General features: G+C 40.9%; 38 protein-coding genes and 1 pseudogene. 6 read left to right on the forward strand and 33 right to left on the reverse strand.

Annotation, left to right across the window (positions count from 1 at the left end):
• Positions 1-162 precede the first annotated feature (162 nt).
• The 30 genes and pseudogenes from ACFO6W_RS22245 to mutY form a co-directional block, all read right to left on the reverse strand.
• Positions 163-1104, reverse strand: coding sequence for a phospholipase A (locus ACFO6W_RS22245; RefSeq protein ID WP_380000621.1), 942 nt, complete (start codon positions 1102-1104; stop codon positions 163-165).
• Positions 1105-1116: 12 nt separating this feature from the next.
• Positions 1117-1596 (reverse strand): YkgJ family cysteine cluster protein, encoded by a 480-nt coding sequence (locus ACFO6W_RS22250; protein ID WP_380000623.1) that lies wholly within the window; start codon positions 1594-1596, stop codon positions 1117-1119.
• A complete protein-coding gene (locus ACFO6W_RS22255) occupies positions 1583-2647 on the reverse strand; it encodes an asparaginase (RefSeq protein WP_380000625.1) in 1065 nt (354 codons plus the stop codon). The genes ACFO6W_RS22250 and ACFO6W_RS22255 overlap by 14 nt, the downstream gene beginning before the upstream one ends.
• 66 nt (positions 2648-2713) lie before the next feature.
• Positions 2714-3364, reverse strand: a complete 651-nt coding sequence (locus ACFO6W_RS22260) for a TatD family hydrolase (RefSeq protein ID WP_380000627.1) — start codon at positions 3362-3364, stop codon at positions 2714-2716.
• Between the two features lie 81 nt (positions 3365-3445).
• A complete protein-coding gene (folE, locus tag ACFO6W_RS22265; RefSeq protein WP_380000630.1) occupies positions 3446-4009 on the reverse strand; it encodes a GTP cyclohydrolase I FolE in 564 nt (187 codons plus the stop codon).
• Between the two features lie 36 nt (positions 4010-4045).
• Positions 4046-4549: an SPOR domain-containing protein gene (locus tag ACFO6W_RS22270; protein ID WP_380000632.1), complete on the reverse strand. Its 504-nt coding sequence runs from the start codon at positions 4547-4549 to the stop codon at positions 4046-4048.
• Between the two features lie 152 nt (positions 4550-4701).
• Positions 4702-5448, reverse strand: coding sequence for a triose-phosphate isomerase (gene tpiA, locus ACFO6W_RS22275; protein ID WP_380000634.1), 747 nt, complete (start codon positions 5446-5448; stop codon positions 4702-4704).
• Between the two features lie 35 nt (positions 5449-5483).
• Positions 5484-6812 carry a BT_3928 family protein gene (locus ACFO6W_RS22280; RefSeq protein ID WP_380000636.1) on the reverse strand — a complete coding sequence of 443 codons (1329 nt, stop codon included), beginning with the start codon at positions 6810-6812 and terminating at the stop codon, positions 5484-5486.
• A gap of 7 nt (positions 6813-6819) precedes the next feature.
• Positions 6820-7371, reverse strand: coding sequence for a DUF1599 domain-containing protein (locus ACFO6W_RS22285; RefSeq protein ID WP_380000638.1), 552 nt, complete (start codon positions 7369-7371; stop codon positions 6820-6822).
• 433 nt (positions 7372-7804) lie between these two features.
• A complete protein-coding gene (locus ACFO6W_RS22290; RefSeq protein ID WP_380000640.1) occupies positions 7805-9319 on the reverse strand; it encodes a glycosyltransferase family 39 protein in 1515 nt (504 codons plus the stop codon).
• Positions 9292-9876: a gliding motility lipoprotein GldD gene (gene gldD / locus ACFO6W_RS22295; protein ID WP_380000642.1), complete on the reverse strand. Its 585-nt coding sequence runs from the start codon at positions 9874-9876 to the stop codon at positions 9292-9294. The genes ACFO6W_RS22290 and gldD overlap by 28 nt, the downstream gene beginning before the upstream one ends.
• Positions 9877-10002: 126 nt before the next feature.
• Complete coding sequence (locus tag ACFO6W_RS22300) at positions 10003-10458, reverse strand: single-stranded DNA-binding protein (protein ID WP_380000644.1); 456 nt, start codon at positions 10456-10458, stop codon at positions 10003-10005.
• 72 nt (positions 10459-10530) lie between these two features.
• Complete coding sequence (locus ACFO6W_RS22305) at positions 10531-11058, reverse strand: mechanosensitive ion channel domain-containing protein (protein WP_380000646.1); 528 nt, start codon at positions 11056-11058, stop codon at positions 10531-10533.
• 67 nt (positions 11059-11125) lie between these two features.
• Positions 11126-11923 (reverse strand): hypothetical protein, encoded by a 798-nt coding sequence (locus ACFO6W_RS22310; RefSeq protein ID WP_380000649.1) that lies wholly within the window; start codon positions 11921-11923, stop codon positions 11126-11128.
• A gap of 24 nt (positions 11924-11947) precedes the next feature.
• Positions 11948-13213 (reverse strand): hypothetical protein, encoded by a 1266-nt coding sequence (locus tag ACFO6W_RS22315; RefSeq protein WP_380000651.1) that lies wholly within the window; start codon positions 13211-13213, stop codon positions 11948-11950.
• Between the two features lie 2 nt (positions 13214-13215).
• Complete coding sequence (locus ACFO6W_RS22320) at positions 13216-13764, reverse strand: RNA polymerase sigma factor (protein WP_380000653.1); 549 nt, start codon at positions 13762-13764, stop codon at positions 13216-13218.
• A gap of 134 nt (positions 13765-13898) precedes the next feature.
• The gene (locus tag ACFO6W_RS22325) at positions 13899-14318 is read right to left on the reverse strand and encodes an ExbD/TolR family protein (protein WP_380000656.1); all 420 of its coding nucleotides are present in this window, start codon (positions 14316-14318) and stop codon (positions 13899-13901) included.
• Positions 14319-14351: 33 nt separating this feature from the next.
• On the reverse strand, positions 14352-15059 hold the full coding sequence (locus ACFO6W_RS22330) for a MotA/TolQ/ExbB proton channel family protein (protein ID WP_380000658.1): 708 nt from the start codon (positions 15057-15059) through the stop codon (positions 14352-14354).
• Positions 15060-15154: 95 nt separating this feature from the next.
• The gene (locus tag ACFO6W_RS22335; RefSeq protein ID WP_380000660.1) at positions 15155-16579 is read right to left on the reverse strand and encodes an NADH-quinone oxidoreductase subunit N; all 1425 of its coding nucleotides are present in this window, start codon (positions 16577-16579) and stop codon (positions 15155-15157) included.
• A gap of 95 nt (positions 16580-16674) precedes the next feature.
• Positions 16675-18159: a complex I subunit 4 family protein gene (locus ACFO6W_RS22340; RefSeq protein ID WP_380000662.1), complete on the reverse strand. Its 1485-nt coding sequence runs from the start codon at positions 18157-18159 to the stop codon at positions 16675-16677.
• 110 nt (positions 18160-18269) lie between these two features.
• Positions 18270-20210 (reverse strand): NADH-quinone oxidoreductase subunit L, encoded by a 1941-nt coding sequence (gene nuoL, locus ACFO6W_RS22345; protein ID WP_380000664.1) that lies wholly within the window; start codon positions 20208-20210, stop codon positions 18270-18272.
• 175 nt (positions 20211-20385) lie between these two features.
• Positions 20386-20730 (reverse strand): NADH-quinone oxidoreductase subunit NuoK, encoded by a 345-nt coding sequence (gene nuoK / locus ACFO6W_RS22350; protein WP_006801649.1) that lies wholly within the window; start codon positions 20728-20730, stop codon positions 20386-20388.
• A 124-nt stretch (positions 20731-20854) separates the two neighbouring features.
• Positions 20855-21358, reverse strand: coding sequence for an NADH-quinone oxidoreductase subunit J family protein (locus ACFO6W_RS22355; protein WP_380000667.1), 504 nt, complete (start codon positions 21356-21358; stop codon positions 20855-20857).
• 255 nt (positions 21359-21613) lie between these two features.
• Positions 21614-22087 (reverse strand): annotated as a pseudogene (locus tag ACFO6W_RS22360) (4Fe-4S binding protein); the annotation flags it as partial.
• Between the two features lie 80 nt (positions 22088-22167).
• On the reverse strand, positions 22168-23268 hold the full coding sequence (gene nuoH, locus ACFO6W_RS22365) for an NADH-quinone oxidoreductase subunit NuoH (RefSeq protein WP_380000669.1): 1101 nt from the start codon (positions 23266-23268) through the stop codon (positions 22168-22170).
• 123 nt (positions 23269-23391) lie between these two features.
• Complete coding sequence (locus tag ACFO6W_RS22370) at positions 23392-25020, reverse strand: NADH-quinone oxidoreductase subunit D (protein ID WP_380000672.1); 1629 nt, start codon at positions 25018-25020, stop codon at positions 23392-23394.
• 81 nt (positions 25021-25101) lie between these two features.
• Positions 25102-25674 (reverse strand): NADH-quinone oxidoreductase subunit B, encoded by a 573-nt coding sequence (locus tag ACFO6W_RS22375; protein WP_044216933.1) that lies wholly within the window; start codon positions 25672-25674, stop codon positions 25102-25104.
• Positions 25665-26018, reverse strand: a complete 354-nt coding sequence (locus tag ACFO6W_RS22380; protein WP_291110978.1) for an NADH-quinone oxidoreductase subunit A — start codon at positions 26016-26018, stop codon at positions 25665-25667. The genes ACFO6W_RS22375 and ACFO6W_RS22380 overlap by 10 nt, the downstream gene beginning before the upstream one ends.
• A gap of 202 nt (positions 26019-26220) precedes the next feature.
• Positions 26221-27147: a glycosyltransferase family 2 protein gene (locus tag ACFO6W_RS22385; protein WP_380000675.1), complete on the reverse strand. Its 927-nt coding sequence runs from the start codon at positions 27145-27147 to the stop codon at positions 26221-26223.
• A gap of 73 nt (positions 27148-27220) precedes the next feature.
• Entirely contained in the window at positions 27221-28285 is a 1065-nt protein-coding gene (mutY, locus tag ACFO6W_RS22390; RefSeq protein ID WP_380000677.1) for an A/G-specific adenine glycosylase, read from the reverse strand.
• 124 nt (positions 28286-28409) lie between these two features.
• On the opposite strand from mutY, the gene ACFO6W_RS22395 reads away from it, so the two are divergent.
• Together ACFO6W_RS22395 and ACFO6W_RS22400 are read left to right on the forward strand one after the other, a co-directional pair.
• Positions 28410-28718 carry an HU family DNA-binding protein gene (locus tag ACFO6W_RS22395; protein ID WP_260397887.1) on the forward strand — a complete coding sequence of 103 codons (309 nt, stop codon included), beginning with the start codon at positions 28410-28412 and terminating at the stop codon, positions 28716-28718.
• 313 nt (positions 28719-29031) lie between these two features.
• On the forward strand, positions 29032-30606 hold the full coding sequence (locus ACFO6W_RS22400; protein ID WP_380000679.1) for an Rne/Rng family ribonuclease: 1575 nt from the start codon (positions 29032-29034) through the stop codon (positions 30604-30606).
• 194 nt (positions 30607-30800) lie between these two features.
• On the opposite strand, the gene ACFO6W_RS22405 is transcribed toward ACFO6W_RS22400, so the two are convergent.
• The 3 genes from ACFO6W_RS22405 to ACFO6W_RS22415 all read right to left on the reverse strand — a co-directional run bounded on the left by ACFO6W_RS22405 (position 30801) and on the right by ACFO6W_RS22415 (position 37504).
• A complete protein-coding gene (locus ACFO6W_RS22405; protein ID WP_380000681.1) occupies positions 30801-33659 on the reverse strand; it encodes a glycoside hydrolase family 2 protein in 2859 nt (952 codons plus the stop codon).
• An 83-nt stretch (positions 33660-33742) separates the two neighbouring features.
• Positions 33743-34867 carry a PepSY-associated TM helix domain-containing protein gene (locus ACFO6W_RS22410; RefSeq protein ID WP_380000683.1) on the reverse strand — a complete coding sequence of 375 codons (1125 nt, stop codon included), beginning with the start codon at positions 34865-34867 and terminating at the stop codon, positions 33743-33745.
• Positions 34868-35095: 228 nt separating this feature from the next.
• A complete protein-coding gene (locus ACFO6W_RS22415; RefSeq protein ID WP_380000685.1) occupies positions 35096-37504 on the reverse strand; it encodes a TonB-dependent siderophore receptor in 2409 nt (802 codons plus the stop codon).
• Between the two features lie 396 nt (positions 37505-37900).
• Between ACFO6W_RS22415 and dxs the strand changes: the two genes are divergently transcribed.
• From dxs to ACFO6W_RS22435, 4 genes are all read left to right on the forward strand, one after another.
• Positions 37901-39844, forward strand: coding sequence for a 1-deoxy-D-xylulose-5-phosphate synthase (gene dxs / locus ACFO6W_RS22420; RefSeq protein WP_380000688.1), 1944 nt, complete (start codon positions 37901-37903; stop codon positions 39842-39844).
• Positions 39845-39945: 101 nt separating this feature from the next.
• Positions 39946-41283 carry a Trk system potassium transporter TrkA gene (gene trkA / locus ACFO6W_RS22425; RefSeq protein ID WP_380000691.1) on the forward strand — a complete coding sequence of 446 codons (1338 nt, stop codon included), beginning with the start codon at positions 39946-39948 and terminating at the stop codon, positions 41281-41283.
• A gap of 10 nt (positions 41284-41293) precedes the next feature.
• Complete coding sequence (locus tag ACFO6W_RS22430) at positions 41294-42751, forward strand: TrkH family potassium uptake protein (protein ID WP_380000693.1); 1458 nt, start codon at positions 41294-41296, stop codon at positions 42749-42751.
• Between the two features lie 18 nt (positions 42752-42769).
• On the forward strand, positions 42770-43852 hold the full coding sequence (locus ACFO6W_RS22435; protein WP_380000695.1) for a CapA family protein: 1083 nt from the start codon (positions 42770-42772) through the stop codon (positions 43850-43852).
• Positions 43853-44113 lie beyond the last annotated feature (261 nt).

Raw genomic sequence — 44113 nt, forward strand, 5'->3', positions numbered from 1 at the left:
CCCATAAACTCCCCGCTGCCGAAGAGCCTTTTAGTGGTAAAGCGGGTGCAAAGATATGTAAATAATCTTTACCAAACCAAATATATCTGCAACAAATTTTTAATAAAAAGTAAACAAACTCACAATATGCTATCAATTAATATGTTGCAAAACATATTTTTTTCAGTACATCGTAATAAAAGTCGGCTTAATAACAAAGCCCAACCTTATACGTTGCCTATGATGATTGTAATCCAGCATAGATTCACCATAGCCATTGTAGTATTGAAGGAAGAGATATTGATTGTCATCACTGAACAAACGTATTGAGAAATTCAGTTCTATATTCGCATTCAGATTCACTCCTCCTCTTTTTGTAACGACACATCCTATATTGTATTTTTTCTTAGGACTTGAGTATTCCATAGCCATAAGTCCCCAACCCGAGTACTTTACAATATCCTTATTATTTGTCCCATCCACAATTGGTATCCAGGCTTTTGTCTGGAGTGTCAAATGATCGTCCAAGGTAAAATAAGTCCCGAAGGATACTTTATTCCAACTACGGGAGTCTGTGCCATCTTTTCCATTCGACTCATGCTCAAACTGAAAGGTAAGCGTTCCCAAAAACCTATTATTGCGCACCAACGCTTTCCCTATTCCAAGTGTCGGATTATAGTTCAGATCCCGAAAGGGAAAAGAATCCTGGAAAACATCCCAAAACGCTTTTTGAGTATATGTAAGAAATGCATATGTTTTGAATGGCAACGTACTATTCGTAATCCTGTGCATAATACTAACCTGAAATTTAGCATCGGAATTGTATTTCGTTGGCTTACTCAGCATCTGAGTCCCCACTATGAAATAGTTATCTTTGTATATTCCGAAAGATGGATTCGCATCAAATTTATTTATTATACTGTCTGCATTACTCAATTGCTTAGACGGACCGAATACAGAGCCTACTATAACATCTGTCTGATGAGAGATAAAAGAACCAACGCTAGCCGTACTATCTTTCTTTTGTTTTTCTACCTTGATAGTATCCTGCAAAACAGGTTCCTGAGAAGAAAGCCGGGTCAGCGCAAAAAATAAAAGCGTAAATAAGAGACAAAAACTCTTCATAGAATGCATTAATTATTTATTAATAAGCCGGGATAGCACTTCATATGCTATTGGGCAAGTCGCTGAATTTTTAACAGTTAGCCTGTATATTTGTTCAAATCTTTTTCTATCCGTATGCGGATATTCCCTACAGGCCTTCGGGCGGGCCTCATATATTGAACAATAATTGTCCGGCAAAAGGAAAGGACAAGGCATCGACTGAAATACATAATCGCCATCCTCATCTGTTCTCAGGTACCTGGCGACAACTTCGGCTGACTTTATCCGCAAAGCCTTAGCCATACGTTCTATATCCTTATCATAGATAGCGGGGCCTAATGTCCTGCAACAATTGGCGCATGACAAGCAGTCTATTTCGGCAGATACATCTTCATGCAATTGCTGAACAATTGTATCCATCTTCATCAAACGCTTCTTATTCTTCTTATAATATAGCAGAAATGAGGATTCTGCTTTTTCTGCTAATAACTGCAGATTTTCATATTGTTTCATTCATTCTATCTTCAACACGCGTTATCTCTCCTATTAATGGTACCCTCATCCTAATCTGAATATCTTCTTTTTCATATTTGTGTCCGACCAAAAACATAAGCTTTGCTATAGCTGTTTCGAAAGTAGCATCAAATCCACTTACCGCCCCGGCTTTAAGCAATTCGCGCCCTGTTTCGTAACGATGCATATCAACCATACCTGTATTACATTGAGTAATGTTTACTATTACAACGCCTTTTTTTACAGTTTCGCGTATGAGACGAATAAACCAGGGAGACAAAGGTGCATTTCCCGAACCATAGGTTTCTATAATAATAGCCTTTATATTCTTAAGGGTCAGTATAGTCTCTACTGTTTGCCTGTTAATTCCGGGGAATAGTTTTAAAGTTGCAATACGTGTATCCAGCTGATAATGAAATACTGTCTTTTTATCATAATCGGGCTGGTGTATGACCTTTTTATCATACCTTATTTGTATCCCCGACTTTCCCAGGTTGGGATAATTATAAGATTTGAACGCGTTGAAGTTATCCGCATTTACTTTAGTTGCGCGATTACCACGCAACAGGTCGTTTTGAAAGAAAATACAGACTTCGGGTACTATCGGATTTCCCAGCACATCTTTATCGGCTGCTATTTCTAGCGCTGTGATAAGATTTTCCTTTGCGTCGGTTCTTAATTTACCAATTGGTAATTGTGCTCCTGTGAGAACCACCGGCTTTTGAAGGTTTTCAATCATAAAACTCAGTGCAGAAGCCGTATAGGCCATTGTATCTGTGCCATGCAAGATGACAAAGCCATCGTATTTATGATAATTATATTCAATTGTCCGCACTATCTTTTTCCAATGTTCCGGAGTGATCTCCGATGAATCGATAACCGGATCAAATACAATATGATCCACATGAAAACGAAAACGCTGCAATTCGGGCAAATGGCTATTCAAATGAGTAAAATCGAATGGTTCAAGAGAACCTGTGACCGGATTTTCGACCATTCCGATTGTTCCCCCGGTATAAATCAATAGAATATGAGCATTTACATCTATCATGTCAATTTGCAACTTTTGAATATGTAAAAATAATGAATTTAATAATATACAATATAATTTTGTCAACTATTTAGAATAAAACCCCATATTATCCGCTACAATCCCGACAAATTGATTAAATGGAAGGTCCAGAACCGAAGAAACAGTCTCATATATCTTACAGATAGAAACTTCAGACATATCCGTTTCGCAAAATAGGGAATCCAGTGGGATATGCCGTATTCCACCCTCATTAAAGAACTCTCCTACAGAGAATTTAAAGCCAAACTGCACAAGTTGCTTCGTTTGCTCCACATTTCCTCTGTATCCATGAATAATCCACGGAATATCGGATTTATACTCTTTCTGTAAAGCAATCAGAATATCCCAGGCTTTTACGCAGTGAATTATCAATGGCTTACTTATGTTCATCGCCAACTCAATCTGCCGCCTGAACACCTGTTCCTGGACTTTCATATCAGGGCCTTTCAATTTATCCAGCCCGGCTTCTCCAATAGCAAGAACCGACTTGTCCTGTGCAATTTCATTTAACCGGGCCAATCGCTCTCCTGCATTATCTGCATCCCAGGGATGTATACCACATGAGAACCGGATATTATCAGGTGTCAAAATCTCCTCTTCAAAATCTCCGGGGGAAGTATTCAGTATATATTGTACCTTATATCCGTTGATCTCTTCCCGACCCGCTTTATGTGTATGAATATTGTATAGGCACATATCTTTATCTCTAAATTAAAAACGAGGTTACTCCTCTTTCCGGAAAAACCTCGCATTCATTTATCTTTTGTTCATCTGATTTTATCGGATAAGATTGATAAACTCCTCGCGGGTCTTTGCCTGATTAAATACTCCGGTGAAGTCGGAAGTGGTAGTCGTAGAATTCTGCTTCTCTACGCCCCGCATCTGCATACACATATGCTGGGCCTCTATCACCACCATGACACCGAGCGGATTAAGTGTTTTCTGTATGCATTCCTTTATCTGGAGGGTCATACGTTCCTGCACTTGCAGGCGTCGGGCAAAAACATCCACGACACGGGCAATTTTACTTAGTCCCGTGATATAGCCATTAGGAATATAAGCTACATGAGCCTTTCCCCAAAAGGGCAGCATGTGATGTTCGCACATGGAATAAAAATCAATATCCTTAACTATGACCATCTGCCTGTAATCTTCTTTAAAGAAAGCTTTTCTCAGGATTTCTTCAGGGTCTTCGTGATAACCTTTAGTCAAAAACTGCATAGCTTTCGCGACTCTTACCGGAGTGCTTATCAACCCCTCCCTGTCGGCATTTTCGCCCAACAGATTTATGATTTCCTTGTAATGCTTTGCCAGCAGCTCTATATTTTGTTCTTCTTGCATTGTGAAGATTTTTATCGTCTGATTTAAATTAGTGGTTTATTGTACCGTTTTTTTCACAACATCCGGCACAACATACATCTCCCGCCCGAAGGCCGGAAATATTTTCTTCATCTCCTTTAGCACTTCATCCGCATCCGCCCTGCTCGTAAAGTTCCCGACACGCAAACGCCAGAATGGTGACTGAAAGCTTACGATCGTTTCCAATTCGGGGAAAGCAGATCTAACCTGTGCCTGTTTCGATTCGGCTTCTCTCTTGGAGCGTTGTTGGTTATTGCCCGAAAAGACCTGAATCTTAAAGCCTCTCACTTTTGTGAAATTAGCCGCCGGGTCGATGACACCCAATATTTTTGCAGTATCTATAACAGCTACCTGACGAACTCCCAGTATATTCTGTACAGCTTCGTCCTGCATCACTTTGATATTTCCTTGTCCCCATTTAGATGAATTCAGTTCATCTATAATCGTTTTATTATCGTCCTGAGCTAAGGCATAGCCTGAAAACAGAGACAGGACAAGAAAAATATAAAGACTCTTTTTCATACCAATTTATTTAAGGTCGCAGACCTGTTTATTGTTCGTCAAAGTATAACAACAATTGACAGTTATGTTTTTTGGTACAACTCCAATTATGTTTCTTTTATTTAAAAGCAATTGCAGGAGCTGTTTCCAGCCCTGCAATTTATAGAGCCATATTAGAATCCTTCTATAACAGGGATAAATTTCTCCACATCGAGAGAAGCTCCTCCGATAAGTCCGCCGTCGATATCCGGACATGCGAATAATTCTTTTGCATTACCGCCGTTTGCGCTACCTCCATAAAGGATAGAAGTGTTATCGGCTACTTCTTTTCCGTACTTATCCGCAATTATCTGACGGATGTAGGCATGCATTTCCTGAGCCTGAGCTGATGTAGCTGTAAGGCCTGTACCGATAGCCCAAACCGGTTCGTAAGCTATAATGATTTTGGAGAAATCTTCAGCCGAAAGTTCGAACAATGCATCTACAGTCTGTTTTTTAACTACATCGAAATGTACGTTTTTTTCTCTTTCGTCTTTAGTCTCACCAATACAGAAAATAGGGCTCAGACCATTAGCCAAAGCAAGCAGGACTTTCCCTTTCAGGATAGCATCTGTTTCTCCGTAATATGTACGGCGTTCAGAGTGTCCCAGAATAACATATTTTGCACCGGTGGATGCTACCATAGCAGCCGACACTTCTCCGGTATAAGCTCCTGAAGCTTTATCAGCGCAGTTTTGTGCAGCAACTCCCAGTTTAGTAGACGACGCAACGCCAGCCAGATGGATAAACGGCGTACCGATAATTACATCACATTTCAATGTTCTACCTGCCAAGGCAGCTTCCAGGTCTTTTGCAAAAGCGACTCCTTCCTGTAAGCTCTTATTCATTTTCCAGTTTCCTGCAACAATGTTCTTTCTCATAATTAAAGCGTTTTATTTATATTATTATACTGAATTTATTCTTCGGGTTCCTCCTGTGCTTCCTCCTTTTTCTTTCTCCGTCTGAAAAACAGGAAGTCCAGTCCTTTAAGACCGAGCAAAGGCAAAATGAAAACTGCACTTATATAAAAAAGGTTCTTTTTATCCCGCCTATCCGTATCTATTAACTGCCCATAAGGCAATTCTTCCAAAGGCTTTACCAACTCTTCTTCTGCAGGAACTTCGACATTCGCCCACTTATTGATTACCACCCCGTCTTTCAGCAATATCATTCCCGGGTTGGAACGCACAATGGTCTTTATAGCCCGTTCATCCATTGTACAGAATTTAAAATTGATAACGTTTTCTTTCGACCAGCGCAGTATTTCATCCGTAGTGGACGATGTTACACAATAGAATTTATATCCTCTGTAATCAGCGTAATTACTCACATCTTCATAGTCGCTGAGATACCATGTACTCATATCTTCGAGTGACGGGGAAAGCATCAGGAATACATAGCCGCTATCCGACAAAATATCATTCGTAATGTCGGTCCGGCCAATGACCCCGGTCTTCTTTGCATCAAAGAAGAGTTCAGTTATCACGAAATCCTTTATCTTTGATGCCACACCTTCTTTCAGCACTTTGGTTTCCATCCTGACAAAGACCCAGGTACTGTCTTCCCACGGATAATTCTCTTCCGTAAACTCTTTTTCCACTCCATCTTTTGCATAGACCAACATCGATACCTCTTCGCGGCCCTTGCCTTCTTCCACTCCCATTTGTTCGGGGATGGACGCCCCTATTTTGTACGGACGGAAGTCAAACAACGGCTCATATATATAATTACGGAATACAAATAAACTGATAAAAATAAGTATATATAGAAATGCCAGCCAGTAAGTCTTACCTGTAAAGAAGTTGCTGATCCTCTCGCAATACCGGAATACAATAATGGAACATATCAGCAGAACTATATTCTTATAAAACGTTTGCCAGTTGGTGATAACCAGTGCATCTCCGAAACAACCGCAATCTTCTACAGGGTCGGCAATAGCCAGATAAAGTGTAAGAATGGTCATAAATACCATAACCACCAATGTAAGGCGCGAATTCCAACGGCGGTAAAGCCCGAACAGCATACAGGCTCCCATTGCAAATTCGACTATGCTCTGCAAAGCCGAAAGCGGAAGGGAAAAGAAGGTAAGCGAAGAAAGATTAAACGCGGCAAAATAGTCATCTATCTTATATGCCGTACCATAAGGATCTACGGCTTTTACAAAGCCGGAAAAAATAAAGGTAACCCCGAGAATGACCCTGGAAACCTCTGTTAATATCTTTATCCCAATATCCTTCTTACTCATCCCCAGTTTAGTTTTCGCTCTCAGGAAATTCAAGTTTAATAAGCCCGAACAACGAATAATTAATCATATCCATATAGTTGGCATCGATGCCTTCCGATACAATAGTCTGACCTTTATTTTCCTCTATCTGCTTTGTCCTGTAGATTTTTGTCAGAATAAGATCTGTATAAGAACTGATACGCATAGCCCGCCAGGCTTCGTCATAATCATGGTTCTTGGCATACATCAACTCTTTGGTTTGAGCCATATGCTTATCATATAAGGCCAAAACCTGATCTTCGTCCAAATCCACACTGTCGGAAAATCCGAGTTCGAGTTGGATAAGCCCGATAATACCATAGTTGACAATACCAACAAATTCGGGAGCAATACCTTCGTCGATAAGGCTTACACCTTTTTCTTCGATGCTTCTTATCCGTTTTGCCTTAATCAGAATCTGATCTGTAACCGATTGAGGGCGAAGGATTCGCCACGATGCCCCGTAATCTTTCAGCTTTTTGGCAAAAAGGGTGCGGCATATCTCAATCACTTTCTCAAACTGCGCTTTGGTATCTGCCATGTTAATATCTCTATTTTTCAGTGTGCAAAGGTATGAAAAAATGTTTAATGTATGCTTTGCTTCATTTGCCATTTAATTTTTATGAATACCTATGGCATAAAAAGTAACATTTTTTCAGTTAATAGCCAACAAATATCAGTAAACAGTTAGCAGTAAACAGTCAACAACTGGTAAGATGTAAAACCTTTGCGTCTTTGCGTGATACAAAACAAAACGCCAGCCAACTTGTAACCCGTAACTGCCCGAAGGGCGAAGTAACCTGTAACTGTTAAAAGGTAACAAAGGTAACAGTTTTTTCAGTGAACAACTTGTATCTCGTATCTTGTTTACTTGTATCTTGTTTACTTGTAACTCGTAACCGCTTTAATCAATACTTCAAAGAGCTCCGGCAATCAGCTATATATAGATAAATTTTTCGCGACATTATAATATTCTAGGGTGTTACTTTTTTCATATGGTATAAGCGGATATCTGTAGCATGGAGGCTATCAATAGCGATATAGTGGTTAGTCAGCGATTCTCTGTATTGTCTGAAATCATGCTGTATGGCTTCTCTATCCTGATGCACCAGGATAAAGTCTGCTGCAACAAAGTCTTCCAATCTTATTTCGTCAAAGCGGAATGGCCGGAAATCTTCTGTTCTCTCTCCAGTCAAGATAATATATTCATTTTCCGGGACAATTAGTTGTAACCGGGGCATGACATGATATGAGAAATCGTTTACAACAAGAGTTGTTCTCGTCCTGTCTCCACCCTTTATAAAGTCCCTTATACTCTGATAAGCCGACCCCGTCCGGTTGTAATAATTCACTCCCGAGTAAAGTCTCACTCCACCCGTGATAAGCAGAAGAAGCAGAAAAGCATATGATAGCCGCCTGTATCGGGGAAACTCCAGGGCCTTCGCCAAAATAAGAGCCAGACTTAGAATGAAAAGGCCAAATGAGCAGGTCATATAACGTGTTACCAGCACCGGCAGGTATGTAACAGAAATAATAAACCCTATCGCTACGGGAAAAAGAAATGTAATAAAGGAAATGATAGCCAGCAATGGCATTTTGTCTTTCTTTATATTATCGGACAGTAGCACTTTTATTGTCAGGACTAATTGTATCGCCATCAGAACAATCAATCCGGTCATCATTTGCAGCTTCGAAAAATAAGTAAACGGTTGCCAGATTTCCTTCGGTGAATAGAAATAGTAAATATGCAGGAATAAGTCGTTCAGGGTTAATGGCTTTATCCAGTAACCGGATGAAACAGCATCGACCTGCCCCCACAATTGAATAAGCCATGGCAGATAAACTATGGAGAATAACACTCCGCAAAGAATCAGATAAGTCAGTTTCTTTTTTGCCCGTATCAGGATGATGAAAAAAAGTATATATATGCCAAAAACACTTAATAGCCCATAGTTATGGAAATATGCTGCGCAAAGGCCTGTTACAAGAAATACCCCCCAACACATCCTACCTCCTTTTTTGAAAGCCTGATAAGCAGATAATGCACAGGCCAAGACAAAAAACATTGTCCACGAATACATCCTTATTTCTGTTGCCAGATACTGGGTAACCGGAAATATAATAATCAGTAGCATAAAGGTAATGGCCGTTTTATCTCCGAATAAACGCCGTATAGGAAAACAGCCTAAAAGGAGAACCGCAATAATACCCAGTGTAGAAAATATTCTGAAACAGAAGAGAGAATCTCCAAAAAGGGAGCTGAAAAGTTTTAAACACCAGTAATATAACGGAGGGTGTACATCTGATGCCGTAATATTTAGAATATCTGCATATGAAGCTTTTGCCATAGAAATGGAATACACATCGTCGTATAAAAGACTTGTATCCTTAAAGTCGAGATATGTAAATAAGGAAACCCCGGCGATAAACAGGCAGACATATATCAGAGCAGTCGAAAACTTCATCGTCCGTTTTTTGAATTTTTCCATTCCAAAGATTCCATTAAAGCTACAATATCTTCACGCAGGAATCCTATTACAGGAGCGATAGAATCGGAATTGGCCTGCTGATTGAAATATAATGAGCCTCTCAGAAAATTAGATGTGTTATCAGTCAGATAAAATTGTACCGGGCTTGCTACCGGACCTCCTATGTCATAGATTATACCGGATGTATGGTGTAAGGAATCCGTATATTGCGATTGCCGTATACCATTAGCTTTCAGAGCATGGCTGTATGCCAGCTGATAGCTAACCTCCAATGCTCCGGAAAGCTTCTTTTTGTCGACAGGCATGTATGTACAATATATAATTGCATCATACGCAGGGTAAATGATATTGAACCAGAAACCTGATTCATTACCATTTTCCACTTCCTCGATCCGGGCATTAGCTGAATACAGAAAAGAAAATGCAGGATGTCCGTATTTCACCACGCCGGATTCTTCCCTGTCTATCCGCGGATATCCTACAGGTTTCGGCGTATATTCGTTGCACGAAACGAATATACAACAGATGATCAAGAACAAAGCTGCTTGCTTTCCCATATTCATGCTATGTAAAAATAGTCCTGTGACCTAAAATAAAAACAGATTAAAGCAAACAGTCTCCTATTTGTATTAACCTGTCTAACATATCTGATAAATCTCATTCTACGAGATCATTAATCTCTTTTAAAATGGCAAATCATCTTCCTCCGATACATTTGGGGAGTTATATGGATTAGGTGATTGATAAGATTCGCCTGTAGGTTGTGAATACGGCATATTTTCATTTCCTTCTCCACCTTCCCTCCTGCGACTGCCCAGCAATTCAAGATTATCTGCATATATCTCATTCACATACCGTTTCATCCCGTTGGCATCGTCGTATGTGCGCGACCGTATCTTACCTTCTATATATACTTGTGTCCCTTTTCTCACAAACTGTTCCGCCACTTTAGCCAGGCCTCTCCAGCACACGATGTTATGCCATTCGGTGCGGTCGGGTATCTGGGTACCGTTTGCCGCTGTATACCCTCTCTCGGTAGTGGCAAGGGTAAAATTTGCAACTACGCTGCCATTATCGAAATATTTCACGTCGGGATCTTTCCCTACATTTCCTATCAATATTACTTTGTTCACCGACATATTCAACTATCCATTTTGTTTATAATATCACAAATATAGGAAAAAAATCCACTTAACAGATTCTGCAACATATTATCTTTCCATTTTCCCGACAGAAACTATTTTCTGCAGAAAAAGTGAGTTTGGTATGATTATAAGCTCATTTTCATTTGTCCTGAGATGGGTATGAAAAGTCAGGATATTCTCTATTACGGCATCGATAGGAGTATCTTTATCCAGGATATGAATCTCATCTCCAATTTTAAATGGGGTAGTAAAAAATATAATAATTCCGGCTGTAATATTACTCAGGATAGACCATTGGGCAAACATGGCAACGCCTATTACTGCAAATATCGAAGATAAAGCCACCAGCATATTTTGCGGCTGCACTCCCCAGATAATTGCAAGGGTAACCAGACAAGTGAAATTGATAAGGATATTTATCACTTGTATTATATGCAATGTCCGTGGTTCTGACTTCAGAGTAAGAGAACCATACTTCCTTATTATCTTACCTACAATATATTTTGAGGATGGTGTTAATAAAATTATAACCGCTGATGCTATTATCTGAGGTAAATGATCTGTTATTATGGTTAAGATATCTTTTTCCAACATTTCTTTATATATGTAAAAGAGACGCAGTCCGCAGGCTACGTCTCTTTTTATTTATTAGTTAATCAATTTAATTCTTTGTAAACTGAATATAATACGCATTGCTACCATCCCACTGCCAGTTACCGATGTATTGAGGTTCTGTAACATCTTTTTTCTGATATCTGAATTTCACAGGGACATTTACATAGTCGGTACTTACACCGCTAAAATTAGGTCTAAATTCAGCAATACCTGCTCTGAGGGACGATAAATTTCCAACAGCATAGGAAGATTCGTTTACTGACTCACCGCCGACAGCGTCTGTTATCACGAATCTTATATCAATTATAATCTTATTATCCTTTACAGGGTCTATTTCTACTACTGTGGTGCCATCTGTATATTTCTGATTGTCCGGATCATAATAGAAGAAAACTTTGACTTCGTCCCGTTCTTTCTTTGCCAGATTATAGCCGATCAGCCAGTTATCCCCGATCGCATTGTTCCAGGACCAAGCCTGTATACTTAAACTTGAAGGGCTGATTGTCTCTAAATTTTCAGCCGGCTTCTGAAATAATCCCTTTGTTATCGCCTTCCCATCATTCAATACATTTACATACTCAGCATTATAATAGCCGTCTGCTGATCCGGATATTATTTTATAAGCTATAAAATAGCAATTACCGGCTGTTAACTTAGTAATATTTTCATGCATTATATATCCGTTAGATGTAATGGCATACCTTTGGCCATAATTGTTCTCCACAATATAAGCAAAATCCTTCTCAATAGTAAATGAACTATCCCCATCTCCCAGACATGATGACATCAGTAACACCACGGAGAGTACACTACAAAAAATTTTCAGTAAAGATGTTTTTTTCATGTTTATTTTTAATTGTATTAATTTTTAAAAGTCAAACTTAATTCCCAGATTCAGATCCAACTGAGTCTTTCGGTCAGAATATATGGTCCTGTATTTATTTCCGGCGTCGAAGTAATATGCTCCTCCTATCGTTCCGTAAAAATACATTTTCTTATACAGAGGGTAGGATATTCCTATAGATGATCTTACCGAAAACTGAGGATTTGATTGTTTCACGGATTCTTTAATGTAATACGGCTCTGAATAAAAGATACGGCCAGCAAGATCCTTATCTTCGATGTCGAGCATAGAGAAGCCCATGTTACTTATATATCTTCCGTTTATATCTTTCTGTATCATTCCTCCCAAAGCAAAATAAAATTTAGTCTTACCCAATTCAAAGAACGTATAATTCAGCGACAATGGTATACCCAGATAGTTAAAATATTGTGTCTCACTTATATTAAACACACTATTCGATTTTACCTTTGAGGACAGATGCGTATAGACTATCCCTGTTTCAAATGACAATCTAGGCGCGATCTCTTTGCTTATTGTTACCCCGAATGAAATAGGCTGCCTGTGCTCCAGCTCAAATTCACTGTTTTCTTTAACTAGCGCCTCATGCAAAGTCCTTGTCCTTACAGGGTGAGAGAACAGCAATCCTCCACCTCTTTCACTTACATTGTCAGCAAACAACCCTGAATTCGCTGTAATTCCAACAGAGAGCCCTTTCGACGGTGATGTTACTTCCGGCAACATGACTACAGTTTGTGCCTGCACCGGAACTTCTTTCTCCTCTTTTTTCTCTTCTTTCTCAGGCTCTTCTTTCTTCAATGGTTCAGATACAGTTTCCTGTACCGGTTCCGCTTTGCTTACTGGTGGTACTACAGGTTCAGCTATAGCCCTGGCTCTGGCCAGTCGCGGCAGCACAGCTTTCGGAATTTCAATCACTGTATCCGCATCCTGAATTTCCTCAGGCGACTTAACTTCTTCTGTCGCTACAACATTAGCATCTTCCATCACCGGTTTATCATCTGTTGGAATAAACAATATACCTGTTGCAATTGCTGCCGCTACACCTACAGCAATAGCGATGGTCTTTATAATAGATGCTTTTGTGGTCGAAGAAGCTGCATTGGCTGTTGAAGAATTTGCAGATGATGACGAAGATGATGCATCAGGCGCTTGTACAGGCTGATTAGACAAAAGCTGATCCAGCCCACCCCAAACGGATGCAGGCACTTCCGGCTCAAAGTTTCCTAACTTTGAGGAGAATAGATCCTTTATTTTGTCTTTATCTTCTATCATTTTTATGATCTCTCTTTAATATATTGTCTCACTTTCCCCTGTAATATCTGTCTTGCTCTTACATATTGAGAACGTGAAGTACCTTCACTTATATTCATCATTTCTGCTATTTCCTTGTGTGAATAATCTTCTATTGCATACAAGTTGAAAACTGTAGAATAGCCACGAGGCAGGTCTTGCACCATATTCAGCAATTCACTTTCCGATATTTTATACATTTGTTCGTCTTCGGTAGAATCATCCACTATATCGGGAAGATCCTGAACATCATCGGAAGTCTGAATTATTGATTTTTTCTTTCTTAAGTTTTCTAAAGCCAGGTTTATAAATATGCGCTTGAGCCAACCTTCGAAAGAGCCCCTTTCTTGAAATGAATCAATATTAGCGAACACTTTCATGAATCCGTCCTGCAATAAATCCTGAGCAGCGTCCTGATCCGAACTATAGCGTAAGCAAATACTATACATCTTACGGGCATATACCTCGTATAGCATTTTTTGAGCTTCACGCTTTTGTTCTTTACAGCCTGCTATAATTTGCAGTTCATTCATATTGGTCAAGCTTCATTTTAGAGATGCATTTTTTGTAGAAATGTTGCATCATCTAGTATAAATTTCATTTACTATTATCTTTTTTTAGTAATAATGAAATTTATGTTTTTGTCTTTTTTATTTTTATAAATTAATTATCCAGGTTTTTGGGTAAACAGCACCATTTTCACTTGCAGTTTATTCCCAATATCAATCACATCTACAACGTCCTGCAGACTCAGTGACCTGTCTGCCTGTAATAGAACATTTACCTCGACATTATTGTTCTTTTCTTTTTCCTTTGTAATGGCAGACATCAGTGCCTGCTCGATTTCTTCTTTTACGACTTCCTTATCATTGACATAATATCTCAGATCCTGAGTTATTATAAGATTAATATTTTTCTTGGTCACAACCTGCTCTGAGGTAGCAGCATTTGGCAAAAGAACCCTGATAGCCGCCGGAGTAACCATTGTAGATATAATAAGAAAAAACAACAACAGGAAGAACATTATATCATTCAATGAAGAGGTATAAACCTCCGCAGCCCTTGTTTTTCTCCGTTCTATTTTCATGTTTTCTCTTTTTTAGGAATAACCTCTATAAAATCAGGCCTCAACAGTACCTCTTTTATAAGCTCTGATTGCTTTCAATACTTCGTTCGATTCTTTATCGATATTAACTACTACTTTATCGATACGTCCATTCAGCACATAATATCCGGCATATGCTATTATCCCCACGAGCAAACCCGCTCCGGAACATATCATTTTCTGATAAAGTCCTGTAGAAATCGTATCTATGGCCAGATCGTTTGTCTTAGCTATATCATAAAATATTTTTATCACCCCGAAAATCGTACCCAGAAACCCGAGCATCGGTGCAATAGAAGCTGTAATTCCCAGCCAGTTCATCTGACTTTCCAATATGCTTATTTGCTGACGGGCTTCTACTTCCATCGATTCCTGTATTTCCTTATCATCACGGTCAAAATCTTTAAGTCCGGCCGCAATCACTTTAGCAGAAGCATAAGGGCGTTCTATACAGAATTTAAGGGCCTTGTCTACTTTCCCTTCATGTATAAGTTCTACTACACGGGATAACCAGACAGAGTCTTTTTTACCAAGACGGTTTACTACCAGCCACTTATTAATAATGACATATATAGCTAAAAGCGATAAAAGAAAGATTGGTAACAGTATCCAGCCACCTTTCATTACCAGGCTTAAATAACTCTCTTCGGGAGCAGTCTGGACGGTTTGCTCCGCCATTTCTACAACGGGAGTAGCCGCTTGAAGTAAAACAAATAAATTCATAAATGATATTTGTTGTATATATTTTATTGTACAAAATTCGACAGAAGCTCAAAGATACAGTCTTCTGTCGAATTCTATTTATAAATTAATAATCTTTAATATATGCCAAAACTAACTTTATCTATATATTGATAGAAACAGCTTACCATGCCGATTACAAATATTCCGACCATCGATACTACCAGTGATATTTTTAAATATCCGTCTGTATTAACAGTCTCGATAGGAGAATTGTTCTTATTGATGAACATTGCTTTAACTACCAATAGATAATAGTACAATGATATTACAGTATTCAGGAATGCGAGGAATACAAGCAATACATGTCCCTGCTGCATAGCCGTCATAAATACGAACAGCTTACTGAAGAAACCGGCTGTAGGCGGAATGCCTCCCAGCGAGAACATAGCGATCATCATAGCCAGTGCCAGTTTGGGATTTGTATAATATAATCCGTTATAGTCATCCATATTCACCTTTCCTGTTTTGTCTTCTATCGCAGAAATAACTCCGAAAGCCGCCAGGTTCGAAAATACATATACAAAGATGTAGAACATCGTTGCAGCCATACCTTCGGCCGTTCCCGTAAATACACTCAACATGATATAACCGGCCTGCGATATGGAAGAGAAAGCCAGGAAGCGTTTCATATTCTTCTGACGGAGAGCAAACAGGTTACCAATTGTAATCGTAAGCAGGATTATGATCCATATTATGTTTTGCCAAACGTCCGCGAGTACCGGAAATACTTTGAACAGGATGGTCATCAGTGCAAATACCGCTGCTCCCTTAGAAATCGTGGATAAATAAAGGGTTACATTTGTAGGCGCGCCCTGATATGTATCCGGAGCCCAAAGATGGAACGGAACAAGGGATATTTTGAAGAATATTCCGGCCAGGATAAATACCATCGCCATTATTACCATAGGCGCAGAATATATATTTGTGGCGATATCTGCATAATATAGCGTTCCGCAGGCTCCATATAAGAATGATAACCCGAAAACCATCATACCTGACGAGAAGATAGCATTAAATATATATTTGGCTCCGGCTTCAGCCGATTCTTGTCTGTATTTATCAAACGCAACCAAAGCCGCAATAGGCAAAGATGCCGTTTCAAGACCAATATAAAACAACAGGAAGTTTCCGGAAGAAACCATCAGGTTCATACCTATCAGGGTAAGTATGGTCAGCATGAAAAATTCTCCGCGCTTAATAATCGAATCAGGTCTGTTCAGCCATGAATTTGCCTGTAAGAAAATCAGGAATACACCTATATTCAGGATATTCTTTATTGTAAGATAAGCCGGACCGGTAACATACATGCCAGCAAAGGACGCTCCATTGTCTTTAAAAAAGAAGCATAGGACGGTGTGCACCAGAAACAGCGTACAGGCCACAGGGAAGAAATATTTCTTTGCGTTGTCCGAAGCAAACAAATCATAAATAATAAGTAAGAGAAATACCACTATCAGTGATAACTCGTGCTTCATCAACAAATAATTACTCAAATCCATTTTTATATCTTAATTTTAGTTACGAGTTACAAGTTACGGGTTACGAGTAACTTCCTTTTGTATTTTATATTGTTTACTGTTTACTGTTAACTGATTTATTTTATATACCCCAGACTTGCTGTAATCAGATCGGAAATCCATCCCGGGAATAATCCCATGCCTGCGACACAGACTATCAGTCCTACTGTGGCTATCTTCTCATGCCATACAGCATCGGTCAGTTCCAGGTGATGCGGGTCCTGAACTGGTCCGAACAGTATTTTACCAACCACTTTCAGTATATAAACTGCTGTCACCACAATTGAGGATATAGCAGCAATCGTAAATATCCGGTGGAACATATCGTTATGTTCGAATGCACCCACGAAAATTGTCATTTCAGCCACAAATCCACTCAATCCCGGAAGACCAAGAGAAGCCAGACCGGCAATTACATAGCATACACTGAGGAATGGCATAATCTTCATCAGCCCACCCATTTGGCGTATATCGCGGGTATGTGTGCGTCCGTATATCATACCTATCAGGGCAAAGAAAAGGGCTGTCATCAGACCGTGCGAAAGCATTTGCATCACTGCCCCGGTCATAGCCGTCTGGTTCATCATCAATATAGCGAACAATACCAATCCACAGTGGCTTACCGAGGAATAAGCATTGATATATTTCAGGTCTGTCTGGGCGATAGCACCCAGTGCTCCGTAGATAACACTGATACCCGTAAGTATTATAAATATCCATGAAAGTTCATCGGCTGCTTCCGGCATCAGGCGCATCGCAATGCGGAAACACCCGTATCCCCCCAGTTTCATCAATACTCCGGCATGAAGCATAGATACTGCTGTAGGTGCTGATGCATGACCATCAGGCGACCATGTATGGAATGGGAATAAGGCACCAAGAACCCCGAACCCTAAGAATGTAAGCGGGAATATCCAGTATTGAGCAGAGAGTGGAATACTATTATTGGCTGCAATTTCGAGGATATTGAATGTGTAGTCACCTGTAGTTGAAGAATGGTAATAGATTCCAAGAATACCTACAAAGAGGAATGCGGAACCTCCCATCAGCATGAGGGTCAATTTCATTGCCGAATATTCTTTGCGTCCCGTACCCCAGAGTCCGATAAGCAGGTACATCGGTATCAGGGCTATCTCGTAGAAGAAGAACATGGTAAACATATCCAGAGAGATAAAGAATCCATATACACCGATCGACAATAGTGTCAGCCACATAAAGAAGTCCTTCGGTAACGGGTTCATATTCCAGGAAGCAAAAGTACCCGTAAATATGATAATGGCGGTAAGCAGTATCATCAGTACCGAAATACCATCAACCCCGATAGCATAATGTATGTTCATGCTTGCTGCCTGAAACCAGACTGCGTCGAATGTAAACAACATTTCCGCAGCATTCCCTGCTGCCCGTTCCTGATAGAACATAAACAGGAGAACCAAAGCCAAAATAACTTCTATAACTGCACCTACTACTCCCACGGTGCGTACTTGTTTGATGTTGCGACACGGTATGAACGCAAGTAACATCACAACAGGGACCAGAACAAATAATGAAAGAATATTCATATTTTTTAGCTTTTAACCTTTAGCTTATAGCTATTAGCTTTTTTAAACTTTACATTTATCTTATTTTCTGTCTGCCAACAGCTAATAGCTATAAGCCAACAGCTTAATTCTTATTTACAAATAAAAGCAATTAACCATCCGCCAAAACCGACCACAAGTATCAATGCTCCCAACAGGTAAGCCAATGCATACTGCTGAATATATCCTGACTGGAAATTCTTGATCGTACTGGACGCTGCCTGTGTCATATAAGCCAGTGAATCCATGAAGCCGTCCACAAACTTCTTATCGAACCAGGCTATAGTAGCAGAAATACGTTTAAAGATTATATTACGTGTTACATACAGCCACAATTCGTCGAAATAGAACTTATTATGCGCCCATTTGTAGAATGTACTGATGCTTGATGCGATTTTGTCTGGTATATCGTTTTTCTTGAAGTACAATCTGAATCCGATACCGATACCGACAAGTGATATCAATACGCTGGTTACCGCAACCTGCATATTAATATGCGCTTCGTAAGGCACTCCATCCGAAGTCACAAACTTACTGAAAGGAACAAAACCTGCCCCGAAGGCAAACACAGCCAGTATAATCAAAGGGATTGCCATTGATGGACCCGCCTCATGCGGTTCATGGTGATAATGTTTCTTTTCATAGAAAAAGATACGAAGGAACAGGCGTGTCATATAGAACGCGGTCAATCCCGCTGCAACCGACAAGATTATATATATCGGAAAATTGTGCTCCATTGCGGCAGCCAATATCTCATCTTTACTAAAGAATCCTGAGAATGGATAAATCCCGGCTATAGCCAGCCAGGCAATACCGAACGTAATACAGGTGATTGGCAGTTTCTTGGCAAGTCCGCCCATATCCCCCATCTCATTACTGTGCACTGCATGGATGATAGCTCCGGCGCAAAGGAATAATAATGCTTTGAAGAATGCATGCGTAAACAAGTGGAACATACCCGCCATATAACCTAATCCTTCGTGATCCCCGAATTTGGAAACGCCTAAAGAAGTAAGCATGAATGCAATCTGCGATATAGTCGAGAATGCCAGTACACGTTTTATATCGGTCTGGGTACAGGCCACCACCGCAGCAAACAATGCCGTGATCGCTCCTACCCATGCTATAACAGTCAAAATCTCCGGCGCTCCGAAATGATATATCGGGAACAAACGCGCCACAAGGAATACTCCGGCTACAACCATCGTTGCGGCATGGATAAGGGCTGACGCAGGGGTCGGACCTTCCATCGCATCGGGCAGCCAGATGTGGAACGGCATCATCGCCGATTTCCCGGCACCTCCCATAAATATAAGGAGCATTGCCCACGAAAGGACAGACATGCCAAGGAATGACATTCCGGCTGTAGATGATACACAGATATCTGCATTCGATGCAGTCAATGTAGCAAAGTCGAATGTACCTGTGAAATATGATAGCAACAGAATACCTACAAGGAAGAAGAAGTCAGCAAAACGGGTAACAATAAACGCTTTCTTCGAAGCGGCTACTGCCGACGGTTTTACATAATAGAAGCTGATGAGCAGGAATGAAGATACCCCCACAAGTTCCCAGAAGATATACATCTGGAATATATTGGTCGCCACAACAAGCCCCAGCATCGCGAAACTAAACAGGGACAGAAAAGCATAATAGCGTTGGAATCCTTTTTCGCCCTTCATATAACCCAAACTATAAACATGTACCATCAGTGATACGGTAGTAATCACAACCAGCATCATCACCGATATAGGATCGAGGTACATACCTAAATCGATATGTAATGTATCTGTAAATCTTAACCACTGGAAGTGGAATACATTTATAGCCTGATAAACGCCATCGGCGCCTTTCCCTACTTCGAAGAAATACTGATAAGCTGTAGTATAAGCCAGCACTGCCATTACTGCGAGGGAAAGGCTTCCCAGTGTTCCGGCAATTACAGGCTTCATATATTTTCCGCCCAGCCCCAGAATGAGGAACATTACGACAGGAAGTACAAGTATCAGTATAGAATAATTAAATGCGTCCATATTTTCTTTTAGTTACGAGTTACAAGTTACAAGTTACGAGCTTCTTTTTCAGACACTCCCACCTTAAACCGTAACAACTCTACATTATTATATTTTCTATTTGAGCCTTCATTACTCATTATTCGTTACTTCAACTTAGTAACTTGTAACTCGTAACTTGTAACTCTCTATTCTCTCAGTTTTTCATTTTAGTAATATTCTCATCTATATATATACTCTTCACATGGCGGTATATATTGATAATGATGGCGATGGCTATCGCTGTTTCGGCGGCGGCTATTCCTATCGCAAACAGGGTAAAGAAAAACCCTTCGAGCTGTCCCGGATACAGATAACGGTTGAATACCACAAAATTCAGGTCGGCAGCATTGAGCATCAACTCCACAGAAACCAGAACCATCAACATGTTTTTACGTGAAAGGAAACCATATACCCCGGCAAAGAACATAATAGTACTTACCGCAAGATACGCCTCGATAGGCACCGGTCCTGATAGAAAACTTGTTATAAAATCACCCATAATATTTATTATCCACCCCTCCAACCTCCCCAAAAGAGAAGCTACCTGTGAGGGTATTTGTATTATATTACTTTTTTACTATTCATTTCAGTCTCCCCTCCCTTTGGAGGGGTAGGGGGAGGTGTTATCTTTTTCTGGCAATCATTATACCACCAATAATACAAGCTAACAACAACACACTTATAGCCTCGAACGGCAGCAAGTACTGGTATTTGTCCGTACCCATCATTGCCATACCTATATCCTGCATCTGCAACTCGCTTTGTGTAACGTAAGTATAAAACTTGTTCACATTGTAGAATATTATGTGACCGCAAATACCCAGTCCGGCCAGAGCCGCAACTGCTGCTATGAATACCCTTCCCGGTTTTTCGAATTTGACATCCACTCCCGGCTCATGGGTGAGCAGGATAGCAAAGATGAACAATACCATCACACCTCCTGCATAAACAGCTATCTGTACTGCCATCAGGAAATGATAATCGAGTAGTAAATACAAACCTGCTGTACCTAAAAGGACAAATAACAGGAATGTCGCCGAGCGGATAATCTTTTGTGTTGTAACCGCCATAATGGAGGAAAACACAATGATTGTTGCTATAATGTAAAATATAATCTGTTCTGCCATAATCTGTTGATTATCGTATATTATTTATTCTTTATCTTCTTTTGGCCCAATATCTCCATCTGTCTTGGACGCAGGTACTGTCTTGGTTGTCACATCCTTTTTCACATCCAGTTCGGGATGGCTTCCATCGGCCGTTTTTATATCCTGTGCAGGTATAGGTTCGAGCGGAGTCTGGGGTACATTTTCCGGCGCCGTATTCTTTCCATGTACGGCATCTTCTGCTTTAGCTACAGGACTTGTTACAAGAGCAGGCTTTTCCTTTTTCTTTTCACGGAGCTTAGAACCTTCATGGTTTAGTTGCTGGATAAGCTTACTGCGAGTAAAGAGCGAATTTTCGAAAGTATTCGCAAAAACAATCGCATCCGACGGACAGGTTATCACACACAGATTACAGAATGTACACATTCCTAAATCATAAATGTAACGGTCTATTATTTTTTTCTTTTTCCCATCTTCTGTCTCTATACTCTTCGATATAACCTGTATTGTCCCGTTCGGGCAATTCATCTGACAGATACCACAAGCTGTACAGGCATGCTCGTTATTTTCATCGTGCGGCATGATCAGCTCGCCACGGAAACGGTCAGGGATTACAAGGGTTGCGCGGTTTTCAGGGTATTGCTCTGTGATCTTTTTTGTCCACAGCTCACCCCATGTCACCCTCATACCTGTGAGCAATGACCTGATACCTCCAAATAAACCTGAAAAATATTCTGATACTGAACTCATTATCGTATTTTCTATAAATTAAGGTCTCAGACCTTTTTATTATTTTTATATCTGCAACAGTATTAAATACTATCTTTTATTCATTTAAAAGTCCAACCCAATAAAACCATAGCTACCATCAATAATATGTTTACCATATTAATCGGCAACAGATATTTCCATTCCAGATTCAACAGCTGGTCGATACGCAAACGCGGGAACGTCCATCTTACCCACAAACTGAGGAAGACAAGGAATCCTGCTTTTCCAAAAAACCATATGAATGACGGAATATAGTTCATCACATGGTTAAATCCGTCCCAACCTTCAATCTGTACAGGCATCCATCCTCCTAAGAATACAGTAGCGGCGATACCTGCAACAATAAACATATTCAGATACTCAGCCAGATAGAAAAACCCGAATTGCAATCCTGAATATTCCGTATGGTAACCTGCTGTTAACTCCGATTCAGCTTCCGGCAAGTCGAAAGGCCCACGGTTAGTTTCGGCATGTCCTGAAATCAGATAGATAATAAATGCTATAAATGCGGGAACATGTCCTGCTATTATATTCCATTGATGGAGATATGTCTGACCCTGTATTATCTGGGAAAAACTCATTGTTCCTGACAATACAACTACTGTCATCAAAGCGAATCCAGCGGAAAGTTCATAGCTTATAAATTGGGCTCCGCTTCGCATGGCTCCGATCATCGAATACTTATTATTACTTGACCATCCGGCCAGTAATACCCCGATGATACCCAGTGATGAAACGGCAATTACATAGAATGCGCCGATATTGAAATCCACGACTTGAAGTCCCTGACCAAATGGTAATGCACCGAATGTAAGCATGGAAGCCACAATCATAAAGAAAGGCGCTGTAAAAAACAGGAACCTGTCGGATTGCTTAACATGAATAATTTCCTTTAGCAATATCTTTACCATGTCGGCCACACTCTGAATGAGTCCGTATTTACCTACACGGTTCGGGCCTAAACGTGCCTGGAAAAATGCCGTAATTTTACGTTCTACATAGATTAATATCAAGGCCAGTACTGCATAAAGGGTCAGTAAGACAATACCTATCAGTACAAATTCTATTGTCAGAGCTGCCCATGTTGGCAAATTGGCGTGTAGCCATGTATCAAGCCATGAGGTCAATTGAGAGGGCTCTAACGAAAATTTTAACAGCATATGTTTTTATATTGATAAAATGAATAAGCAAAAAAAGCATTTAATGCAACATTATTTAACCGCAACCTATTATTGCTGTTGCAAATACAAAAGCAACAAATAGGTCTGAGACCTTAATCTGTATTAACGGTCGATATCAGGAATCACATAATCCATAGAACCACCGATACCGATAAAGTCTGAAATCTTCTCATCTTCACAAATCAAGGGCATCACCGAAACAGCAGCCATCGACGGAGAACGGAATTTCAGACGGTATGGGACCTTGTCGCCACGGCTTTCGATGAATACACCGAATTCTCCACGACCGGCCTCCACTCTCTGATAGTACTCACCCTCAGGCAATTTGATTATAGCTTTTGTTTTGGCTAAGAATTCGCCATCAGGTATATTATCTACTAATTGTTCTATAATCTTCAGGGACTCTTCTATTTCATCCAGACGGTTCAGATATCTGGCAAAGGCATCCCCTTCTTCACGTATAATTTCTGTAAATTCTACTTTATCGTAAAGTGCATAAGGTACATGCTTACGGATATCAGAAGCGAATCCCGAACCACGTCCTGCAGGTCCTGTAACCGCATAAGAAATAGCGTCTTCTTTGGAAAGAAGGCCTATTCCTTTCATACGTCCCAATGCGATGACATTCCCTGTAAACAATCTGTCATATTCTTTCAGGCGCTTACGCATGAGCGGAATGAATGCTTTTACATCTTTCTGGAATTCAGGGTATATATCGAACATAACACCACCGATAACGTTGTAATTAATAATCAAACGCCCGCCTGATGTCTGTTCAAATATCTTCAGTATTTCCTCACGTTCGCGCATACCGTATATAAAAGCGGTGGTAGAACCTAAGTCCATACACATGGTCGCCCAGGCTACAAGATGGGAATCGATACGATTCAACTCATCCATAATGGTACGGATATATTGCGCTCTTTCCGGAACTTCTATTCCTCCGGCTTTCTCCACACACATACATAGGCCGTGACGGTTGATGTTTGCGGAAAGATAGTCCAGACGGTCAGTCAGATGCAGTATCTGCGGATAGGTCATGTTCTCGCACATCTTTTCTATCCCGCGATGGATATATCCGCTGTGGACGTCTATCTTCTTCACCATCTCACCTTCCAATGCAACACGGAAGTGCATCACCCCGTGGGTAGAAGGGTGCTGTGGCCCTATATTTATTATATAATCGGTTTCTTCGAATACCCTTACGTTCTCCTCCTTCAATCCATTGGGTGTTTCCATAATCCGGGGAGCAATATCAACGATATCTTTACTCTCTACCGAAACGGGGTTCAATACAGGGTTTGTATCATAATCTTTTTTCAACGGAAAACCATTCCAATCGGAGTTGAGGAAGAAACGGCGCATATCCGGATTATTGATAAAACGGATACCGAACATCGCATATACCTCACGTTCATTATAATGGGCGGTTTCCCATATATCTGTAACTGTATAAAGCAATGGATTTTCTCTATCGACTGTACCTGTTTTCAGGACAACCTCCCTGGATAAATCTTTTGATGAAGCCAGAAGATAATTTACCCCGAGCTTTTCTCCCCAGTCCATTCCGGTCAGCATAGCCAGATAGTCGAAAGGATACTCTGCATGATAGCGAAGAGCTTTTGCCAAATGGCGTAATTTGTCCGGCTCCACAGTAACCGTAAGCCTTCCGGCGTCTTCGATCACCGCTTCGGGTACGGCTTCCAATATTACTTTCCTGATGTTTTCCATCGATATATTATAGTTGCGAATTACATGTTAATTTTATATGGGGAATAACTGCCCCTATCTGTGCGTGTAACCAGAAACGAGTTACTTATTCTTTTTATCTACTTTGAACAAAAAGCGTTCCACCTTGATTTTACGTTGCAGCTGCATCAAGCCATAAAATAAAGCTTCAGGACGGGGAGGACATCCCGGCACATATACATCTACCGGCATTATTTCATCGATTCCTTTCACTACATGGTATGAATCCACAAACGGGCCTCCGGAAATAGCACAACTGCCCATGGCCACAACATATTTAGGTTCTGCCATCTGATCGTATACACGCTTAAGCAGCGGAGCCATTTTATGTACGATTGTACCTGCTACTACCATTGTATCGGCCTGGCGGGGACTATTACGCGTAACCTCCATCCCAAAACGGGCGAGGTCGTAACGGGCAGCAGCCGAAGCCATAAATTCGATACCGCAACAACTGGTAGCGAAAGCCAAAGGCCAGACAGAATTGGATCGTCCCCAGTTAATAAGGTCGTCCAGTTTTCCAACAACAACCGGAACTCCGTTTTCATTCAGCTCCTTTATATAATCTTCAAGGTATTCATTATCCTTAAACTCATCGTTAGGAATACCTTTTATATATATTTTCTTTATTTCCATTGCAATGCTCCTTTCCTCCATGCATAAGCCAATCCAAGGCCTAAGATTAATACAAAAAACAGTATACTATATAATCCAGGCATACCTAAATTCCGTACAACAGTTGCCCACGGAAATAGAAATATGGCCTCCACATCGAACATTAAATATAAGATTGCATAAAGATAATATCCTACCTTAAACTGCATCCATGAAGTACCGTGGGTCGGAACCCCGCATTCGTATGGTTCTCCTTTTTGTGCATTAAATGATTTTGGTGATAGTAGCAATGCCATGCCGAGTCCGGCGCATACAAGCATAATTCCCGTTAAAAGAACGACTAAAAAAAGAGCAGAAGAACTCATATTTTCATTTTAAGATTAAAACTTTTCTATCAATTGTCAATCACTTTCTATGGTATCAGTGACACTTTGCCAAAACCGCAAAAAGCGCACCAAATGAGAGTCTGCGGACAATCGGCGCAAAATTACAGTTTTATTTTTTAAACACAAAAATTTATATGCCAAATTATTCAAATTTGACAACTAAAGATTGCAAAACAACCTTTTATGCTGTTTCCTTCACTATATAAATCGGACGTTTCTTTGTCTCAAGATAGGTTTTGGAAAGGTATTGCCCCAAAATACCAAGACAGAACAACTGAATCCCGCCTATAAAGAAGATCACACACATAGTAGACGGATACCCTTGCACATCATCGCCAAACACCAATGTTTTGAAGATAATAACACAGATCATAACAAATGCAATGAGGCAAAACAAAATACCAAACAGGGAAGCAATAAGCAACGGACGTGTAGAGAATGCGATTATCCCCTCTAATGAATAAAGGAACAATCCGATAAACGACCATTTAGTCTGCCCGGCAACGCGTTCGATATTCTCGAAGGCGATCCACTTGGTATTGAAGCCGACCCATCCGAAAATGCCCTTTGAAAAACGGTTGTACTCACTCATTTCCAATATAGCATCAACCATCTGGCGCGTCATCAACCTGAAATCCCGCGCTCCGTCGACCACCTCCGTATCCGATATTTTATTTATAAGTTTATAAAATTGTTTCGCAAAGAATGAGCGCATAACAGGCTCTCCTTTCCTGTCTACACGCCTCGTCGCCACACAGTCGTAATTTTCCGTTTTAAGGCTCTCATACATTTCCCTCACCAGAGAAGGCGGATCTTGCAAATCGGCATCTATCAAGGAAATATAGTTCCCTGTGGCAGCCTTCAAGCCTGCATATATACCCGCTTCTTTACCAAAATTCCGGGAAAAAGACACATAATGAACCCTGTCGTCCGATTTCTTTAATCCTTTCACCAATTCCAATGTCTTATCCTTGGAACCGTCATTGATAAAAATAAACTCAAACTCCTGCTCAGACATCTCTGCTGTCAGTTTCACTAGTTCTTTATATAGGAAGGGAAGAGCTTGTTCTTCATTATAGCAAGGCACAATTAAAGATATCTTATCCATGTTTCGATGTTTGTTTATGTTTCGTACAAAGTTATAGTGTTTTGTGGCTTATGCAAATAGCAAAGCCTAATAGTTACATTTTTTCAAAATATTTATGCACCAAACGCGATACGGGATATTCGTCCACATCTTCAATCCTCACCTTTAAATATTCGCCGGGCATCGATACGGTCTGCACGGTGACCTGATAAAATGTCGCATATATAGCCTGATGAGAAAGGATATGCTTCATCTGCAACACATATTCTATAATATATGCACCATCATTATCTTTAAACAGTTTTTTGAAACCATCCGCTTGCCGGAGTTCCTCTATCGGTAAAGCGTCTCCGGTTTCCACCAATGGCAACTCATACAGACCCTGCCAGATATCTTTTGCCGTACGCTTATGCAAAAGCATATAACCGTCGCCGAAGCGGATATCGAAATAATGAAAATAACGGGCACGCACCTTTTGTTTTCCTTCTTTTACCGGAAATACTCCTACCCTGCCTTGCGCATATGCAAGACACATCACCGAAGCCGGGCAATCTCCACAATGGGGTGACGCAGGTACACACTGCAAGGCCCCAAACTCCATAATAGCCTGATTATGCAGACCTGGCCTTTTATCATCAAGCAATTCCTGTGCGAGCTGAGAGAACAGCTTCTTACCCTTTGTGCTATCTATAGGCTCTTCAATAGCAAATATACGCGACAACACCCTGAACACATTACCATCGACAACCGCATATGGCTGATTATAGGCAAACGACACTATCGCGGCAGCAGTATATCCCCCCACCCCTCTCAGACTCAAAACACCTTCATAATCACGAGGAAAGGCTCCATTATATTTCTCCAATATCATTTTTGCGGCTGCATGAAGATTACGCGCGCGGCTGTAATAGCCCAGACCCTGCCAAAGCTTCAAAACCTCATCTTCTTCGGCCTGTGCCAACAAACCTACGGAAGGGAATCTTTTCACAAACCGGTTAAAATACGTATATCCTTGATCTACTCGCGTTTGCTGCAATATTATTTCTGAAATCCAGATAAAATAAGGGTCTGTTGTATCGCGCCAAGGTAACTCCCGTTTATTATCATTATACCACCTTATTAATATAGAACTTAATCTTAAATCTTTTTCTTTACTCATTTACAATTATTTACAACAGACAGAAATCCCCGGTCACCGAAAGTTAATTTCTGCATTATTTAGAAAAAATGGCCGTTATTTGTTTCAAAGGTAAATAAAAAGCTATATATTTGCAGTCCAAAAAATTAATTGTTTTGAATCTAAAAAAAATAAGAAAATGACAAAAGCTGACATCGTTAACGAGATTGCGAAAAATACAGGCATAGACAAAGCGACTGTATTGAAAACAGTTGAATCATTCATGGACGTAGTTAAAGACTCCCTGAGCAAGAATGAAAATGTTTATTTAAGAGGTTTCGGTAGTTTCATCGTGAAGACAAGAGCTCAAAAAACGGCTCGTAACATTTCTAAAAACACGACTATTATCATACCAGCACATTCAATTCCGGCATTCAAACCTGCCAAAACTTTCGTAATCCAAGTAAGAAAGTAATTGAGACGCATACAAATTATTAATTACTAAATATATAAATAACATGCCAAGCGGAAAGAAAAGAAAAAGACATAAAATGTCTACGCATAAGCGCAAAAAAAGACTGAGAAAGAATAGGCATAAGAAGAAAAAATAAGCCTTATTTCTTTCTTTAACAGAAATATACAGGAACAAACTTACAAATTGTTGAATTTTAAGTTTGTTCTTTGTGTATTATATGCAATCCGCTTCTATTACACAAAGAAGCAAACCTATTTTAAGGTTTAAATACTGGATATATTTAAATCTAATTTTCAACTTCTAAATTATAGTTATGAATAGCGAACTAGTAGTCGATGTTCAGCCCAATGAAGTCTCGATAGCAGTACTTGAAGACAAAAAGCTTGTCGAACTGCAAAAAGAAGGAAGAGATGCTTCATACGCGGTAGGAAACATCTATGCCGGCAAAGTGAAAAAGCTTATGCCCGGACTAAACGCTGCTTTTGTAGACATTGGATACAAAAAGGACGCTTTTCTTCACTATTTAGATCTTGGTGCTCAATTCAAATCTGTTGATAAGTTCTACAAACAGGCGCTGGCTGATAAGAAAAAATTCCCGAACATCTCCAAAATGAAACTGGAGCATGACATAGATAAGGATGGTTCTATCAGTGACATACTGAAACCAGGGCAGGAAATCCTGGTACAAATAGCCAAAGAACCTATATCGACAAAAGGCCCCCGCCTTACATCGGAATTGTCCCTGGCCGGACGTTTCCTCGTTGTTATACCTTTTAATGATAAAGTCTCCGTATCACAAAAAATCAAGTCGAAGGAAGAACGAGCCCGACTACGTCAGCTGATACAGAGTATAAAGCCTAAAAACTTCGGCGTAATAGTAAGAACTGTAGCCGAAGGTAAGAAAGTAGCCGATCTGGATACTGAACTGAAAACACTGGTAAAGCGATGGGATGACAATCTTCCCAAAATACAGAAAAGCAAGTTGCCGACTCTCGTCTTTGAAGAAACAGGACGTATAGTTGCCCTTTTGCGTGATGTATTTAATTCGAGCTTTCAGGAGATACATGTAAATGAGCCTGATACATGTAATCAGATAAAAGATTATATTTCATTCATTGCGCCTGAGAAGAAGAACATTGTAAAACAATATGACGGTGACCTCACCATATTCGACAACTTCGGCGTTACAAAACAAATAAAGGCTCTTTTCGGAAAAACGGTAACGTTCCGAAACGGAGCATATCTGATTATAGAACACACAGAAGCATTGCACGTAATAGACGTGAATAGCGGAAACAGGTCAAAGAACCCGGAAGCCGGACAAGAAAATAACGCCTGGGAAGTGAATTCCGCGGCAGCAGAAGAAATAACCAGACAGCTAAGATTACGAGACATGGGGGGCATAATCGTAATCGACTTTATAGATATGACTGAAGGCGAGCACCGCAGTCAACTGATAACAAGAATGCAGGAATTAATGTCTAACGACCGCGCCAAGCATAACATTTTGCCTCTAAGCAAATTTGGGTTGATGCAAATCACAAGGCAGCGCGTTCGCCCTGAAATGGAAATTACCACAACCGAAATTTGTCCTAACTGTTTCGGTAAGGGAGAAATAAGGCCATCCATATTATTCACAGACACCTTGCGTATGAAAATCAGTTATCTTGTAAAAGATCTGAAAGTGAAGAAATTTACCTTGCACGTACATCCATACGTTGCAGCGTTTATCAATCAAGGTCTTATTTCCCTCAAATGGCAGTGGAAATGGAGATATAGCATGGGAATAAAAATATTACCGAACCAGAATCTGGCTCTTCTCGAATATCATTTTTATGATGAGAACAAAGAAGAAATAGATATGAAACAAGAGTTTGAAGTAAAATAATTATTGCCTAAAATACAGGGAAAGCCGCTTTGATATATCAAGGCGGTTTCTTTTTTGTTATAACCAATACGGATCGGGAGTTGAAGCTATAATCAACTGCCGGTTTGTAAATATGCTGAACGTCCAGTTATAAATAAAGCCGCATTTGCATGACGCAAATGCAGCTTTATCTTTTATTCCGGAATCCTTATCTTTTACTTACTCTTTGCATTATATCCTTCAGCTACCACCTTATAGTTATTAGTAAGCTGTTGGGGCAGGGTCAATTCTACAACTCTTTTTTCCCCCGGTAATAAATTGATATAGCCATCGGAGAAATAGGCAGGGAGAAGTATTTCGTTTGTATTTTTATCCACTGCATTCAATTTCAGGGCGGCAGCTAACGTTTTTGAAGGATTTGATACCTCCACCAATGTTCTACCTTTTGTGTTTATAGTCTTTACAACCACGTCCACAGGAGATAGTGTATTCATATTCCTGTATGAGTCAATGCTTCCGTCAGTCATCCAATAGTCATTTGTCGATATCGTTTTGCCTTTTATATCTTTCAACTCCAGGCGTGTCAGATACAGTTTAGGCAAACTATTCACGTTTGCAGGGACAAAGCATTTAGTAGCTGAATTTGCCTTAGCGTCCAACTTTATATCTTTCTTATACAACTCTTTACCTTGCAGGCTTATATATTTGATGCTGGCCGTCACTGATCTGTAATCATGCAATGTCGTATTAATAACCATTACATCGTTATCCGGCAAATTCATCTGTATATGTACCGGCTCACAGGCTTTCTTCGCCCCGAAATATGACCCAGGTGTTTCATAATCGTAAGTGTATGTCTGCCAGATCATGCTCGGCCACGCCGGGTGGCTCATCCACAGTATAAGGCCTGTAGTATTGTCCCACATCTTGCTATTCCATGCTTCGAGCATATTGCGCCATGCATCGTATGTTATAAATTGTGATTTGCGGACAAAATCCTCCATACTATCGGGTTTTCCGTAACGGTTGACCGCATTCATAAAGTCCCCGAAATTCTGGGATGTGTGATGTAAATCGTGATATGCCCATACATCATTTATCGGCCATTGATCTTCAGGGGCGATGAATTTGCGGATAGTATTCGCCGTAGGGATAGCATAACTTCCCATCTCGGTATTGAAACCTTTTGCATTTTGGGTATAGTATAGCGACGGATCTTTAAAGTATCCCCACGGACCGCTTGTTCCCATATTCAGAAAACGGGATTGACCATGATAATGGCGGGTAGGGTCTTCTTGCGCGACCATTTTTGTTAGCATTTCGCTCATTCCTTCCGGGGCAAAACCTTCATTGCGGGGACACCAGATAGCTATAGACGGATGATTGCGGTAACGGCGTACTACATCAGTAGCATTCTTAACAAACAGGTCGAAGTCGCTTGGCTCTACCGTATCATCTGTAGTAATCCAGAAATCGTTCCAAACCAACATGCCGTATTCGTCACAAAGACTATAAAATACTTCTTCGGTCGATTCACCCGTCCAGTTGCGGATAATATTGAAATTGGCATCGCGATGCAAACGTACATACGGTTCAATCCGTTCTCTCGACACCCTTTTCATACCATCGTCCATACCCCAGTTGCCGCCACGACAGAATATCCTCACTCCGTTTACCCTGATTGCAAGGAAAGGTCCGACAGAATCGTCGGCAGATAATGTTTCCAATCCTGATATATCTGCACCTTTGGCAATTGCAGGCAGTTGATTATCTTTGGTAAAGAAAGCCCTTTTTTCATAATCGAATACGGGGTTTCCTTTATTTGTCGTTGAGTTAGGCGTATAAAGTACCCTTTTATTCTGATTATTATCACTCACCATCAGTTCATATGACATCTCACGGATACCGAAGCGTACTTTCTTCGTGTCCGAGATACTGCTATTTGTCCGGACGGTTAGTTCCAGGTCATATAACTCCGGATTGCCGTAACCGTTTGGCCACCACAGGCGGGGATTCTTTATATTTAATTCCTTATGCTCCTCGGGACTGAAAACCAATATTTTTTCCTCATTAGCTTTCAGCGAATAAGGTATATCGATATTCATATTCTCTATTTTTGCAGAAAGTGTCCCGTTTATAGCATTTGCACTTATATTACGGATATTAGTACGGATAGTTATTTTCGCCTGAGTAGTGTCGGGTAAGAGAATATCTGTTGTCACCAAAGGATCACCGATCAATACGTCACCACTCGACCTGAGTCTTACATCCTGCCAGATACCTGTATTACGGTCGCGAATACCCGGAATCCAGTCCCAGCCTATAGAAGATATGAACGTTGGCCCGTCGGTACTCAGCACTCCTCCGTTCAAGCCCTGCCCGGCGATCATTGATTGTTCGTGAGGTATTCCCGGATTATTGGGAGGCAGGATATGGACGGCCAGTATATTTTCCGAATCTAGGTTTACAACACCTGTCACATCGAACTTTCCCCGGATAAAGGCCCCTTTTATACTACCCAGCCTTTTTCCGTTCAGATATATTTCTGCCCGGTAATTTATACCATTAAAGAGTAATTGCAGTTGCTTGCCGGCAATATCCTGCGGGACATTAAATTTACACCTGTACCACCAATCGGTGCGGCTCAGCGAATCGGGGATATTCATATTATTCAGTCCGAAAAACGGATCGGGATAAACTCCCTGATTTACCAGTGTAGTAAGGACTGTACCGGGAACAGTGGCATTATACCATGTTGCCGTATTCAGTTGCGGATCGAATATTGACTTTCCGGATTCAATTACTGTTGCTCCGTCAGTCATTTCCCAGCCCTGAGAGATGATCCATTCTCCCTCTTGTGTAGAGGTAAGTTTTGCAGGTAAGTTTTGTTTTTCAATTCTTTTTGCATCCTGAAAAGGAGCATTACCTTCCGGCAGTTCCGATTGTGGCTGGGGCTGGCGTAACCCTGTCCATAAGTTAGTAAACTGCTGTGCTTTAAAACTTGTAGATGATACCATAAACAGGAGTAGTATCACCGTACCTTTCAGATACAATTTTTGTTGTTCGTTAATCATGGGTTCTGACTTTATTGTTTTTGATTAATAGGTCAGACACAAAGGTAATATTTTTTACCCGCGAGATAACGCTCAAACGTTAATTAACTTTTGCGGCGTTCTTTCCTCGCCCTTACTTTTGCCCTCTCCCTTCTCTTGGCAAAAAAGATGTAATAGCCTGTAATGGGTAGACTTGCGCCCACAAGGGAGAAAAAACAGGTAAATATTTTCGACCAGATACCCCAGTAATTCCCTACATGTAAACTATATACCCATGCCCACACCTTAGTTGTTCCCTCCTGATCTTTAAACAGGGTGATTTTTGTTATCTCTCCCGTGTTTTTATCAAAGTCATACTTATCTGTAGCCCTCGAAGTCAGGGATGACTTCAGATGTACTGTAGCCGATTTATCCTGCACCCGGATGTATTCATTGTCCGGATTTGCCGTTTTCAGGGTATTATATACTGTTTGCCAGTTTGCAATATTCAGTTCTTCTTTTTTCCCTTCCTTACCTCTTCCTCCGCCTCCGCGGTTTCCTCCCCCATGTCCGGATTCCTTAGGCGCTTCTACTCCGAACAACTTAAATACTCCGTTCCTGTACCACTCGAAAGACCACATCATCCCTGTAAATGCGCAGATCAGCAACACAAGACAGGCATATGCTCCCAGCACGTTATGCAGATCGTACCATAGACGCTTCCCTCCTTTACGAAATTGAATCTTGAAACGGCTCTTATTCAGTCTGCGGGGCATCCATACTATAAAACCACTGATAAGAATAAATACGAATATCAAAGTTGAGATACCTACTGTATATTTTCCCCATGTACGCCCCCCGTCCAATAGCCAGCGGTGAAGTGACATAATAGTAAAGAAGGGGCTTTCCCTGAATTTATACATTCCGGTTACTTCTCCTGTATATTGGTTTACAAACGCCGATATGCGGAAGCCTTCTTTGAGGGTCATCGCATAAGTACGTTCCGGATTATCCTGTATCTGCACACTGGCAACAGTATTGCTGTCCAGTTGAGCATTTACCAACGGTATCAGTTCATCCAACGGTATCGGACTGCCTTTAACCTCTTTTACAAAATAGTGGGATGGATTGGCCAGTTGGAGTATTTCATCCTGAAAGACAAGTATTGCTCCTGTAAGGCAAACGATTACAATGATAATTCCGACAGGAATAGAGAGCCATTTGTGTAGCTGTTTAAGAAATTTCCGCATAAATGTATTTCTGTATTCTAAAAGAAAGTTCCGATGGATTGACTATCAAACAATTCATCGGAACAACTATCATCAAAGTTAAGTAATTCTTTAATCTATATCTTTTTGAGAATTGAGGCAGATTAAATCAACTATCATCTCTGCAAATTTCGGGGTAATTATAATAACCTGCAATCCCAATAAATAATGATTTTCTCATTGTCCCGTAATCATAAATAGTGATTCGCTCTAGAAACGGTACGATACTACTGCCGCAAAATTGCGCGGGTCGATTTGATTTATATAACCGCCACGGTAGTATGAATTATATCCTACTTCATCGAATATATTGTTGAAGAATACACGGGTAGTCACCTTGCCGTAAGTATAAGCTAGTTGAGCGTTCACGGTTGTATAGGCAGGCATATCAAAGGGTTTTGTCCCGGTAAGTGTGCCTTCATGTCCATTTGGTTTCAGCGAGAAGTCATCCACAGGACGCTTGCCTACATAGTAGGCGCCAAGACCAATGGATAAACCTTTCAGCGGACTTCTATCCAAAGTATAATATACCCATCCGTTTGCTGTATGCTTAGCTGCATTTATAGGTGCAGACCCTTCTTCATATGAAGGACTGTTCTTGTATTTGGCATTCGTGTATGAATACCCCAGCATCACCTGCAAATTGGTCAGTATACGTCCGCTTAATTCCACTTCTACCCCGTTTCTCTTCAGGTCTCCTGCTTTGTAATAGTAGCCTGTCGTTTCCTGAGTTCCTGTTCCTTCATTATATACGTATTCCGAGTTAGTGAGGTTGTCGGTAAGTATGTCGAAATATGTAAAGTTGAAGCGCAATCTTTCATTAAGCCAGTCTGATTTAATACCGAACTCCCATTGTTTTGTTGTAGCAGGGCCTGCAAGGGTTACCCTGTCTTCCAGGATGTTTGCAGCATTCCTAAGATTGGTACTAGTTGTATACGAACCGAATATATTCATGTTTTTTAAAGGAGTAACCATTACTCCTACCATCGGATTCCATGCATCTTCTGTAGTTACACCTCCACCTGTATTATTCGTAGAAATGGAACTATAGCGAAGTCCCAATATCGCTTTTAAATACTCATTAATAGTCATTACCTCCTGAGCCATAATGCCATATGTAGAATAGTATGTATCAACCGGCGTGTTTGGTTTTATATATTTTATGATGGAGTCCTGACTTACGTCATTCGGTATAGAAGGAGAATTTACAATATCTATATTTCCTAACGAATAAGACGAAAAGCTGGTGGTGGATACATCCGCTGTCCTGTAGTCGAATCCTAGCTGGAATGTATGTTTCACACTTCCTGTATAAATGTCTTTACCGACCAGGTCGAGCTGGAATGTTGAATTCTTGTCATCCCTCATATTTCTTGTCAATGATCTACCTCTCACATTATAATCATCCTTAATAGCTCTTGTTCCAATAGACGTATTCAAATTATCAAATTTGTAAGAAGATCCGAAATAAGCAGCTCTAACGCTTACTTTGTCTGCAATCTGGCGTGTTATGCGGGCTGCATATGTAAGCGTTTTTGTGTTTATATTATCTGCTTTGGTACCAAGGAACTTATCGTGAGGTATCTCATACATCGCTTCTGTACCGCCATCGGCGAGATTTATTGCACTAGAAACCGGAGTTCTGTCATCATTCATATAATCCATTTCGAGAGTTACTGTCGTTTTTTCATCGGGTCTCCATTCCAAAGATGGATTGATGTAGACCTTGTTCAAAGAAACGATTGGGCGATAGTTGTCCGAACGCTCATAAGCGCCATTTAACCTGAAAGCAACAGTTTTCCCTTTATCGAGTACAGACTGTACATCGAATGTAGGGCGAAACTGCCCCCAACTACCTGCACGCACACCAACCTCTCCTCCATTTATAAACTTAGGAGTCTTCGTTACAACATTGATCACACCTCCTGCATTTCCTATATCGGTAATCACCCCTTGTGTAATCGCTGCAGAGCCTTTTATCATCTGAATACTTTCTACACCTTGCATATCGGTAAGGATCGATGCCGTCTGAAGCTGAGAATCTGTTCTGACCCCGTTTTTCAAAACCGGAATACCTCGAAAACCTCTGCTGGAAAAACTTTCTTTTACTCCTCCGTATGAGCCGAAAAGAATAACACCCGGAACATTCCGTATTGCCTCGGTCACGGTCAAAGCACCCTGTTCCGCTATCACCTTATCGGAAATAACCGAGATACTTTGTATCTGTTCGCTCGGACGAAGCGGCATACGGGTAATCGCATCCAGTTTTTCGGGTTGTTTATAACGCTCCCCGAATACTTCCACCTCACTTAGATTAGCATTTGGAACCATATCAAAATGCAGATGCACTTCGTTGTTATCCGACAGATTTACTTTTTTAGTATTATTGTTGTAACCCACAAAACTCACTTCTATAGTCAGTTCTCTCTTCGGTAAACGTACAAATCTGAATTTACCTTCATTATCAGTGGATACTCCTTTTTGCAGTTCCTTAATAACAACAGTAGCCGAAGCCAGAGGCTGTCCTTTGTCATCGATCACTCTCCCTTTTATCGTCTGTGCAACAGCTAGAGATATATTGAGAATAAGTAATAGGTTTAGAAAAATGATTTTTCTCATATTATTATATATTTTGTATATGTGTGAATAGATAAAAATAACCGATGGCAAAGGTCCTGATTATTGCTCAGGCTGGCAATCGCAAGAAATAATGATAATTTTATTTAATTATAACCATAAATAGGGATTGATAGGTGTGGTATTTCCCAAAGGGTTTGTTTATCGCTGAAAATTTAATAAGTATAGAGTTAATTAAATTAACTATTCACATCATTACAAAATAAATTATCTTTAAAATACTCTGGCTGAACTCATACTTTTATATTGATATATAAAAAGTGTCTGGCTCAACAGGTTAAATTACGCCCAACTTAATATATAAGTGCTTTTTGTTTTATATATTTGCCTGTTTATTATACCCTCAAAGAGGCGGTTCTATATTTGAAGAAAACGATTATGAGTGAACAAAACGATATATCAATACTAGAGAAGATAAATTATCCTTCCGACATGAAAAACCTGAGCATAGAAGAGCTGGAAACTCTTTGTTCAGATTTAAGGACCTTTATTATCGACCAGTTAAGCAATAATCCGGGGCACTTCGGTTCCAGCCTGGGTACAGTAGAGTTAACCGTTGCCCTTCACTATGTGTACAATACCCCATACGACCGCATCGTCTGGGATGTAGGACATCAGGCATATAGCCATAAAATACTCACAGGAAGAAAAGACAGATTCCATACCAACCGCCAGTTTGGTGGCCTGGCCGGATTTCCCAATCCGAAAGAAAGTGAATACGATGCTTTCATTGCCGGACACGCGTCCAATTCCATTTCGGCGGCATTAGGTATGGCTGTGGCTTCGGCCCTGAAAAAGGAAGACAGACATGTGGTGGCAGTCATCGGTGATGGCTCCATGACGGGAGGACTGGCTTTTGAGGCACTGAACAATGCAAATTCCCAGCCTAACGATATACTTATTATCCTTAACGATAATGATATGGCGATCGACGACAATGTGGGCGGAATACGAGATTATCTGGTAAAAATGACAACTTCCCCGACTTATAACCGTGTGAGGAACGATGTTTATCAGAAGTTTAAGAAAGGAAACCTGATCACGGAAAAAGGTAAAAACTTTATCCTCCGTTTCAACAATAGCCTTAAGTCTCTACTGACCAAGCAGCATAACCTTTTCGAAGGATTTAACATCCGTTATTTTGGCCCCGTGGACGGACACGACCTGCGTGGTTTGGTACGCATTTTACAGAACATCAAAGATCTCAAAGGACCAAAGATGTTGCATATACATACTGTGAAAGGTAAGGGGTTCAAACCGGCGGAAGTATCCGCTACAGTATGGCATGCGCCCGGTAAGTTCGATAAAGAGACCGGAGAGCGGATTGTTGTAAAATCGAAAGACCAGCCTCAACTATTCCAGGATGTTTTCGGGCATACTCTTGTCGAACTGGCACAGCAGGATGAAAAAATAGTAGGTATTACTCCTGCCATGCCAACAGGTTCGTCCATGACATACATGATGAAGGAATTCCCTGACAGGGCCTTCGATGTGGGCATTGCCGAAGCACATGCCGTAACTTATTCGGCCGGACTGGCAAAAGAAGGGCTTCTGCCATTTTGTAACATATATTCATCTTTTATGCAGCGGGCCTACGACCAGGTGATACATGACGTAGCCTTACAGAACCTGCATATAGTAATGTGTCTCGACAGGGCCGGGCTGGTCGGCGAAGACGGGCCTACTCACCACGGAGCATTCGACCTCGCATATATGCGTTGTATTCCGAATCTGGTAATCGCCTCACCATACAATGAGCATTATCTCCGCCACCTGATGTTTACTGCCGCTTATGGACATGACGGGCCATTTGTTATCCGTTATCCCAGGGGGCAGGGCGTACTATGTGATTGGGAATGTAAAATGGAGAAACTCGAAATCGGTAAAGGACGAAAGCTGAAAAACGGTAAGGATCTGGCCGTACTCACAATAGGCCCTATCGGAAATGCCGCCCGGGAGGCGATAGCCGCAATAGAAAGTGAGGGATATTCCATTGCCCATTACGACATGATATTCCTGAAACCAATAGACAAGGCATTACTGAAAGAAGTAGCCGAGAATTTCGAAAATGTTATGACCATTGAGAATGGGGTCGAAAACGGGGGATTGGGCAGTGCCGTACTTGAATATTTCTCAGAAAATAATTATCATAATATAAATGTTACCCGTGTAGGCTTACCGGACGAGTTTGTTACTCATGGTTCTATAAAAGAGTTGAATAAGCTTTGTGAAATAGATGCCCCGGGACTGGCAAAACGTATGCAGGAAACATTGATCCGGTATAATGTCGTACCTCAGCAACATGAGAATATATACAAGTAAGAGAAAGTATTTAATGCAATTTTTTTTATTACAACCAACTCTTGGTGTTATAGATAAAAAAGTAATGAATAGGTTTGAGACCTTAAATAGATAATATGTCTATGAGAATTGTAATCGCAGGAGCAGGAGCAGTAGGCACACATCTGGCAAAACTATTATCAGTGGAAAATCAGGATATCGTCTTGATGGATACTGATAAAAACAAGCTCAATTTTTCAAATACGAACCTGGAGATGATGACTATGGCCGGGTCATGCACATCACTGAAAGACCTGACCGAAGTGGATATTGAAGAAGCTGATCTGTTCATAGCGGTTACCCCTGATGAGTCTGTCAATATAACAGCGTGTATGTTGGCCTCGAATATGGGGGCAAAGAAAACTTTCGCCCGGATAGATAATTACGAGTACCTTTTACCAAAAAACAAAGAGTTCTTTGGTAAGCTGGGAATAAACTCGATGGTTTATCCCGAAATGCTGGCGGCCAAAGAAATTGTTTCAGCCCTGAAGCGTCCGTGGGTGCGCCAGTGGATAGAACTCTGCGACGGCAACATCATTCTGGCCGGAATTAAAGTACGGGAGAATTCCGAACTTGTAAACAAACATCTTTATGAATTGGGACAGGAAGATAAGATATTTCATATCGTCGCCATCAAACGAAAGAATATAACCATCATACCCAAAGGCAGTGACCAGGTACTGGCCGGAGACATTGTCTTTTTTACCGTCACCAAAGACAATATAGGCGATTTGCCCAAAATCGCGGGTAAAGCGACTTTTGATGTAAAAAACGTGATGATAATGGGCGGCAGCCGCATCGCTATCCGTACCTGCCAATATTTGCCCGACTCCACTAATATAAAGCTGCTGGAATCAGATAAGGAAAAATCCTATCAGTTACTGGAAAAACTGCCGAAGAATGTAACCGTCTACCATAGCGACGGGCGCAATGCCGAATTCCTGCTGCAGGAAGGCATAAAGGATATAGACGCCTTCATTGCCGTTACCGGAAACTCTGAAGCCAATATACTGGCCTGTATGGCAGCCAAGCGTTTCGGCGTAAGAAAAACGGTGGCCGAAATAGAGAATATGGATTATATCTCAATGGCTGAAAATCTGGATATAGGCAGTATCATCAATAAGAAGCTTATTACGGTAAGCAATATCTACCGTTTCCTGCTCAGCGCAGACGTATCCAACGTAAAGTCGCTGACCGTGGCTAATGCCGATGTAGCGGAAATAATAGCCCGCCCCAATTCCCGGATAACCAAGAAAGAAGTAAAAAATATAATATTACCGAAAAATGTGACCTTGGGAGGCCTGATACGCAATGGGGAACCAATGATGATCGACGGGGAAACCATGATTGAGCCTTACGACCATGTAGTAGTTCTTTGTCTCGACGACTCACTGCGCGAAGCGGAGAAGCTGTTCCATTAACCGATTACGAATGAGCAATTTCAATTATCGTTTTGTATTAAAAACTATCGGCTTTTTACTCATCATAGAATCTCTGTTTATGATGGCCGCGACTGTTGTTTCGTACTATTCGCATGAAATAGCCGGTGATGCGATCTTGATAAGCTCTACGATAACTTTCTTTGCAGGTGTGTTCCTGCGTCTGTCCGGAACCGAGGATTATGTAAAGCCGATAGGTAAACGCGAAAGCTTTCTGATGGTGGCCATGTCGTGGATAATCCTTTCCGCCTTTGGTATGCTGCCATTCTATTTCAGCGGCTCGATACCAAGCATCAGCAACGCCTATTTTGAAACAATATCCGGCTTTACCGCTACAGGAGCGACCATACTGACCGATATAGAGAGCATGCCCAAAGGCCTGCTTTTCTGGAGGAGTATAACCCAATGGATGGGAGGACTCGGTATCGTCGTGTTCGTTGCCACTATTTTGCCCATGGGAGGGAATGCCTCCGTACTGTACGATGCCGAGGTCACAGGGATCGGATATGACCGTTTCCGCCCGCGCATTTCACAGATAGCCAAACGGCTCTGGGTAGTTTATATATTTCTCACCGGCATACTTATCCTATTGTTGTGGCTGGGCCCGATGAATATATTCGACTCTGTCTGCCACGCTTTCACCACCATTTCCACTGCCGGATTCTCAACCAAGCAAAATAGTATCGCTTACTGGGATTCTGCTTATATAGAGTATGTTATTACGATATTCATGTTCATAGGCGGCATTAACTTCCCTCTTATCTACTTCTTCATGAAAGGCGATCCTAAAAAACTCCTCAGGAACGAAGAGTTTAAATGGTACGTCCTTATCATTATTATCTTCGTATCCATTATCGCTGTCGGGCTATATTCTTCGGGAAAGATAGAAGGCGTGGAAAGAACATTCCGCACATCACTGTTTCAGGTCGTTTCCATGCTGACAACGACTTGTTTTTCGACAGAAAACTTTATGAATTGGGGTGCGTTCTATCAGTTCGTGGTTGTCATCTTCATGCTTTTCGGAGCGTGTGCCGGGTCTACGGCGGGCGGTATTAAGATCGTGCGTATCATTATACTTTTCAAAAATTCGATCAATGAATTTAAACGGCAGGTACACCCGAACGCCATACTTCCTATTCGTCTCAATGACCGGGTGATTACCATGGACATTGTCACAAAAGTACTGGCTTTCATATTCCTTTATCTGGGAATACTTATTATCAGCTGCCTGCTCCTGTCTTTGTCGGGGATGGAATTTGAGAACTCCCTGGGCGCGGCTATTTCCTGTATAGGAAATGTCGGCGGAGGCCTGGCTGAAATCGGCACTAACGGGCATTTTTCCGATGTGCCTACAGTTTCCAAATGGTACCTTTGCTTTCTGATGCTCACAGGCCGCCTGGAACTGTTTACAGTACTTTCTTTGTTTATGCCCGCTTTCTGGAGAAGATAATAACCGATTCTTATATAAATGAAAAAACACTACACGCTTCTTGCCGCAACATTCTTTACCTGCACTGTTATCGCGCAAGAACAGAAAGTCAGTTTCCTTTTTGCCGGAGATGCCATGCAGCACAAGGGACAGCTCGATGCAGCGAAGACAAATGAAGGCTACGACTACTCTCCGTACTTCCGGTTTGTAGCAGATGAAATCAAACAGGCGGATATAGCAGTTGTCAATCTGGAAACCACCTTGCCAGGTGAGGGATACACCGGATACCCCCGCTTCGGTTCCCCAGATAAATACGCATGCGCGCTGAAAGATGCCGGATTCGATATATTCCTGTTGTCGAACAACCATATTCTGGACAAAGGGAAGAAGGGATTGGAGCGCACCATCACGGTACTGGATTCTATGAAGGTAAAGCACACAGGTGTTTTCACCAACGGGGAAAAGCGGGACTTGTATTATCCCCTGATGATGATAAAGAACGGCATCCGTATCGCTATGCTAAACTACACCTATGATACAAACGGATATAGCGTTACGAAGCCCAATATAGTTAATTATATCGACAAAAAACAGATACTGAAAGACATAGAACTGGCCAAGATAATGAAAGCCGATATTATTATAGCCAATATGCATTGGGGCATAGAATATGTACTAAAACATAACAAGGAACAAAAAGAGCTTGCCGATTTTCTTGTCAGTAACGGGGTACGTCTGGTTATTGGCGGACATCCGCATGTAGTGCAGCCTATAGACATACAAAAAGACGGGGAAGGAATCAGGAATATAATCGTATACTCGATGGGAAACCTGATTTCAGCCATGAAACCTGTAAATACAACAGGTGGGATGATGGTAAAAATAGACATCAGCAAAGATGGGAATAACCCTGTTAAGATAAATTCCTGTTCATACTCCCTTGTCTGGGTCAACAAGCTGATGAAAGACAAGGATACTCCATCCTTTTTTGAACTGCTCCCTGTGGCCTCTTTCGATAATGAGCTGGGACGGGAAAAATTAGGAGAAGAATCGTTCCTGAAAATGCAGACTTTTGCTACCAACGCGAAGAATGCAGTTGAGAGCTTATGGGAGAATGATTAGTCTGATGGAATGGATTCACGATGAGTAATCTTTCCGCCTGCCTTTCCAATCAATAGAAAAAGATAACAGCTAACTATGCAGATGAAGTTTTCACTTTATCCCAACATCCAATTTGTCAGGGCAAACCAAATTTTTACCTTTTTGAAAAAGTTTATCTATATATGTAGCTGATTGCCGGAGCTCTTTGAAGTATTGATTAAAGTAGGGTCTGCTGAAAAACTCAGCAGACCAATTCATATTTAATTCGGTTTGCGTCCGCTA

The sequence above is a fragment of the Dysgonomonas termitidis genome (assembly GCF_042654545.1).
Taxonomy (GTDB): domain Bacteria; phylum Bacteroidota; class Bacteroidia; order Bacteroidales; family Dysgonomonadaceae; genus Dysgonomonas; species Dysgonomonas termitidis.

Bases quoted from the DNA above. Each gene is read 5' to 3' on its own strand.
- ACFO6W_RS22245 (WP_380000621.1), bottom strand. From the start codon at position 1,104: ATGAAGAGTTTTTGTCTCTTATTTACGCTTTTATTTTTTGCGCTGACC.
- ACFO6W_RS22250 (WP_380000623.1), bottom strand. From the start codon at position 1,596: ATGAAACAATATGAAAATCTGCAGTTATTAGCAGAAAAAGCAGAATCC.
- ACFO6W_RS22255 (WP_380000625.1), bottom strand. From the start codon at position 2,647: ATGATAGATGTAAATGCTCATATTCTATTGATTTATACCGGGGGAACA.
- ACFO6W_RS22260 (WP_380000627.1), bottom strand. From the start codon at position 3,364: ATGTGCCTATACAATATTCATACACATAAAGCGGGTCGGGAAGAGATC.
- folE (WP_380000630.1), bottom strand. From the start codon at position 4,009: ATGCAAGAAGAACAAAATATAGAGCTGCTGGCAAAGCATTACAAGGAA.
- ACFO6W_RS22270 (WP_380000632.1), bottom strand. From the start codon at position 4,549: ATGAAAAAGAGTCTTTATATTTTTCTTGTCCTGTCTCTGTTTTCAGGC.
- tpiA (WP_380000634.1), bottom strand. From the start codon at position 5,448: ATGAGAAAGAACATTGTTGCAGGAAACTGGAAAATGAATAAGAGCTTA.
- ACFO6W_RS22280 (WP_380000636.1), bottom strand. From the start codon at position 6,812: ATGAGTAAGAAGGATATTGGGATAAAGATATTAACAGAGGTTTCCAGG.
- ACFO6W_RS22285 (WP_380000638.1), bottom strand. From the start codon at position 7,371: ATGGCAGATACCAAAGCGCAGTTTGAGAAAGTGATTGAGATATGCCGC.
- ACFO6W_RS22290 (WP_380000640.1), bottom strand. From the start codon at position 9,319: ATGGAAAAATTCAAAAAACGGACGATGAAGTTTTCGACTGCTCTGATA.
- gldD (WP_380000642.1), bottom strand. From the start codon at position 9,876: ATGGGAAAGCAAGCAGCTTTGTTCTTGATCATCTGTTGTATATTCGTT.
- ACFO6W_RS22300 (WP_380000644.1), bottom strand. From the start codon at position 10,458: ATGTCGGTGAACAAAGTAATATTGATAGGAAATGTAGGGAAAGATCCC.
- ACFO6W_RS22305 (WP_380000646.1), bottom strand. From the start codon at position 11,058: ATGTTGGAAAAAGATATCTTAACCATAATAACAGATCATTTACCTCAG.
- ACFO6W_RS22310 (WP_380000649.1), bottom strand. From the start codon at position 11,923: ATGAAAAAAACATCTTTACTGAAAATTTTTTGTAGTGTACTCTCCGTG.
- ACFO6W_RS22315 (WP_380000651.1), bottom strand. From the start codon at position 13,213: ATGATAGAAGATAAAGACAAAATAAAGGATCTATTCTCCTCAAAGTTA.
- ACFO6W_RS22320 (WP_380000653.1), bottom strand. From the start codon at position 13,764: ATGAATGAACTGCAAATTATAGCAGGCTGTAAAGAACAAAAGCGTGAA.
- ACFO6W_RS22325 (WP_380000656.1), bottom strand. From the start codon at position 14,318: ATGAAAATAGAACGGAGAAAAACAAGGGCTGCGGAGGTTTATACCTCT.
- ACFO6W_RS22330 (WP_380000658.1), bottom strand. From the start codon at position 15,059: ATGAATTTATTTGTTTTACTTCAAGCGGCTACTCCCGTTGTAGAAATG.
- ACFO6W_RS22335 (WP_380000660.1), bottom strand. From the start codon at position 16,579: ATGGATTTGAGTAATTATTTGTTGATGAAGCACGAGTTATCACTGATA.
- ACFO6W_RS22340 (WP_380000662.1), bottom strand. From the start codon at position 18,159: ATGAATATTCTTTCATTATTTGTTCTGGTCCCTGTTGTGATGTTACTT.
- nuoL (WP_380000664.1), bottom strand. From the start codon at position 20,210: ATGGACGCATTTAATTATTCTATACTGATACTTGTACTTCCTGTCGTA.
- nuoK (WP_006801649.1), bottom strand. From the start codon at position 20,730: ATGGGTGATTTTATAACAAGTTTTCTATCAGGACCGGTGCCTATCGAG.
- ACFO6W_RS22355 (WP_380000667.1), bottom strand. From the start codon at position 21,358: ATGGCAGAACAGATTATATTTTACATTATAGCAACAATCATTGTGTTT.
- nuoH (WP_380000669.1), bottom strand. From the start codon at position 23,268: ATGCTGTTAAAATTTTCGTTAGAGCCCTCTCAATTGACCTCATGGCTT.
- ACFO6W_RS22370 (WP_380000672.1), bottom strand. From the start codon at position 25,020: ATGGAAAACATCAGGAAAGTAATATTGGAAGCCGTACCCGAAGCGGTG.
- ACFO6W_RS22375 (WP_044216933.1), bottom strand. From the start codon at position 25,674: ATGGAAATAAAGAAAATATATATAAAAGGTATTCCTAACGATGAGTTT.
- ACFO6W_RS22380 (WP_291110978.1), bottom strand. From the start codon at position 26,018: ATGAGTTCTTCTGCTCTTTTTTTAGTCGTTCTTTTAACGGGAATTATG.
- ACFO6W_RS22385 (WP_380000675.1), bottom strand. From the start codon at position 27,147: ATGGATAAGATATCTTTAATTGTGCCTTGCTATAATGAAGAACAAGCT.
- mutY (WP_380000677.1), bottom strand. From the start codon at position 28,285: ATGAGTAAAGAAAAAGATTTAAGATTAAGTTCTATATTAATAAGGTGG.
- ACFO6W_RS22400 (WP_380000679.1), top strand. From the start codon at position 29,032: ATGAATAGCGAACTAGTAGTCGATGTTCAGCCCAATGAAGTCTCGATA.
- ACFO6W_RS22405 (WP_380000681.1), bottom strand. From the start codon at position 33,659: ATGATTAACGAACAACAAAAATTGTATCTGAAAGGTACGGTGATACTA.
- ACFO6W_RS22410 (WP_380000683.1), bottom strand. From the start codon at position 34,867: ATGCGGAAATTTCTTAAACAGCTACACAAATGGCTCTCTATTCCTGTC.
- ACFO6W_RS22415 (WP_380000685.1), bottom strand. From the start codon at position 37,504: ATGAGAAAAATCATTTTTCTAAACCTATTACTTATTCTCAATATATCT.
- dxs (WP_380000688.1), top strand. From the start codon at position 37,901: ATGAGTGAACAAAACGATATATCAATACTAGAGAAGATAAATTATCCT.
- trkA (WP_380000691.1), top strand. From the start codon at position 39,946: ATGAGAATTGTAATCGCAGGAGCAGGAGCAGTAGGCACACATCTGGCA.
- ACFO6W_RS22430 (WP_380000693.1), top strand. From the start codon at position 41,294: ATGAGCAATTTCAATTATCGTTTTGTATTAAAAACTATCGGCTTTTTA.
- ACFO6W_RS22435 (WP_380000695.1), top strand. From the start codon at position 42,770: ATGAAAAAACACTACACGCTTCTTGCCGCAACATTCTTTACCTGCACT.